Origin of the sequence: Cryobacterium sp. TMN-39-2 (assembly GCF_004402745.1) — a bacterium.
Classification (GTDB): Bacteria; Actinomycetota; Actinomycetes; order Actinomycetales; family Microbacteriaceae; genus Cryobacterium; species Cryobacterium zongtaii.
This window is the reverse complement of the sequence record NZ_SOFX01000008.1, coordinates 1-55,089: the sequence shown is the minus strand read 5'-3', so window position 1 is coordinate 55,089 and position 55,089 is coordinate 1. Positions and strand designations below refer to the sequence as shown.

The window sequence follows — 55,089 nt, the reverse complement described above, 5'->3', positions numbered from 1 at the left end:
GGTCGAGCAGCTCGATCGGGTGCGCGTACTCGTACGCGGGCACCTTGAGCGCGAGGCCCTGGTGCACGGCGTCCTTACCGGAGAGCCGGTCGATTTCGGGGCGCATGACCTCGAGCACCGGGATGTTGCGGGTCGTCGCGAGCTTGAGGACTTCCTTGACCCGGTCATCCATTTCGATGCGGGTGGCCACGTACAGCGCCGACGCGGGGATCTTGGCGCGCAGCGCCTCGAGCACCGAGTTGCGGCCGGTGACGACCTCGAACTCGGCATCCGACTTCGCCTTGCGGGTGGACGAACCGCCGCCGCCGGTGTTGCCGGTTCCGGTGTTGCGGCCGGTGCGCGGGGCACCGGAGCCGCCCGGGGCCCGGCTGCGGCCGCCGCCGGCCGCGGCGAAGCGGTCCTTGGCGGCCTTGGCCTTACCGGCGGGGTGGTACGGACGGTCTTCGGCCTTGGGGGTGGGCTTCTTGCCCTCGAGAGCCTGACGGCCCTGGCCGCCGGAACCGACCTGCGGTCCCCTGCTGCCCTTGCGCACCGCGCCGGTGCGCGACTTGCGATCTGTGTTCTTCATCAGTCAAAACTCCAATGTGCACCCGACGGGGTGTCTTCGATGGTAATGCCGGCGGCGACGAGCTCGTCCCGGATACGGTCTGCGGCCGCGTAATCGCGGCTCTGCCTGGCGGTCTCCCGGTCGTCGAGCAGGCGCTCGACGAGGGCGGTGAGGGCCACCATGGCGGGTTCATCTGTCGCGACGGCCCAGCCGGGCGACAGGGGGTTGATGCCGAGGACTTCGCTCATCGCGAGAACCTGACCGCGCGCGGCCGCGGCCGCGTGCAGGTCCTCGGCGTCGAGGGCCGCGTTGCCGGCGCGCACGGTGTCGTGCAGCACGCCGAGCGCCTGCGGAACCGCGAGGTCGTCGTCCATGGCCGTGGCGAAGTCATCCGGCACGATCTCGACGCCGGAGCCGGCGAAGCGGGTGTCGGCCAGGCGCCGGTCGGCGCGGTCGAGGAAGCTCTCGATGCGTTCGAGGGCGGCCTCGGCCTCGGCCAGCGACCCCTCGTGGAAGTCGAGGGTGGACCTGTAGTGCGCGGCGCCGAGGTAGTAGCGCACCACGATGGCGCGGGCCTGATCGAGCAGCTCGGCCGCGTAGACCGAGTTGCCCAGCGACTTGGACATCTTCTGGCCGTTGGTGTTGACCAGGCCGTTGTGCACCCAGAAGTTCGCGAAACCGTCACCGGCCGCATTGGACTGGGCCAGCTCGTTCTCGTGGTGCGGGAAGCGCAGGTCGAGGCCGCCGCCGTGGATGTCGAACTGCGGGCCGAGGTAACGAGCGGCCATGGCGGAGCATTCGATGTGCCAGCCGGGCCGACCGGTTCCCCACGGGGAGATCCAGCCCGCCGAGGCAGGTTCGTCGGCCTTGTGACCCTTCCAGAGGGCGAAGTCGCGCGCGTCGCGCTTGCCGCGCGGGTCGGCGTCGGTGGCCGCTTCCATGTTGTCGGGGTTCTGACGGGTCAGTTCGCCGTACGCGGGCCAGCTGCGGGTGTCGAAGTACACGTCGCCGGAGTCGTCGGCGGCCGGGTAGGCGTGCCCGTTGTCGATGAGGCGGCCGATGATGTCCTGCATCTCCTGCACACTCGCGGTGGCGCGGGGTTCGTAGGTGGGCGCCAGGATGCCCAGCTTCTGGTAACCGGCGGTGAACTCGAGCTCGAAACGGTAGGCGAGCGCCCACCACTGCTCGGTGGTGCCCGCAGCGTTCAGGAGGATTTTGTCGTCGATGTCGGTGACGTTGCGGATGAAGGTGACATCGTTGCCGCGGTAGCTGAGCCAGCGGCGCAGCTGGTCATAGACCAGGGCGCTGCGCAGGTGACCGATGTGCGGCGACGACTGCACGGTGGGTCCGCAGACGTAGATTCCCACCTTGCCCGGAACGATCGGCAGGAAATCGCGAAGGGTCTGGGCCTTCGAGTCGTATAGTCGCATGCTCACTGGTTCAGTTTAGGCGAGGGTCGGTCGGATGCTCGGGTGGGGCTGATCGGGTGAAGCAGTGCGGTGGCCAGGGCGGCGATGCCCTCGCCGCGTCCGGTGAAGCCCAGAGCGTCGGTGGTAGTCGCCGATACCGACACCGGGGCGTGCAGGATGCCGGTGAGCAGTTCCTGGGCTTCGATCCGGCGAGGGGCGAGCTTGGGGCGGTTGCCGATGATCTGCACCGCCACGTTGCCGACCCTGTAGCCGGCCTCGGTGACCAGGCGCAGGGTCTCGGTGAGGAACACCTCGCCGTGTGCGTCGGTGAGGCGGGGGTCTGCGGTGCCGAAGACCTGGCCGATGTCGCCCAGCCCCGCGGCGGCGAGCATGGCGTCGCAGATGGCGTGCACGGCGGCGTCACCGTCGCTGTGCCCGGACAGGCCTCGCTCCCCCGGCCAGTGCAGGCCGGCCAGCCACAGGTCGCTGGTGTCATCGAAGGCGTGCACGTCCAGCCCCGTACCCACCCGCGGGTCGGTGGATGCCGGTGCGCCGACGTCGTCGCGGAGCAGGAGTTCGGCGCGGCGCAGGTCCCAGGCGGTCGTGACCTTGAATGCCAACGGGTCACCGGGGATGACGCTGACGGTGTTGCCGGATGCGGCGACCAGCGCCGCGTCGTCGGTGAGATCCTGCGCATCCGCGGACGGCAGGGTGGCGGCCCAGGCGAAGGCGGCGTCGAGCATGGCGCGGGGAAAGCCCTGCGGGGTCTGCACGGCGGAGAGCTGTGACCTGTCGACGGTGCCCAGGATGGTGGCAGCCGCGTCGACGCTCTTGATGGTGTCCACCACGGGAAGGCCGGGCACAATTCCATGGCCGGTGCTGCGGACGGCGGCCACCACGGCGTCGATCAGGGCGGCGGGGGTCAGCGCTCTGGCGGCGTCGTGCACGAGCACCACGGTGGCACCGGACCGCACCACGGCGAGCCCGCGGGCCACGGATGCCTGCCGGGTGTCGCCGCCGGCGACGACCTCGAGGTACCCGGCGGCGGGGCCGGCGACGCGGCCGGCGATGGTCCTGGTCTCGGCCAGGTGCGTCTCGGGCGCCACCACGATGACCTGGGCCGGTTCGTTCAGGCCGAACACGCCGGCGAGGGCGTGCTCGAGGATGCTGCGGTCCCCCAGCGGCACGAACGCCTTGGGCTGGTCTCGGCCGAGCCGGCTGCCGCTGCCGGCGGCGACGACGATGACCGCGACGGCGGTTACCGGGAATTCAGTCATGTCTGGAGGCTATCTGGTGGGGCGCGGTGACGCAGGGTGGAAAGGGCTGGGTGAGGCTGGGGCTGAACGTGCGAAAGGCGGCACCGCGGGGTGCCGCCTGTCGTTGGAACAGGATCTTCTACGAGGCGAGCACCTCATCGAGCACGGTTGATGCCTGGTCCTCGTCGGTCTTCTCGGCCAGGGCCAGTTCGGAGATGAGGATCTGCCGCGCCTTCGCGAGCATCCGCTTCTCCCCGGCCGACAGGCCGCGGTCCTGATCCCGGCGCCACAGGTCGCGCACGACCTCGGACACCTTGATGACGTCGCCGCTGGCAAGTTTCTCCAGGTTGGCCTTGTACCGGCGTGACCAGTTGGTGGGTTCTTCGGTGAACGGAGCGCGCAGGACCTCGAAGACCCGGTCGAGGCCGTCCTGACCGATCACGTCGCGCACACCGACAAGATCGACGTTCTCGGCGGGCACCTCGATGGTGAGGTCCCCCTGGGTGACGTTGAGTTTCAAATACAGTTTTTCTTCACCCTTGATGATGCGAGTTTTCACCTCGGTGATCGTCGCAGCGCCGTGGTGGGGATAAACGACTGTTTCGCCGACTTCAAATAACATGTATTGATATCCCTTCAGCAACGTCTATGATACCACCCCTCCCCGGCACCCTTTTGAGGGGATATTCGCGGCTCATCAGGGCCCGCCCTGCCCGGCACGATTCCGTAAGGTAAACTCGAGCCAAATCTGCAGCGTTCACGCCACTTGGGCTGAACGCTGAACTCTTGTGGAGGTCTTGTGAGAGCGCGAACCATGGCAACCGTCGTAGTGGCGGCCGGCATCCTGTTGGGCACCAGCGGATGCAATCTGTTCGCCCCCCAGGCGACGACCATCCAGTACGACGCCAGCGACGGCGTCAGCGGGGACCTGGGCGACTTGGCCATCCGCAACGCGATGCTGATCACCGAGGACGGTGAGAACGCCAACCTCGTCGTGCACGTGGTGAACAGCGCCGACGAAGACATCGAGCTGCTCGTGCAGTACGAGGGTGTCGACGAAAAGGTCGACAGGACCCTGACGATCGATGCCAACGCGACCACCGAGATCGGGATCCCCGGTGGCGAGAGTGTCGCCGTCCAGAATCTCAACGCAACAGCGGGTTCGCTGTTCCCGGTGTACTTCCAGTACGGCGACCTGACCGGCGTCGAGCTTCTCGTGCCGGTGCTCGACGGCACCCTGGCGGAGTACTCCACCCTGGTGCCCACCGAACCTCCGGTTCCCACGGTGACACCGACGGGGCCCGCCGCCGAGGTCCCGGCGCCCGCGGCGACCCCGGAAGCCACCACGGCCCCGTAACTCCCGCGAACCGCATCACAATGCCCCGTGACCTTGGGTCACGGGGCATTGTGATGTTTCAGGGGCGGATGGCCGCCCGGCGGGTCAGGCCTCGAAGCGGTAGCCGAGCCCACGCACGGTGACGAGCATCGTGGGCTCCGACGGCGTCGCCTCGATGCGCGAGCGGATGCGCTTGATGTGCACGTCGAGGGTCTTGGTGTCACCGAAGTAGTCGGTGCCCCAGACGCGGTCGATCAGCTGCCCGCGGGTGAGCACCCGGCCGGCGTTGCGCAGCAGGAACTCGAGCAGCTCGAATTCCTTCAGCGGCATGTTCACCACGGCGCCGGACACCGACACCGTGTGCCGTTCGATGTCCATCCGCACGGTGCCGGCGGCGAGGACGCCGTCATCCTCTTCGGCCGGATCGGTGTGCCGGCGCGACACGGCCCGGATGCGCGCGAGCAGCTCCCGGGTCGAGTACGGCTTGGTGACGTAGTCGTCGGCGCCCAGCTCGAGCCCCACCACGATGTCCACCTCGGAGTCCTTGGCGGTCAGCATGATGATCGGCACCGCGGAGCGGGTGCGGATCTCCCGGCACACCTCGGTGCCGGGGAGGCCGGGGAGCATGAGGTCCAGCAGCACCAAATCGGCACCGGCCTTGTCGAATTCGGCGAGGGCGCTCGGGCCGTCCTCGGCCACCGTCACCTCGTAGCCCTCCCGTTCCAGCAGGAAGCTCAGCGGCTCGCTCAGCGCCTGCTCGTCTTCAACAAGAAGGATTCGGGTCATGGGGTGTCTCCTGTCGCCGCTGGTGCGGGGTGGGTCGCCTCTGGCAGGCGAATGGTGAAGGTCGAACCATGGCCGGGCTGTGACCAGACCCGGATGTCGCCGCCATGGATCTGCACGACGTGCTTGACGATGGCCAGGCCGAGGCCGGTGCCGCCGGTGTTGCGGGACCGGGCCTGGTCGACGCGGAAGAACCTCTCGAAGATCCGGTCCAGGTCGCTCTCCGGGATGCCGACGCCCTGGTCGGTGACGGTGACCTGGATCACCCCGTCCGACACTCGTGCCCCCACGCCGACCCTGGAGCCCGGCGCCGAGTAGTGCACGGCATTGGCGACCAGGTTGTGCACGGCCATCACCAGCAGTCTCTCGTCGCCGTAGACCTTGGCGCGGGACTTCTTGCCCAACGCGATGGTGATGCGGTCGGCATCTGCCACGACCCGGTTCTGGTCGATGCCGGCGGCCACGATGTCGTCGATGTCGAGCAGTTCAGGTTCCCGGAGGGCGTCTTGGGCCTGCAGCCTGGAGAGTTCGATGATCTCCTGGGTGAGCCGGGCCAGCCGGCCGGCCTCGGTGGTGAGGCGGTCGGCGAAGCGCCGCACCTGCACGGGCTCGTCGGCGGCGTGGCCGAGGGCCTCGGCGAGCAGCCCGACGGCGGCGATCGGGGTCTTCAGTTCGTGGCTGATGTTGGCGACGAAGTCCCGGCGCACCTCGTCAAGCCTGAACGCCTCGGTGCGGTCCTCCGCGAGCAGCAGCACGTAGCGGGAGCCCAATCGGGCCAGCCGCACCCGCAGGTGCATGCTCGCGTCGCCGAACGGGCCCCTGGAGAGCACCAGCTCCTCCGACACGGCCTCTCCGGTGCGGCGCACGCCGCGGGCCAGGTCCAGCAGCTCCGGATGGGCCAGCTGTTGGTTCACCACCAGCCCCATGCTCAACGCCCCCGGCGAGGACTTGATGACGTTGTTCGACGGGTCCAGCACCACCCCGGCGCTCTCCAACGCGTCGAGAACCTGGTCGATGCCGTCCGGAACCGCCGGGTTGACCACCTCGGCGGCCCGCTTGCCGTGCCGTTCCGCGACATACAGCAACGTCACGAACCCCGCGCCGACGGTGAGGCCCAGTGCCAGAGACAGCAACACAAGCCAGGTCGATTCCATTTCACCAGATTAGTGACTCTTGCACGGGTCGATCGCGACGGCAAGGGTGGGCACACGCTACTTTGGTTATTGTTCAGTCGCACGGCACCTGCCGTTAACCCTCGTTCGCCAATATTGTTCGGGGGCCAGGCGGGTCTCATGCGTTCGCGCGCTTTGGCGCGACCAGGAAGGACCACAGACACAATGCGTGAAGTATTTCAGCAAGAGCTCGCCGAGGTGCAGGACCGCCTCGCCGAGATCGCGCGCCTCGTGGCCATCTCCATCGAGAAGGCCACCAAGGCTTTCAACAAGTCCGACGTGGCGCTGGCCGAAGAGGTCATCGCCGACGACGACAAGATCGACGCCCTTACCGTTGAGCTCGATGAGCTGGCCATCACCATCCTGGCCCGGCAGCAGCCGGTGGCCCGGGACCTGCGGATCGTCGTGAGCGCGCTGCGCATCAGTGCATCGCTCGAGCGGATGGGCGACATGTCAACGCACATCTCGCAGCTGGCCCGGTACCGGTTCCCCGACAAGGTGATCCCCAAGAGCCTGCGCCCGACGTTCGCCGAGATGGGCGCTCTCGACGTGAAGATCGCGAAGATGCTCGCCGAGCTGCTCACCACCGAGGACATGCAGCTGGCCGAGGACATCCGCAACGAGGACGACAAGGTGGACGCGTTGCACCTGAGCGTGTTCGACGCCGTGCTCGGCGAGACCTGGAAGGGCCAGGCCGCCGACACCGTCGACGCCACCCTCGCCAGCCGTTACCACGAGCGTTTCGCCGACCACGCGGTGTCGATCGCCAAGAAGGTGCAGTACCTGGGCACCGGCGACTGGCACCAGCCGACGCCGACCGAATAGGTCGCATCCGCACACGAAAAAGCCCCCGTCAGTGACGGGGGCTTTTTGTTGGGCTGTGGGTTACTTCTTACCCTGGGCCGCGACGGCGGCGGCGCCGGCTGCGGCAGCGGCGGGGTCGAGGTACTCGCCGGCACCGATCGGCTTGAGGTCTTCGTCGAGGCGGTAGACGAGCGGGATGCCGGTGGGGATGTTCAGCTCGGCGATGTCGGCGTCGGAGACACCGTCGAGGTGCTTCACCAGGGCGCGCAGCGAGTTGCCGTGCGCGGTGACGAGCACGGTCTTGCCGGTGCGGAGGTCCGCGGCGATGTCGGACTCCCAGTACGGCAGCATCCGGGCGATGACGTCCTTGAGGCTTTCGGTGCGGGGCAGGTCGTCACCGAGGTCCGCGTAACGGGCGTCGTTGGCCTGGGACCACTCGGAGGAGTCGTCGAGCACGGGCGGCGGCACGTCGAACGAACGACGCCAGGTCTGGAACTGCTCCGGACCGTAGGTGGCAAGGGTCTCGGCCTTGTCCAGGCCCTGCAGAGCGCCGTAGTGGCGTTCGTTGAGGCGCCAGGAGCGCTTGACGTCGATCCAGAGGCGGTCGGCCTCTTCGAGGGCGATGTTCGCGGTCTGGATCGCGCGGGTGAGCACGGAGGTGTGCAGGATGTCCGGCAGCAGACCGGACTCGGCCAGCAGCTCGCCGGCGCGCAGAGCCTCGGCCCGGCCCTGGTCGCTCAGACGCACATCCACCCAACCGGTGAAGAGGTTTTGCTGATTCCAGGTGCTGTTGCCGTGGCGGAGGAGGATGAGGGTATAGGGAGCAGACATGCTCCAACTCTAGCGAGGCGCACGCGGACACACCGTACCCGTCTGCGTGACGAAAGTCCCGCCGGATACCCCGCATTCAGCCGCGGGGAACCCGCACGCCCAACCGCGGCAACCGAGGGATCTCCGCCACGGACCCGGCCGACTCCGGCACGATGACCTCCTGGCTGGCGGTGATCGAGAGGCCCTGGGAGAGCACGTGCAGGGTCACCGTTCCCGGCACCGTGCGCTTGATGACGGCGAGGGCGATCGGTCCGAGCTCGTAGTGGATGGCGCTGGAGGTGATGGCGCCCACGGTGCGGCGCTCGGGTGCGGCGTTGGCGACGAACCTGTCGCCCTGCACCTCGTCGCCGTGCGCGGGCAACACCGAATCGGAACCGTCCAGGTGCAGCAGCACCAGCCGGCGCGGCGGGTGGCCGAGGTTGTGCACCTTCGCGACGGTCTCCTGACCGCGGTAGCAGCCCTTGTTCAGGTGCACGGCGCTGCGCAGCCAGTCTAGTTCGTGCGGGATCGTGCGCTCGTCGGCGTCCAGGGCTCCGCGGGGGCGCCAGGCAGCAATGCGCAGCGCCTCCAGGGCCAGGAGCCCCGCGGCCTGCACGGTGCCGGCGGCGATGGCGTCACGCAGGGCCGGCAACGCCGACCGCGGGATCAGGACCTCAGTCCAGTGCCAGGCGGCGCCGGGGTGGTCGGTGTCGGCGGCGTACTGCCAGCCGCCCGGAGCGACCTCTGACCACGGGTCGTGCCAGACCACGGGCACGCCGTTCGGGCTCGCCGGGCCGAGCGGGAGCGCCGCGGGGTCTGCGGCCATGGTGCCGATGGTGGCGTAGGCGAGGGTGTGGTCCACCACCTGCACACGCAGGGTGAACCGCATCCGGTCGAGCCAGGCCTGCAGGCCGGGCAGTTCGGCGGCCTCGACGAGCAGCCAGCTCTCGACTCCGTCGTCGATCAGGGCGATGGCGTATTCGAGGTGGCCGGCGGGGTCGAGCAGCAGGGTCTCGGTGGACTGGCCGGGGGTGAGGCCGCGCAGCTCCTGGCTGGACATCGAGTTGAGCCAGGTGAGCCGGTCGGGGCCGGCGATGGAGAGCACCCCGCGGTGGGACAGGTCCACGATGGCCGTCCCGGCGAGCAGCTTGCGTTGTTCGGTGTTCGGGCTCCCGTAGTGCGCGGCGACGCCGACGTCGATGCCGTCGGCTTGCACGGCGCCGTCGAGTTCGAGAAGCGGCGACCCTGCGGCGGCTGCGAGCGGTTCGGCGGTGGTGGTCATCGAGCTCTCCTTCGGTGAATGCTCCGGGCGCCCTGCCGACGAGACCGCCTGAGCGCTGTCGACAGGGGGGAACTCCGGCCCATATGCTAGCCCAACGGTCTGAGCGGTCCCCCGTATTCCCCTCACGTCCCGGCCGTCACCCGGCAAGGAGCTAATGATGCGTCTTCCCGCCCGTTCGATCGCCGTACTCCGCCTCAGCGCGGCGGCACTGACCCTGATCGCCGTCGGCGCCACGTTCTTCTCCACGGCGTCGCGGGCCACCATCAACCCGTTCAACTTCTTCGGGTTCTTCACCATCCAGTCCAACCTCCTGGCGGCCGCCGCGCTGAGCGCCACCGCGGTGTTGGTGCTGCTCGGCCGGACGGCGCCGGCCTGGCTGGTCCTGGCCAGGGCGGCGACCACGGCATACATGATCGTCGTCGGCCTGGTCTACAACACCCTGCTTGTCGGCCTGCCCGGTGGCGTGGAGCTGCCCTGGGCGAATACCGTGCTGCACGTTGTCTTCCCGGTGTATTGCCTGCTCGATTGGGCGCTCGTGGCCGACCGGGGGCCGCTACCGTGGCGCCGCCTGTGGGTGGTGCTGGTCTATCCGGTGCTCTGGTGCGCGGTTGTCCTGGTGCGCGGCGCGACGGACGGCTGGGTGCCGTACCCGTTCCTGAACCCGGTGACCGGGTACGGCTCGGTGCTGCTCTACGTGCTGCTGATCGCCGTGGCCGTCATCACGGCCGGCGCGGCGGTGTTCGGGCTCAGCAGGCTGCGCCCGGTCACGGTGCGCAGCGAGCCGGTCAGGACGCGCGGCTGAGCCGGCCGGACGCGTGCGATTGCAGGTCCTGGCCGAGCGCGGCGATATCCCATGCCCAGAGCAGATGGCTGTCGACGAGGCCGTAGAGCCGGGTGGCGGCCGCGTACGGCTTGGCACCGCTGGTCTGCACGATGGCATCGGTGGCGAGATCGATGCGCGGACCCTTCACCTGGCCGAGGTAGAGCTCGATGATGCCGCCAGGATGCACCAGGCTCACCTCGATGTCGAAACCCCCGTCGGTGTTCCGCAGCGTCTCCACGGCTTCCGCGGTCTGGAACGGCGCCGGCCCGACACCGGGCAACAGGCCGGGGCCGGGGTCGCCGGCCTCTTGGGGGCGGCTGAGCCGCCAGTAGCCGGTTTCGGTCATCAGCGGGACCGGTGCACCGGTCGGGGCGACGGTGCCGTCGGCATCCGGGTCGGCCGGTTCGGGCTCGAGCCAGGTATACGAGCTGTAGTTCAGGTGCGGCAGACCGTCGTGGCTGAAACTGATCCGGTGCCCGAACTCACGGGTGACCTTCTTGCCGTCGACTGTGTAGTCGAGGATCCCCGACCCCTCCCAGACGCCGATCAGCCACGACAGCGGAACGAGTTCGGACGGGAGGCCGACCGGAAGTTCGTACACGCTGGGTTACCGCTGGCCCCGGAACAGCTTGAACAGCACGATGCCGGATACCCAGGCGATCGACAGGCTGGCCAGCGCGAGGAGGCCCAGGAACAGGATTTCGAGTGCGAGCGTTGACATGCCCCAACTCTAGCCGTTGGCCGGCCGGAAGCCGCCAGGTGAGGCGAAGTGTTATACGAGGCCGATCAGGGCGAATAACCCCGTCGCGGCACCGAGAACGAGCACGGCACCCACCAGGCTGAGCGTGACTCTGTGCACGTAGCCTTCCTTCTGCCCCGTGGACAGTTGGGCGGCGAGGGTGAGGATGGTACAACCGGCCAGGGACAGGCTGACCCACACCAGCCGGTCCGCGGGGGCGACAAGGACGCCGGTCAGCACCGCACAGACGACGGCGACCAACCAAATCATCACTACACTCAAACGCTTCCAGCTCACTGTCCCATTCTGCACGCCCGAGTCGCATTCCGTGGCACGCTAGTATGGGCCGCACGATACTTGGAGGACCTGCGTGGCGCAGCTGTTGATCCTGACCTCGGCCCTGAATAACGACGTTCTACCGGCCCTGGCGTTGCTGTCCCACAGCACACGACTCATTCCGGCCCAGGCCGATCAGCTCATCACAGCGCCCGATTCCGACCTGATTCTGGTCGACGCCCGGTCCAATCTGATGGCCGCCAAGTCGCTCTGCCAGATTCTGCGCACCACGGGAAGCAGCGTGCCGCTGCTCCTGGTGATCACCGAGGGCGGTCTGACCGCGGTCAGTCCGGACTGGGGTGTCGATGACGTGGTGCTGGACACCGCCGGCCCCGCCGAGGTCGATGCTCGCATCCGGCTCGCCGCCGGCCGCACCCCGCACAACTCGCCCTCCCCCACCATCCGCGCCGCCGGTGTCGTCATCGACGAGGCCAGTTACTCCGCCAAGGTGCACGGCAAACCGCTCGACCTCACCTATAAGGAATTCGAGCTGCTCCGCTTCCTCGCCGCGCACCCGTCGCGGGTGTTCACCCGGGAGCAGCTGCTCAGCGAGGTGTGGGGCTACGACTACTTCGGCGGCACGCGCACCGTCGACGTGCACGTGCGGCGGCTGCGCGCCAAGCTCGGCGACCAGGAGTCCCTGATCGGAACGGTGCGGAACGTCGGCTACAGGTTCAACGTGTACGAGGAAGAAGGAGATCGTGTCCCGCACTCTGTCGGCGCCTGACCTGTCCGACGCCGCTTTCGCGGCGCGCTTCCACGACGTGGCCGATGCGGCTGCGCACACGGATGGCTACCGCCCGTTCAATGAACAGGCCCTGCTCGATGCCCGGTCGGGGCGGCGCAGCCCGCAGCTGCTGCTCGAGGGCGAAGACGCTGTCGGCGCCGCGATCGTCGGGGAGGGGCAGATCGCCCTCGTCGTGCATCCGCGCTATCGCCGGCGCGGCCACGCCACCGCCGCGCTCCGCCGCCTGTTCGAGGATGAGGGCGGCATGTCCGGCGACCTCACCGCCTGGGCCCACGGCGACCTGCCCGGCGCCCGCACCCTGGCCGACAGGTTCGGCTTCAGCGCCGTGCGCACCCTGCTGCAGCTGGAACGTCCGCTGACCGACGCCGACGCCGAGGCCTCCCCCGTGCTGCCCGACGGTGTCGCCATCACCGGGTTCCGGGCGGCCACCGCCGACGAGCCCGGCGACAACGCCGACTGGGTGAGCCTGAACGCGCTGGTCTTCGCCACGCATCCCGAGCAGGGCGCCGTCACCGAGGCCGATCTGGCCGCCCGCATGGCCGAGCCCTGGTTCGACGCCGGCGACCTGCTGCTGGCCCGGGCGAGCACGGATGACGCCGCGCCCGGACGCATCCTGGGTTACAACTGGGTCAAGATCGAACCGGGCGCCCCGCTCGGCGAAATCTACGTGCTCGGCGTGCATCCGGATGCCGCCGGCGCAGGCCTCGGTCGCGCCCTCATGCTGGCGGGCCTGGCCCGCCTCCGGCGGCGCGGCTGCTCGAGCGTGGAACTGTATGTGGAGGCCGAGAGCGCCGGGCCGGTTCGCCTGTACCGCAGCCTCGGATTCACCGACCGCACGGTGGATGTGCAGTACCACCGTTCGCCTCGTTAACGTTCCGTTCACCGTGAACGTCGCGCCCGCTCGGCGCCGGGTGTCAAGATGGACAGATGGACGGCGACAACATCCCAGGCACCTCAGGGCTCGAGAGCGAACTCGACGACGATTTTGACCCCCAGATCGGCAAAAACGATCCGGCGCTACCGAGCGAGCGGTACCTCGACCGGGAGCTGAGCTGGCTGGCCTTCAACCAGCGGGTACTCGAACTCGCCGAGGACCCGGCCCTGCCGGTGCTCGAACGGGCGAACTTCCTGGCCATCTTCGCCAACAACCTCGACGAGTTTTTCATGGTGCGGGTCGCCGGCCTCAAGCGCCGCATCCTCACCGGGCTGGCCGTGCCCACCAATGTGGGCCGAGCCCCGCAGGATGTGCTCTCCGACATCGCCGCCGCCGCTCACGTGCTGCAGGACCGGCACGCTCACGCGTTCCAGGAGCTGGTGCGCCCGGCGCTGGCCGAACACGGCGTGGACATCGTCACCTGGGACAGCCTGAGCGACGTGGACCGCCGGTCGTTGCGCGGCTACTTCGGCAATCAGATCTTCCCGGTGCTGATGCCGCTGGCCGTCGACCCCGCGCACCCGTTCCCCTATATTTCCGGTCTGTCGCTGAACCTGGCCGTGCGCCTGCACAGCTCCAAGACCGGCAAGCAGGAGTTCGCCCGCCTCAAGGTGCCCTCCATGCTGCCGCGCTTCGTGCGGGTGGACCGCACCGAGTCCGTCGACAAGGTGCGCTTCATCACCCTCGAGGACCTCATCGCCAACCACCTCGAGGACCTCTTCCCCGGCATGGACATCCTCGAACACCACGTGTTCAGGGTCACCCGCAACGAGGACGTCGTCATCGAGGAAGACGACACCGAGAACCTGATCAAGGCCCTTGAGAAGGAGCTGCTGCGCCGCCGGTTCGGCCCGCCCATTCGCCTCGAGGTCACCGAGGACATGGACGAGGTGACCCTGGGCCTGCTCGTGCGTGAACTCGACGTGACCGAGCAGGAGGTGTACAGGCTGCCGGCGCCCCTGGACCTCGGCGGGCTGTTCGACCTGCGCATCGACCGTCCCGACCTGCACTACACGAAGCACGTGCCCACCACGGCCGCGCAGCTGCTCACCGGCGAACCCAACGACGAACCCGACATCTTCCGCGCCATCAGCCGCGGCGACGTGCTGCTGCACCACCCGTACGAATCCTTCGCGACCAGCGTGCAGGCGTTCCTCGAGCAGGCCGCCGCGGACCCGAACGTGCTGGCCATCAAGCAGACCCTGTACCGTACATCCGGCGACAGCCCGATCGTGGAGGCGTTGATTGCCGCCGCGGAATCGGGCAAGCAGGTTCTCGCCCTGGTGGAGATCAAGGCCCGCTTCGACGAGCAAGCGAACATCTCCTGGGCGCGCAAGCTGGAGAAGGCCGGCGTGCACGTGGTCTACGGCCTCGTGGGCCTGAAAACCCACTGCAAGCTGGCCCTGGTGGTGCGTTATGAGAAGGGCGTGCTGCGGCACTACAGCCACATCGGCACCGGCAACTACAACCCCAAGACCAGCCGCATCTACGAAGACATGGGGCTGCTGACCGCGGATGACCAGGTCGGCAAGGACCTGACCCGGCTGTTCAACGAGCTCTCCGGCTACGCGATCGAGAAGAAGTTCAAGCGCCTGCTGGTTGCTCCCCTGCACCTGCGCAAGGCCCTGCTCAAGCGCATCGCCGATGAAACCGCGAACGCGCTGGCCGGCAAGCCCGCCGGCATCCGCATCAAGGTCAACTCGATGGTGGACGAGGACATCATCGACGCGCTGTACCGCGCCAGCCAGGCCGGTGTGCCCGTTGACGTGTGGGTACGCGGCATCTGCAGCCTCAAGCCCGGCGTGCCCGGCATGAGCGAGAACATCCGGGTGCGGTCGATCCTGGGCCGCTACCTCGAGCACTCGCGGATCTTCTCCTTCCACACCCTGGGCGAGACCCAGGTCTACATCGGCAGCGCGGACATGATGCACCGTAACCTCGACCGTCGGGTGGAGGCGCTGGTGCGCCTGGTCGACCCGCGGCACCTGGGCGAGGTGGATGCCCTGTTCACCCGGGCGATGGACGAGCGCACCTCGTCGTGGTGGCTCGACGAGAACGGTGAGTGGACCCGGCACCACCAGGACGCCGACGGGAAGCCGCTGGACGACATGCAGAACCGGTTGATGCAGCAGATCGGCCAGCGCAAGCGACCCGTGAGCCGCCGATGAGCGACCTCGCCCCCGTGTTCGCGGCCGGAGCCGTCTGCTGGCGCCTCATCGACGGCCGGATGCACGTGCTGCTGATCCACCGCACCGTGCACGGCGACATCACCATCCCCAAGGGCAAGGTCGACCCCGGCGAGACGCTGCCGGTCACAGCCGTGCGGGAGATCGAGGAAGAGACCGGGCTGGCCATCGCCCTGGGCGTCCCGCTGGGCGTGTCGGAGTACCCGATGCCCAACGGCAAGGCCAAGATCGTGCACTACTGGGCCGCCGAGGTGCTGCCGGAGCACATTCTGCGCTCCACCTTTGTGCCCAACGGTGAGGTCGCCGCCCTGGAATGGGTGACCATCAAGAAGGCCAGGACCTACCTCAGCTACGCCCCTGACGTGGAGATCATCGACGCGTTCGCCCGCCTGGTGGCCCAGGGCATCACGAGCACCTTCGCGATCATCGCGCTGCGCCACGCCAAGGCCACCGCGCCGCACGACTGGTCGGGCCCGGACGCCACCCGCCCGCTCAGCGAACGCGGAGTGACCCAGGCCGCCGCCCTGGTCCCCACGGTGAGCGCCTGGCAGCCGCAGCGCATCTTCACCAGCACCGCCACCCGCTGCGTGACCACCGTGGCACCGCTGTCGGCCGCGACAGGGGTGCCGTTCAAGCGCACCGACCTGATCAGCCAGGATGCTTGGGAGCAGGGCACCTCCGATGTGCGCCACAACGTAGGCAAGCGCATCCGCGCCCGCAAGACCGCGGTGCTCTGCAGCCACGGCCCGGTGCTGCCAGACATCCTGCGCGAGATCGCCCTGGCGACGGGCTCCCCGATGACCCAGCAGCTGGGCAACGCCGCGGCGTTGTCGCCCAGCGGGTTCTCGGTCGTGCACCTCTCCAGCGACAACCCGAGCGCGGGCATCCTCGCCATCGAGACCCACCCGCCGCGCCTCTAACAAGGTTCTCCCAGCGCTCACAGACCCGACCGGGACTGCGGGCGCTGATGTGCGCAGCGCAGGTGGCACGAGGTCCACTCGACGGATGTCGTTTACCTCCCGTTCACCAAGGAGGGGGAGTGTCGTTAACCACACGGATTAGCGTCTACCGAGGGCCAGCACCGGCCCGAAGTTCGCAGGATTCTCCTGTGATCGCATTCCCTGTAGTCAACCTGAAAAGGATCCTTGTGAATCTCATGCGTTTTGGCCGCCCCGCGGTCATTGCTATTGCCGCAGCCCTCGTTCTTTCCTCCTGCGCCTCGAACGAAGCCGGCAGCACGGCTACCGACGACGCCGCGGACAGCACCCTCACCGGCACGATCAACGCCGCGGGCGCCTCCTCGCAGGGCTCGGCCCAGGAAGCGTGGATCTCCGCTTTCCAGACGGCCAACCCGGACGTCACCATCAACTACGACCCGTCGGGCTCCGGCGCCGGCCGCGAGACCTTCATCGCCGGCGGCACCGACTTCGCCGGTTCTGACTCCTACCTGAGCGACGAGGAGCTGGCCGGCACGTTCGCCGCTTGCGCCCCCGACACCCTCGCCGTCGACCTGCCGGTCTACATCTCCCCGATCGCCGTCATCTTCAACGTTGAGGGCGTCACCGACCTCAACCTGGATGCCGACACGCTCGCCAAGATCTTCACCGGCGCCATCACCACCTGGAACGACCCGGCCATCGTCGCGCTGAACGCCGACGCCGACCTGCCGGCCACCGCGATCACCGCCGTGCACCGCTCGGACGACTCGGGTACCACCAAGAACTTCGCGGACTACCTCTTCCAGGCCGCACCCGACGTGTGGACCGAAAAGCCGGCCGACCCGTTCCCGTACGCCACCGGTGAGGGCGCCCAGGGCACCTCCGGTGTCGTCGACGCCGTCACCAACGGCACCGGCACCATCGGCTACGCCGACGCTTCCCGCGCCGGTGACCTCGGTGTCGCCAAGATCAAGGTCGGCGACGAGTTCGTCGAGTACACGGCCGAGGCCGCCGCAGCAGTCGTCGACGGTTCGCCGCTCGTCGAAGGCCGCGCCGACAACGATCTGGCCGTCAAGCTGGACCGCCTCACCACCGACGCGACGCACTACCCGCTCGTTCTGGTGAGCTACGCGCTGGTCTGCACCGAGTACGCGGACGCCGAACAGGGCGCCCTCGTCAAGGAGTACGTCAGCTACATGGCCAGCGAGGACGGCCAGGCTGAGGCTGCGGCATCCGCCGGCGCCGCACCGCTGTCCGCTGACCTGCAGGCCAAGGTTGCCGCTGTCCTCGAGACCGTCAAGTAACTCAACATCCGCTGAGCTTCCGGCTTCAGTAACACCGCCCGGCAGGGCGATCGCGTTGCACGCGGTCGCCCTGTCGGGCACACTGAGGCTTGGGGTCCGGCTCAAGATCCACCCTTACCGGTAACACCTCACCCCTCCAGGGAGACGCTCGGAATGACGACCGCAGTTGACCGTATTGCGATCAAGGCCAAGGAACGACCGGGCGACCGCATCTTCTCCACCGCAACGGTGGTAGCAGGCAGCCTGATCCTGGCCATGTTGGCCGCCGTGGCCCTGTTCCTCTTCGTGCAGAGCATCCCCGCCTTCGTGGCGCCGGCTGACGCCTTCAAGGGCGACTTCAGCAACTTCTGGTCCTACGTGGCCCCGCTGGCCTTCGGTACGGTCTGGTCGGCCTTCCTGGCCCTGCTGATGGCCGTGCCCGTCGCCATCGCCGTGGCCCTCTTCATCTCGCACTACGCCCCGCGCAAACTCGCGCAGGGCCTGGGCTACCTCATCGACCTCCTCGCCGCCGTTCCCTCCGTGGTCTTCGGCCTCTGGGGCATCGGAGTACTGGCCCCGATGGTGCAGCCGTTCTACGCCAACCTCGTCGACTGGTTCGGCTGGTTCCCGCTGTTCGCCGGCCCCGTGTCCGGCACCGGCCGCACGATCCTCACCGTGGCCATCGTGCTCGCCGTGATGGTGCTGCCGATCATCACCGCCATCTGCCGGGAGATCTTCCTGCAGACCCCGGTGCTCTACGAGGAAGCCTCGCTGGCCCTCGGCGCCACCCGCTGGGAAATGATCACCATGGCCGTGCTGCCCTTCGGCCGCGCCGGCATCATCTCCGCCGCCATGCTGGGCCTGGGCCGCGCGCTCGGCGAGACCATGGCCGTGGCCATGGTGCTCTCCCCCAACCCCGAGGTGATCTTCCAGCTGCTCACCTCGCAGAACTCCAACACCATCGCGGCCAACATCGCGCTGAACTTCCCCGAGGCACACGGCGTGGGGGTCAACATCCTGCTGGCCACCGGCCTCGTACTCTTTGTCATCACGCTGATCGTGAACATGATCGCCCGCGTGATCATCAACCGCCGCAAGGCCTTCTCAGGAGCGAATTGATGAGCATCACCATGACCGCCTCCTCTCCCGTGACGAACTCCCTCACCGCCGGCAAACTGCCCAAGAACGCCCCCATGATGGTGCTCGCCGCCAGCTGGCTGGTCGTGGGCGCCATCTTCGCGGTGATCTTCCTCTCCGGCGCGACCGAGAGCTTCAACTGGGCCGGCACGCTGTTCTTCGGAACCGTCCTGTACTGCATCGCCCTGTTTCTGTTCTCCTACTTCGTCGAGGGCACCCGCCGGGCCAAAGACCGCCTGGTCACCGCCCTGGTCACCATCGCGTTCGTGGTGGCGCTGATCCCGTTGATCTCCCTGGTCGGCACGACCATCGTCAACGGGCTGCCCGCCTTCATGACCCCCACCTTCTTCACCGAGTCCCAGCGGAACGTCGTGGGCGCCGGCGGCGGGGCCCTGCACGCCATCGTCGGAACCCTCTTCGTCACCGGGTTGGCCACCCTCATCTCGGTACCGATCGGGCTGCTCACGGCCATCTACCTCACCGAATACGGTCGCGGCCGGCTCGCCCGCGGCATCACCTTCTTCGTCGACGTGATGACCGGCATCCCCTCGATCGTGGCCGGCCTGTTCGCCTACGCCCTGTTCTCGCTGCTGTTCAACGACCCCGGCATCCGGTTCGGCTTCGGCGGCTCGGTGGCTCTGTCGGTGCTGATGATCCCGGTGGTGGTGCGCTCCAGCGAAGAGATGCTCAAGCTGGTGCCCAACGAGCTGCGCGAGGCCGCCTACGCACTCGGTGTGCCCAAGTGGCTGACCATCGTGAAGGTGGTGCTGCCGACGTCACTGGCCGGCATCGTCACGGGCATCATGATCTCGATCTCCCGCGTGATCGGCGAGACCGCGCCGTTGCTGATCGTCGCCGGCTTCACCGCCAGCATGAACTACGACCTGTTCAACGAGCGGATGATGACCCTGCCGGTGTTCGTGTACAACCAGTACGCCAGCCAGGGCGCCGATTCGCAGGCCTACATCGACCGGGCCTGGGCCGGTGCGCTCACCCTGATCGTGATCGTCATGCTGCTCAACCTCGTGGCCCGGCTGGTCGCGCGCACCTTCTCCCCCAAACTCGGCCGCTGACGCAGCCGCCGCCCAGACTCCAGCTTCAACAGATTCGAAGGAACACATGTCCAAGCGCATTGAAGTCAACGACCTCGACGTCTACTACAGCAAATTCCTCGCCGTGGAGGGCGTGTCGCTGACCATTGAACCGCGCACGGTGACCGCGCTGATCGGCCCCTCCGGCTGCGGCAAGTCCACGTTCCTGCGCACCCTCAACCGCATGCACGAGGTCATCCCCGGCGCTCACGTCGACGGTGAAGTGCTCATCGACGGCAACAACCTCTACGGCCCCGGCGTCGACCCGGTGCTCGTGCGCCGTCAGGTCGGCATGGTGTTCCAGCGGCCCAACCCGTTCCCCACCATGTCGATCGGTGACAACGTTCTGGCCGGCGTCAAGCTGAACAACCGTCGGATGGCCAAGAGCGACGCCGACGCGCTGATCGAACGCTCGCTGAGCGGCGCGAACCTTTGGAACGAGGTGAAGGACCGCCTGGACAAGCCCGGCTCGAGCCTCTCCGGCGGCCAGCAGCAGCGTCTCTGCATCGCCCGCGCCATCGCCGTGCAGCCCGACGTGATCCTGATGGACGAGCCCTGCTCCGCGCTCGACCCGATCTCCACCCTCGCGATCGAGGACCTCATCGAAGAGATGAAGACCGACTACACGATCGTCATCGTGACGCACAACATGCAGCAGGCCTCGCGGGTTTCGGACCGCACCGCGTTCTTCAACATCGCGGGCACCGGCAAGCCGGGCAAGCTCATCGAGTACGACGACACCACCACGATCTTCTCCAACCCCACCGTGCAGGCCACCGAGGACTACGTCTCCGGCCGCTTCGGCTAACCACGCACCCGTTGCTCCAGCCGCCCGGTCGACCCCAAGGTCGCCCGGGCGGTTTTTCGTTCCCGCCGTGCGTGTTCCCCGTGTACCACCGTCGTGTCGCGAAAGCGGCCAAACGGTCACCTCGTGCCCCGCGAAGCAGCCACGCGGCCGCTCTCGCGGAACCGTCGTGTCGCGAGAGCGGCCAAACGGTCACCTCGTCACCCGCGAAGCAGCCACGCGGCCGCTCTCGCGCGACGGGTGGCTGCGCTAGGCCCCGGTGCGGGCCAGCAGGGACGCGTTCAGGGCGCGGGTGAGCTCGGTGTCGTGGGGGAACTCCACGCCGTCCAGGGCGGTCACAGCGACCGCGAGACGCACGCTGGAGACCAGCCATGCCGCATCCGCCGCCCGCAGCTCATCGACGGTGACATCGCGGTACTCGACGCTCTCCCCGTGCGCGGTGAGGTACTCGAACACGCTCTGCTGGGTGGTGCCGTGCAGGATGGCGCCGCTCGGCGCCGGAGTGACGTAGCGGCCGTCGATGCGCAGAATCACGCTCGACGTGGGGCCCTCCATGACATAGCCGTCGTGGGTGAGGAAGATGGTGTCATCGGCGCCACGGCGCTTGGCCTCGCGCAGGGCAGCCATATTGATGGCGTAGCTGAGGGTCTTGGCGCCCATCAGCAGCCAGGGTGCCTGCTCGGCGACCCCGCGCGGGTAGCCGCGGTCGAGGGTGATCACCCTGATGCCGTTCTCGCGCACCGCGGTGAAGTCGGCGGCGCGGGTGGCGTGCAGCCAGGCGGTGGGCGCGGGTCCGTGCTCGACGCCGCGGCTGAGCACGAACTTGAGCGCCAGTTCGCCCTCGCCGGGGATCCGGGCCACTGCATAGGCGATCGCGGCGCGCCACTGGGCGGGGTTGGGCACCGGCAGGTCGCAGATCTGGGCGGAGTTGACGAGCCGGCTGATGTGCGGCTCAACCTCTTGCGGGTGCCCGTTGACCACGCTGAGGGTCTCGAAGATGCCGTCGCCGCGTTGGGTGCTCAGCTCGGCGACCCGCAGTGCCGGGGCGCCGGAGTCGATCTCGTGGAACGTGTCCACGAAGTCGGTGCGGGTGGAGTCGGCCGGCTCCGGGTCGATGAGCAGCGTGAAAGGCAGGGTCATGTCTCGAGCCTACCCACCCGGCTCAGCTGGCCTCCAGCTCTGTGGCCCACAGCGAGCCTGCGCCAGCGAGTTGCCATGTGACGCCCCTTCCGGCTCGGTGAAAGGGCCTGAACCGGCAACTCACCGCTGGGTGCGGGGCCGACTTGCCAGTTGCTGCCCCTTCCGGCGGGCAGGAGGGGCCTGAACCGGCAACTCACCGTCGAGGTGGCTCTTGGCGCTGCGGAAGAGAACCCCTCCGGCGTCTCGGCGGGGGACTTTGCGGCAGTAAGGATGCTGCCGGCCAGTGACTTCGGTCAAGGTACCGCTTCAGGGCCCCGGACGGGGAACTTTGCGGCAAGTCGGGATCGTCGGGATGCTGGCCTCGCGCCACGCGGGCCGGCGCCGACCGGCGCGGGCAGGTACGGGCCGGCCCGGTCCGGACCGGCAGGTGCCGGCACCGGGCGCGGGGCCGTTGGCGAGCGAGCTAGCTCTGGATGGCGACGATCGGGTCGCTGGTGGGCTGCTCGGATCCACCCGACGGTTCCACCGTGACACCGACGGCGTCGCCGGCGGACATGGTGCCGTCGAGCACCCGCCAGGCGGTGCCGGAGCCGTCGGAGTCGAAGGTGCCGGCCGGGACGGGCCCTGCGGTTCCGATGTACCAGAGCTGGTAGTCCTGGTCGTCGCCGAGGGCGGGCAGGTCGTCGACGATGATCGCGGACAGGCCGAGCTCTCCGGACCACACCAGCGTGGCATCCTGGCCGTCGGCGGTCTTGGTCGACGCCCGCTGGCTGTCGGAGGCCGCGTTGATCTCGGCGAGGCTGGCGGCCTGCTCTTGGGCGAAGTCCTGGCTGGGATCGCCGTAGAGGGCTTGGCCGGCGAACGTGCCGCCGACGAAGAGGGCGGCGGCGGCGGCGGCCGCGACGAGGTACCCGGCGGGACGCTGGAACCAGCGGCGCTGGGCCCGTTCGGCGGCAGAGCCCGGGGCGGCGGCGGATCCCTTGCCGGCGGCGAACTTGTCGGCCGAGGACGCCGAAGTCGAGGCGGCGCCGGGAACGGCAGCGGCACGAGCGGACCCGGAACCGATCGGGATGGCCGCGGGCGGCGCATCCGTCGTGGCGGTGGGTTCGTCAGGAGTCACCGAGTCGGCTGCGGGCGGGAGCGGGGAGAGCTGCGGGGTGGAGGCCAGCTGTGCCATCAGGCCGGCCTTGAGCGCGCTGGAGGGCTGCACGGGCGCTACCGACAGGCCGAGGGCCACGGCGGTGTCGCTGAGTTCGGCGGCCTCGATGCGGGCCTGCTCCGACTGAGCCAGGTACCGCTCGTATTCGGCGGCCTCGTCGGCGCTGAGGGCGTGCAGGGCGTATGCGCCGGCCAGGTCGGCCGGGTTGTTGGTGGGACCGTTGCCGGTCAGATCGGTGTCGGGCTTGTCGGTGTCGCTCATGCGCCCACCCCCAGTTCATCTCGCAGACGAATTAACCCGTCGCGCAGCCGGGTTTTCACGGTGCCGAGCGGGATGTGCAGGTGGTCGGCGACCTCACGGTGACTGAAACCGCTGAAGTACGACAGGCTCACGGCCTGGCGTTGCAGTTCGGTCAGTCTGGACATCGCCTTCTCCACCCTTTCATGCTCGATTTTGACCTCGACGGTTTCGGCGACGTGGTCATAGGGAACCGCGAGGTCGCGGATTCCGATTTTGGTGTCCCGGTCGCGGCCGGCCTGCGACGACCGAATCCGGTCGATCGCACGTCGGTGCGCCATGGTCATGATCCAGGTCGAGGCCCCGCCACGCTGCGACTCGTACCGCGATGCCGTCTGCCAGATCTCCAAGAAAATCTCCTGGGTCACTTCCTCCGACTGTGCGTGATCGATCAGTACGCGCTTGACAAGGCCAAGCACCCGTGGAGCGATCTGGTCGTAAAGCTCACCGAAAGCCGATTGGTCGCCTTCGGCTACCCGAGCGAGCAGCTCTTCTTTCGAAGGCGCTGTCGACGAGGCGTCGAGGTCGAACTCAGCAGTCATGAGATCCAGCATGTCAGGTCCAGTCCCCTTCCATGCTTAGGGTTCGGTACCGAGTCCCTGCTGGATTGGTCTGGAGCGAAAAAGATCCGCCCGGGTGGCCGCCGGGCAAAGTGAAGGCCGGACCGCAGAACGCCTCTCGGCGTGAGGCCGTTCTAGACGGCGAATATTGGAGCCCGGGGTTACTACGGTCCGGCCAGCATCAAGTGTAAACGACATCGGCTGAGAGTTCATTCCGGGATGCCCGGGAAATTATTCGAGGGAGTCGCTGCGCCACAGCCGGGCGCAGGAGGTGAACTCCTGCGCGGTGGTGGAGAACCGCAGGGCCCGGGTGGTCAGCTCCGAGGACCGGCCTGGTTCGGTGCTGTCCAAGTCGTCGGCGACACTCGCGCAGCCGGCGCCGATCACCCGGCAGAAGGCGGCTGCCCGGTCCAGGGCGACGGCGAAGTCGCCGGTGAACACGCCCCGGAGGATCTCGTCGGCGAGCAGGATGATCTCGGCCGGACCGGTCGGCACCGCCGCACCGGCGACGAGGGGGTCGATGGTGACGGCCACGTCGATACCGCGCTGGTAAAGGAACGCCGTGCCATCGGCATCCTGCCGGATCAGCAGCCGCACCAGGTAGATGCGCCAGAGCGCGCCCGGCAGGCTGCGCGGCGTGGCCCGCGACCACAGCTCCGCCACCGCGTCGATGCCGTGCTCGTCGGTGTACGCCACCAGGCGCTCCACGACCTCGGGGTCGGGGCTGTCACGCACCCTGGCGATCAACGCCTGGGCGGTCTCGTGGGCGACCCGGCTGATCTGCGCGGGATCTTCGCCGCCCATCATCGATTCGAACTTGGCGCCCGAGAACTGGGTGGGCTTGTGGAAATCGTCGGCCATCGCTCTCCTCCTGGCTTTCAGGGCAGCGTAGTCGGGTACGTCGCCGGATGGTGTGGGTGTTGCCGGCCGACGTCTGTGGCGGATGCATCCACGCTAGTCACAAAAACCGTCCGCCAATCCACGCTAAGTTATTAACCGCGGGCCTCTAGCTCAGTTGGTAGAGCAAAGGACTTTTAATCCTTGGGTCGTCGGTTCGAGCCCGACGGGGCCCACTTTCTTAACGCCGGGGGTGTTCTCGGGTGCCGGGACCCGGCCGGTCGATCGTGCCGCGCCTGGCTGCTCACGACGGCCCCGATTCGTTGCTGTCGGCATCCTGGATCACCAGGAGCATGGTGCCCTCGGGATCGCGCAGGTACGCGACCCGTTCACCCCACGGCATGTCGGCCGGCGGCACCACGACAGCGTCGGCCGCGGCCTCGACCACGGCCGCCAGGTCGGGCACGTACAGACACAGGTCCACGGCGTGCCCGGTCGCCGGGCGGGGGGTCTCGCCGTAGAGGGCCGGCGCCGTGCCCCGACCGAGGGCGACCTGACCGGCACCGATGCGCAGGGTGAGGTAGTCCGGCTCACCGCGCTCGGGAAACCGGTAGTCGACAACGCCGGACAGCACTCTCGCGTACCATCTCCAGGTGGTCGCGAGATCGACACAATTGACGACCGGGAACAGCTCGCCTCTGGCCATGGCCCCACCCTAGGATCGTCACCGCAATCCCACAACGGCCGGCCGAGACTGGGCACGCGCACGGAATGTCCTGCGAGTCTTCAGTGTTTCCCCCTCCGTAGACGCGCATTCTGGTGTGCTGTAGTCCGGCCGCGGGCGCGTAATCGGCGCTTCGGCGCAGGACGGCGCACATACCGCGCGTCAGGAGAGGAGCCCAGTGCGCAAGAACATCGACGTCGAGGTGGAGACCGGCGTGATCGAGAAGTACCGCCGACACCCCAACGGCAATGGGTGGGTGTCCGGCAAGTCGACCGTGCAACCGAGCGCGTTCATCTCCGAGTCCGCCTACATCGAGTCAGGCGCGCAGGTGGGTCGGGAGTCGTGGGTCGGGCCGGGCAGCTGGATCGACCACGACGTCGTCATCGGCGACAAGGTGTTCGTCGGCCAAAACGTGCACATCGGCGAGGGCAGCCTCGTCTCGGGCGGTGCCCACCTGGGCAGCCATGTGCGCATCGGCCGCAACGTGCGGATCGCCGCCGGTGTACGCCTGGACCGGGACACCCGGGTGCCCGACGGCACCGACGTGGCCGCGGGCAACGTGGGCGCGGACGGTCGCCGCTCACACGGGCTGGCCGCGTGAGCATCCGTTTGGCCCGGTAAAAGCGCAAAACCCGCGAGCACCCGGTGCACGCATCCGGCTCCGACAGGAGCAGGATGGGGTCATGACACGTCGCGCACCGGTCAAGGACATCAACGAAGACGACCTCGTTATCGGCACCCCCAAGAAGGCCGCCGCCGGCCTCGAGGCGGTGGTGGTGGCGCTGGACCGCGGCATCGCGCAGGCCGGGGTCGGTCGCACCGCCCGGGCGCTGCTGCGGCTCAACCAGCGAAACGGCACCGACTGCCCGGGCTGCGCCTGGCCGGAGTCGACCGGGCATCGCAAAACCGCCGAGTTCTGCGAGAACGGCGCCAAGGCCGTGGCCGAGGAGAACACCCTCCGCACCGTCGGACCGGGATTCTGGGCCGAGCACTCGCTCGCCGACCTGGCCGACAAGACCGAGTACTGGCTGGGCAACCAGGGCCGTATCTCGCAGCCCGTGGTGGTGCGCCCCGGCGACACCCACTACTCCCCCATCGCCTGGGAAGACGCCTTCGCGCTGATCGGCGAGAAGATCCGCGCCACCACGGCGGACCGCACCGTGTTCTACACCTCGGGCCGCACCGCCAACGAGACCGCGTTCCTGTACCAACTGTTCGCCCGGTCGATCGGCACCAACAACCTGCCGGACTGCTCGAACATGTGCCACGAATCCTCTGGGTCGGCGCTGAACCCCACGATCGGCATCGGCAAGGGCACCGTCTCGCTGGAGGACATCCACGTGGCCGAACTGATTCTGGTGGTGGGCCAGAACCCGGGCACCAACCACCCACGGATGCTGTCCGCCCTGGCCGACTGCAAGGCCAACGGCGGCAAGGTCGTCGCCGTGAACCCGCTGCCCGAGGCCGGGCTGTTCAACTTCAAGGACCCACAGACCCCCACCGGTCTGGTGGGCCACGGGGTGCCGTTGGCCGACGAGTACCTGCAGATCAAGGTCGGCGGTGACCTGGCCCTGTTCCAGGCGCTCGGCCACCTGCTGCTCGAGGAGGAGGCCCGGGTACCCGGTTCCGTGGTGGACCAGGAGTTCATCGACCTGAACACCGACGGCATCGAGGCCTACCGGGCCGCCCGCACCGAGATCGACTGGGTCGAAACCGAGAAGGCCACCGGCCTGTCGCGTCTGGAGATCAGCGTGGTGGCGAAGATGCTCGCCGCGTCGAAGGCCACCATCATCTGCTGGGCGCTGGGCCTGACCCAGCAGCCGCACTCGGTGAACACTCTCAAGGAGATCATCAACCTGCTGTTGCTGCAGGGTAACTTCGGCAAGCCCGGCGCCGGCGCCTGCCCGGTACGCGGGCATTCCAACGTGCAGGGCGACCGCACCATGGGGGTGTGGGAGAAGCCCAAGGAGGCCATGCTCGCCGCGCTCGACGCCGAGTTCGGCATCGTCTCACCCCGCGAGCACGGCCTCGATTCGGTGAACACCGTCGAGGCGTTCGAGAACGACGACGTCGACGTTTTCGTGTCGATGGGCGGCAACTTCGCGCTCGCCTGCAGCGACACCGACCTGCTCGAGGCCGCGATGCAGCGGGTGGGCCTGACCGTGCACATCTCCACCAAGCCGAACCGGTCGCATGTGATGCACGGGGTCACCTCGCTCATTCTGCCGACGCTGGGCCGCACCGACACCGATGACAAGCATCCGTCGGGCCGGCAGGTTCTGTCGGTAGAGGACTCGATGTCGATGGTGCACTCCACCCAGGGCAGGCTCGCCCCGGTCTCCGAGCACCTGCTGGCCGAACCGGTGATCGTGGCGCGGATGGCCAGGGCCACGCTCGGCGACGACCACCCGGTGGACTGGAAGGCGATGGCGGAGGACTACGACGTCATCCGCGACCACATCGCCCGGGTGCTGCCGGGTTTTGAGGACTTCAATAAGCGGCTGCGCGACAAGAACGGCTTTGTGCTGCCCAACCCGCCGCGCGACACCCGCAGCTTCGCCACCGACATCGGCCGTGCCCGGTTCACGGTGAGCCCGCTGGAGTACCTCACCCCACCGCCCGGGCACCTGATTCTGCAGACCATGCGCAGCCACGACCAGTACAACACCACCTTCTACGGGCTGGATGACCGCTATCGCGGCATCAAGGACGGCCGCCGGGTGATCCTCATCCACGCTGACGACGTCACCGAGCTGGGCTTTGCGGACCGCGATCTGGTCGACGTGATCAGCACCTTCGGCGGGCAGGAACGCCGGGCCGACAAGTTCAGGCTCGTGGTGTACCCCACCCCGCGCGGCTGCGCGGCGGCGTACTTCCCCGAGGCGAACCAGCTGATGCACCGGGAGTTGGTGGCCCGGGAATCGAACACCCCCGGCTACAAGGCCATGAGCGTGCGGTTCATCCCGCACGAGGCCGGGCTGCCGGTTCTGAGCTGACGCCGGGCCGCTGAGGCGGGCAGCTGTTGTCCGATCGGGGCACAGTCGCGGCCGGGTCAGACCGCGGCGAGCGCGCCCTGCACGATGCGCTCCTCGCCGGCGTAGATCACCATCGAGTCGCCGCGGAGGAAGCCGACCAACGTCAGGCCCACCTCGTGCGCGAACTCGGCGGAGAGCGACGACGGCGCCGACACCGCGGCGAGCACCGGGATGCCGGCCATCAGCGCCTTCTGGGCGAGTTCGAAGCTGGCCCGGCTGGAGACCATCAGCACGGTCCCGCGCAAAGGGAGCAGGTTCTCTTTGACCGCCCAGCCGATCACCTTGTCGACGGCGTTGTGCCGGCCCACGTCTTCCCGCAGCACCAGCATCTCGCCCGTGGCCCCGTCGAACAGGGCGGCCGCGTGCAGGCCCCCGGTCTTCTCGAACACCGCCTGCGCCTGGCGCAAAGTGTCGGGGAACGTCGTGAGCAATCCGGCGTCGACGCGGACGGCATCCGCCCGCACGTCCCAGGTGGACTTGGTGCGCACGGCGTCGATGCTTTCCTTGCCGCACAGCCCGCAGGAACTGGTGGTGAGGAAGTTCCGCTCCATGCCGGGGGTGGGCCCGGCGACGCCGGGCGCCAGGCGCAGGTCGAGCACGTTGTAGGTGTTCACGCCCTCCGCGGTGGCGCCGGCGCAGTACCGGGCGGTGGCGAGGTGCTCCGCCCGGGTGAGGATGCCCTCGGAGACCAGGAAACCGGCGGCCAGATCGACGTCGTGGCCGGGGGTGCGCATGGTCACGGCCAGGGAACGGCCGTTGACCCGCATCTCGAGCGGCTCCTCGACCGCGAGCACGTCCTCCCGGCGGATCGGCGGCTGGCCCACCGTAAGCCGGGTGATCTTGCGCCGTGCCGTGACTCTACTCATGGGTGCCCTCCTCGGGAGTGCGTCAGGTGTGCCGTGCGGGATCACCGGAACCTCCTTCGAGCCTAATCCTCGGATTCGAATGGTGGGAGGGACCGGGCCGTTCGCGAAAGCGTTCTTATGGCTGCTTGGAGCGCCGCGAAGTAGCCATCCGGCCGCTCTCGCGGAAGGGACAACACGCGAGAGCGGGACCGTGGCTGCTTCGATGGTCGGGGCGGCGTGGGCATGCCGGGGACGATTGCCGCGTACCGTGGTGTCATGGCACTTCCCCCTCTCGTCGAGCCCACCGGCCCGCTCAGCCCCACCGAAACCGCGCGTCTGCAGCAGGTGCGCAACCTGCCCCAGCTGCGACTGCCCCCGATCGATGACCTCGGGCACCGCCGCCTCGCGGCCGCCCGCGTGCTGGTGCTGGGCACCACGGGCCTCAGCGCGCCCGCCGTGCGTTCCCTCGCCGCGGCCGGGGTGGGCACCATCGGGCTGGCCGACGTGGGCCCTCTCGACGTCGACGCCCTGGTGCTCGCCACCACCACCATCCTGACCCTCTCCCCCGACACCGCCGTGACGGCGCACGACGAGGACCTCACGGCCGAGTCGGCTACCCGCATCCTCGGCGGCTACGACCTGGTGATCGACGGCAGCGACCTCACCCCGCAGCCGTTCCTCGTTGGCGACACCTGCGCCAGCCTCGGCCTGCCGCTGGTGTGGGGCTCCGTGGCCCGCGGCAACGCCGAGGTGTCGGTGTTCTGGTCGAGCCCACCACGACGCAGCGGCCAGCGCTCGACCCGGTTGCGCGACTTCTTCGGCACGGATGCGGCCGGCGCGGCCGCTGCCCCCGCCGACCCCGGCGTACTCGGTGCGTTGCGCGGCCAGGCCGGCGCGATCCTGGCGGCGGAGGCCGTCCGCCTGATCACCGGCACCGGCGAGCCGCTGATCGGCCGGGTGCTCACCATCGATGCCGAGTCCGGCCGGTTCGACGCCGCTCAGTTGCCGGTGGCTCAGCCTGCCGCCTCCGGTGCCAGGATCGAGACCGACGGCGCGGAATCCGCGCCCGGTGCCACCATTACCGCCACCGCCACCGCCACCGAGGAGTGACACCATGAGCACTAACATCCCGCTCCCTCCCGAAGCCCTCGACGAGTGGCTGGCCGCCCTCGCGACCCGGCTCGGCCTCGACGCCGACGTGGTCCCCACCGGACTGCTTCTGGACGTGGCCCGGGACGTGGCGCACAATGTGGCCCGGCCGGCGGCGCCGCTGAGCCTGTTTCTGGTGGGGCTGGCTGCCGCGCAGAACGGCGGCAGCGCCGAGGACATCACCGCGGCGAGCGCCGCTGCGACCGAGCTCGCTCTGGGCTGGCCCGCCCCGCCCGAGTAACGGCTCTCCCACCGAAGTAGCCCCCGCGCAAACGAGTTGCCCCGGCACACCGGGGCATCTCGTCCGGAACAGGGCACCTCGGCGTTCCCTACGGCCGCTTCGCGACGGTCAGCAGGATCGCCGCATCCTCTTCGGCCTCGAGGCTGTGCCTGGCGTCGGGCACGATGAGCAGGTCGCCGGTGCGCGCCTGCCAGGAGTCCTCCCCCACGATCAGGCGCACCCGCCCGCTCACCACGAAGACGGTCGCGTCGCCCGGGTTCTCGTGCTCGGCCAGGACGGTGCCCTTGACCATGCCGATGACGGTCTGGCGCAGCACCTTCTCGTGGCCGCCGTACACGGTGTCGGCCGCCCGGCCGCTGCTGGCGGTGGTGGCCGCGGCGAGTTGCTGGCGGGCGAGGGCGTCGATCGAGATCTTCTGCATGCCGCCAGCGTACGACTCCGCCGCCGGTTCGGGTTACCGGGTCGCGCTGGTGGCGCGAATGACCTCGTTAAGGGTGTCCCGCAGGGCGATCAGGGTCTCGGGCGACATCTCCAGGGTGCCGGCCACCCGTTCCGGGATGGTCTCGGCGATGTGGCGCAGCTCGCGGCCGTGCTCGGTCAACGTCACCTGCAGCGCACGCTCATCGGTCGCCGACCGCTCCCGGCGGATGTGGCCGGTCGCCTCCAGCCGCTTGAGCAACGGTGACAGGGTGGCCGGCTCCAACCGCAGCACCTCGGCCAGGCTGCGAAGGGTGCGCGGATGCTGCTCCCACAGCGCCAGCATCACCAGGTACTGCGGATGGGTGAGGCCCAGCGGCTCCAGGATCGGCTTGTACAGGGCCACAGTCGTGCGTGCCGCCACGGTGAGGGCGAAGCAGACCTGGTTCTCCAGGGCGAGCACGTTCGGTTCGGTCATCGCGTCTCCTGCGCGGGCATCCGGGGCCGGGCATCCGTCGTCTGGCACCCGTGGCCACACCGCCATTTAGTTAGTACACTAACTATTATGACCTCTGCCAAGAAACGCAAACCGACCATCAAGGAGGCCGGCGGCTTCACGGCGTGGTTGAACGGTCGATTGTTGCCCTTCATCGGCCCGCCGCCGCTGGGCCCGTACGACGACGAGGTGCCCGCGCAGGAGCGCCCGGTGGCCCGGTGCCCGCTCTGCGGGGAGCCGATGACCGCGCACGACATCGACCGGAGCGGCGAGCGCACCCAGCTGCGCTGCCCGCAGCCAACGGCCGCCGAGTAGTACTCTGCGCAGCAACCCGTCGCCGGAGCGCACGCGGTTAGGTGTGCGTACGCCGCCATCCGCCTAGAACTGGGCGTCGATCTCCACCACGAGGTCCCAAGCGCCCTCTTCGGCGTTGCTGAGCACGACCACGTCGAGACCGCTCTTGGGGTAGTGCCTCAGGATGCCGCTGGCGCCGGCGTTGACGCCGTCCTTGTAGTACGAGCGCACCTTGCCGTTGTCGTCGAGGTCGAACTCGAGGCCGAAGCCGTACTTCACGTCGTCGTCATAGTCCACCTGCGGGGTGAAGAACTCGTCGGTGTACTCCTTGGAGAGCAGCTGGCCGCCGCGGACGGCGTTGAGGAAGTTCATCAGGTCACCGGCGGTGGTGTGGGCGCCGCTATCGGGCGAGCCGATCGCCGGGGAGCTGTAGATGTTCGAGACCCAGCTGCCGTCCTCGCGGCGGTCCCAGCCCTCGGCGACCCGCTCCACAGCGTCGCGGCGGTCGAAGAAACCGGAGTCGGCCATGCCCGAGCGGGCAAAGACCTCTTCGCGCACATAGTCGCGGTAGGACAGGCCGGAGGCCCTCTCCACGGCCAGCCCGGCGAGGATATAGCCGACGTTGCAGTCCTCGACCTGCACCCCAGGCGGGGCCAAGCGCGGCTTGTCGGCGAACAACGGCAGGAAGTCGATCGTTTCGATCAGCGAGTAGTTGGGGGTCACAGCCCAGTACTCGTCGTAGTCCTCGCCGGCCTCCTCGTCGACGTCATCGGCGATGCCGCTGGTGTGGGTGAGCAGGTGCAGCAGGGTGACGTCGGTGCCGATCGCGCTGCCACCCAGGTCCACGTACTCGTGGATCGACGCCTCGAGGTCGAGCCGGCCGGCATCCACTTGCTGCAGCACGGCCACACTGGTGAAGAGCTTGGTGATCGACGCCGTGTCGAAGCGCGTGTCCAGGGTGTTGGGCACCTGCCAACGCGGGGTGGCGAACCCGCGGGCCGCCTCAAAGATGGTGCGGTCGCCGTCACGCACCAACACCACGCCGGAGAAATCGCTGTCATCGAGAAAAGTCTGTATTGCCTGGGTATCCACCCTTCGAGCGTAGCGAACGGCGACGGCTTTCGTGCCGACGGCTGGGCCGGTGCCGGCCGCCCCGCACGCCCCGGCGCTCGGCGATCAGCCGCGGTGCCGGGACTTCTTGGCCAGGGCGGCGAGGTCGATCTTGCCGACGGCCCGCATACTGGCGGCGCGGGCGGCCTCGTAGCCGGGCTGGTTCGGGTCGACGCGCTGGGCCAGGAGACGGGCCGCGAGCGCGTCGTTGATCTCCTGGAGCGCATCCGCTCGGGCCTTCTGCACGAGAGCGGCGACCTGTTCGTCGTCGTCGGCAATCTCCCGCAACCGTTCGGCGACGTGGTCGTGCAGGGTGCGTCGCCGACCCAGCCGCACGACGTCCCTGCGCTTGTTCTCCAACTCCCGGCTCTTGCCCGCACCGGTGGTGCGCGAGAGGTGGGCGCCGAGGCGTTCGACGCGGGTGGAGTCCTCGTCGTTCTGCCGGGCCACCTCGAGCAGTTCCTGCCTGGCGAGCGCGGCATACTGTGCAGGGTCATAGTCGCTGTGGTCGCGGAGGGCGCCGACGATGATGCGGTTCTTCAGGGCCATCCGCACGGCGGCGAGGGCGATGAGCATGCCCTCGTCGACGATCCTGCCGGTGGAGGGCGTGGCCGGGCCCGGGGCGGCGCTGCCCTGGGTGTTGTGCGAACCGTTCTCCACCGTTTCAGTATGGCTCACCGCGGTGGGCGCCGTCAGAGTGTCCGGGTATCCGCATCGGCCGGATCCGCCAGGTGCCAGGCGGTCACAGGCCGAACACGAGCACCGCCCCCTGGGCGAGCGAGAAGATCACCAGGCCGGCCAGCGCACCGACGACGGTTCCGTTAATGCGGATGAACTGCAGGTCCTTGCCCACCTGCAACTCGATCTTCTCGGTGGTCTCGGCCGGGTCCCAACGCTCCACGGTTTCGGTGATCACGCCGGCGATCTCGTGCCGGTACTTCTGCAGCAGGTAGCCGGCCGCATCCGCCAGCCAGCGGTCGATGCGGGCGCCCAGCGATGCGTCGCGCACCAGCCGGCCGCCCACATCCAGCACCGTCGAGGTGATGCCGGTGCGCACGGCGCTGGCCGGATCGGCCAGGGCGCTCAGCAGCGACTGCTTCACGGACTCCCACGCGTCGCCGGCGAACTCGCGCAGCTTGGCGTTGTCGACCAACTCGAGCTTGAGCAGCTCGACCCTCTCGATCATGGTGTCATCGTGCTGCAAGTCATCCATCAGCTCGGCCAGGTAGCGGTCGATGGCTGCGCGCAGCGGATGCTCAGGGTCGGCCTGCACCGTTGCCACAAAACCGAGCACCTCGCGATAGGCCTTGTCGTCGACCATTTCGCCGACGAAGCCGGGCACCCAGCGGGGCAGCCGGGTCGACACCGAGGTGCCGAACGCCTCGGGGTGGGTCTGCAGCCAGCTCTGGGCCTTGTCCACCAGCAGGTCGACCGCGGCGTGGTGCCGGCCGGAGACCACCAGGTTCTCGCCCAACCGGCCCAGGCTCGGCGCCCACGAAGGTTCGAGCAGGTGCTCGCGGGCGACGCCCTCGAGCAGGTCCTTGATGTCGTCGTCGCTGAGCAGGTCGAGCAGCCCGGTGCCGGCGTGCGCGAGTTCGTCGGTGAGCCGTTCGGCGTTGGCGGGCTGCACCAGCCAGGCGCCGAGGCGGCGGGAGATGCCGATGGACTCGAGCTTGCCGCGCACCACGGCATCGGAGAGGAAGTTCGACTCCACGAATTCGCCGAGGCTCTCGCCGATCTCGTCCTTGCGGTTGGCGATGATGTTGGTGTGCGGGATGCGCAGCCCCAGCGGGTAGCGGAACAGCGCGGTGACGGCGAACCAGTCGGCGATCGCGCCCACCATGCCGCCCTCGGCGGCGGCACGCACGTACTCGAGCCACGGGTAGCGGTCCTGCAGCGCGAACGACACCGCGAAGACCACGGCCATGGCCACGAGCAGACCCAGGGCCAATCGCTTCATGCCCACGAGTGCGACCCGGCGGGCCTCGTCGGAGGCGCTGAGTGGGGCTCGGCCGCCGGGAGCGGTGGGGGCGGATGTACGCAGGGAGGGTGTTGCCATGGGTCTGGTCGTTCCTCGTCGGTCCGGGAGCGCGGTGTGCGCAGCGCTCCCGCCACCCTAGGCCGGGTTGCTCAGGCTGCGAAACCCGTCGGGGTGATTCCCCAGCGAACGACCCAGTCCTCGCCGGGAGCCAGCCAGCGGAGGCCGTGGCCGGAGTTGAAGGCATCCGCCGGTGCGGTCATCGGCTCGATCGCCACGGCCTGGCCGAGCTCGGTGGTGTCGCCGCCGTCCGCGGTGCCGGTGCGCACCGGGAAGTTGCGCGGTGTGAACGCCTGCACGTAGGCCATGTTCTCGTCGCCCCAGAGCGTGACCCGGCGGCCGTCCGGAGCGGTGAGGGAGTGCTCCCCGCGTCCGTCCCGAACGATCACACCGCCGAACCCGTCGTCAAGGTCGAGGTCGTCCACCCGGGCGCCTGCGCGCAGGTCGAACGCGGTGCCGTCGACGGGGCTGACGCCGATGGGGTTGAGCCGGTGGTCAACGTCGATGTGGCTGGTCGCGTTCAGGCGCAACACGAGGTCGCCGGTGGGCACGTCACCGATCTTGAGGTAGGGGTGGGTGCCCAGGGCGACCGGGGCACTCTCGCTGCCGACGTTGCGGATGGTGTGGGTGACGGCCAGGCCGTCGGCCGTGAGCGCATAGCTGACGGTGGTGTCCAGCTGGTACGGGTAGCCGGCCTGCGGGTAGACCGTGGCGGCAAGGGTCACCTCGGCGTCGCTCTGGGCGACCAGCCGATAAGCCGTGACGGCGAGCAGCCCGTGGATGGCGTTCAGCTGGGTCGGCTCGGTGATGGCCAGCAGGTGCCGCACGCCGTGCTGGGTCCAGATCGCGTCGCGGATGCGGTTGGGCCAGGGCACCAGCACGGTCCCGGCGCCGAGCGGCGGTACGGACCTCGCCGCGAAGCCCTCCACCAGGTCTGTGCCGTTGAGCGCATATTCACGGATGCCGGCGGCGACCTCGGTGATGGTCGCCGTGGCCGGGCCCTGCGGGGTCTGCAGGGTGAGGCTGTATTGGGTTCCGGTGGCGGCAGCAAACGACATGGTGGACTTTCGGATCAGCTCGGTTGGAGCACGGCGAGGCCGGCCTCGCGGAGCGGGGCCAGGGTGAGCGGGTCGGCGGCCGCATCCGTCACCAGGGTGTCGAAGGCGGCAAGCGGGCCGATCCGGCCCAGGTGCACCTGCCCTAGTTTGGCACCGTCGGCGACGATGATCGCGCGCGCCGCAGCGGCGAGCATCAGGGTCTTCACGCCGGCCTCCGGCAGGTTGATGTTGGTGACGCCGCCGTCGGCGTCGACGCCGTTGCAGCCGATGAAGGCGAGGTCGGCGTGCACCTGGCTGAGCACGGTCGCGGCGAGCGGGTCGACCAGCGAGTGCTGCAGCGGGCGCAGCGACCCGCCGGTGACGATCACGGTGAACCGTGGGATGGCGCTTTCCAGGGCCAGGGCGATGCTCAGTCCGTTGGTGATCACGACAATGTCGGTGAGGTCGGTGCGGGCCACGAGGGCCCGGGCGATCGCGAGAGTCGTGGTGCCCACGTCGAGGATCACGCTCTGGCCGCTGGCCACCAGCGATGCGGCGAGCTCGCCGATCTGCTGCTTGGGGATCACGGAAGAGACGAGCGCTTCCTCGAAGGAGAACTCTCGATCGGGACGGCTCGTGGTGGCGATCCCGGCGGGCACCGCGCCGCCGTGGATGCGGGTGAGCGTGCCGGCGCTCTCCAACTGGTCGAGATCGGCGCGGGCGGTGACGCCGGAGACGCCGAAGGTGTCGCTGAGCTCACTGACGCGCACGAAGCCGCGTTCGTCGACAAGCCGCTGGATCTGTTCCCGGCGCTGGTGGGCGGGCAACAAATCCCGGTCGGTCGGATGTTCCGCTGAGGCCATACCGCAATCTTCACTTATTTTGTGTCGCTTTTCAATACGCAAGTAGTGGTTTCGGTTGCGCAAATCGGCTAGCGTTGATGCCATCATGACTCCCACCCCAGAATTCGTCGCAGACACCGCCATCGCACGCCAGGCGCACACCCTGGCCGACGGCCGCGAGCTCATCTACTTCGATGACCCCGACACCACCCTGTCGCCCGACCGGGCGCCCGACCTGCGCGACCTCGGTCCGCGTCCGGCGAACGCGCGCATGCGCCAGGACCCGCTCAGCGGCGAATGGGTGTCTATCGCCGCGGCCCGGCAGAACCGGGTGTTCCTGCCGCCGGCGCACCTGGACCCGCTCGCGCCGTCCACCCCGGAGAACCCCTCAGAGGTGCCCAGCAACTATGACGTGGCCGTGTTCGAGAACAAGTCGCCTTCGTTCGGCCCGCTGCTCACCGACGACGACGCGCCCACCGGCCTGGACGATCTGCGCACGATCGGGCTGGGGCGCATCCGCACCTCGGTCGGCCGCTGCGAGGTCGTCTGCTTCAGCCCCGCCACCGAAGGCTCGTTCGGCAGCCTCTCGGTCACCCGCGCCCGCACCGTGATCGAAGCCTGGGCCGAGCGCACCCACGCGCTCTCCCAGATGCCCGGCATCGAGCAGGTGTTCCCGTTCGAGAACCGTGGCGAGGCCATCGGTGTCACGCTGCACCACCCGCACGGCCAGATCTACTCCTACCCGTACGTGACCCCGCGCACCCAGCGGCTGATCGACTCGATCGAGAGCTACGGCCCCACCCTGTTCGCCGACATCCTGGAAAGCGAACAAGCCGGCGAACGGGTCATCCTGCAGGGCGAGCACTGGACGGCCTTCGTGCCGTTCGCCGCCCGCTGGCCCGTCGAGGTGCACATGCTGCCGCACCGGCAGGTGGCCGACTTCGCCGGCACCACCCTGGCCGAGCGCGACGAGCTCGCGGTGCTGTACCGCCGGCTGCTGCGCGGCATCGACCAGCTCTACTCCACGCCCACCCCGTACATCGGTGCCTGGCACCAGGCACCGGTGAACGTGCACCGGGACGACATCCGGCTGATGCTGCAGCTCACCAGCCCGCGCCGCGCCGAGGACAAACTGAAGTTCCTGGCCGGCTCCGAGGCCGCCATGGGCGCCTGGATCGGCGACGTGACGCCCGAGCAGGCGGCCGACAACATCCGTGCAGCGATCGCGCGGTCGGACGCCGCCGATGCCGCAGCCACCGACAGCACCACCGGAAAGGCCCACTCGTGAGCGACCACCAGAGCATTCTCAGCGGCTTCCAGGGCCGGTTCGGCCGCGACGCCGACGGCCTGTGGTTCGGCCCCGGCCGGGTCAACCTGATCGGCGAGCACACCGACTACAACGACGGCTTCGTCTTTCCGTTCGCGATCAACCGCCGCGCCGTCGTGGCCCTCGCGGTGCGAGACGACCGGATGCTGCGGGTCGCCAGCTCCTTCACCGACGAGGTCGTCGAGATCTCGCTCGACGATCTCTCCCCCGAGACGGTGTCGGGCTGGTCGGCGTATCCGCTCGGCGTGGCCTGGGCCCTCGGCGAACACGGCGCGGACCTCGAAGCGGTGACCGGGTTTGACGCATACATCGACTCCGACGTGCCGATCGGCGCCGGGCTGTCGTCTTCCGCGGCAATCGAGTGCGCCACCGCCGTGGCCCTCGACGAGGTCTGGAACCTCGGCTTCGACAAGCGCGTGCTCGTGCGGGTGGGGCAGCTGGCCGAGAACCGGGTCGTTGGCGCGCCCACCGGCATCCTGGATCAGTCGGCGTCGCTACTGGGCCAGACGGATGCCGCCGTGTTCCTGGACTGCCGCAGCTTCGAGTCCGAGGTCACCCCGCTCGGCTTCGACGCCGCGGGCCTCGAGCTGCTGGTGATCGACACCAAGGTCAGCCACGCGCACGCCACCGGCGGCTACGCCGACCGACGTGCCTCCTGCGAAAAGGGCGCGGCTCTGATGGGCGTCGGATCGCTGCGCGACCTCACCGTGGACGACCTGCCGCGGGCCGCGTCGGTTCTCGACGAGGAGACATACCGCCGGGTGCGGCACATCCTCACCGAGAACCAGCGGGTGCTCGACACCGTGCGGGTGCTGCGCGAAGAGGGTCCCAGCGCCATCGGTGCATTGCTGGATGCGTCGCACGCCTCCATGCGCGACGACTTCGAGATCTCGGTCGCCGAGCTCGACCTCGCCGTGGAGACCGCCCGCACCGCCGGCGCCCTCGGGGCCCGCATGACCGGCGGCGGCTTCGGCGGCTCGGCCATCGCGCTCACCCCGCACGCACTGATCCCCGCGGTGCAGCAGGCCGTGTCTTCTGCGTTCGCCACCGCGGGCTTCACCGCGCCCGACATGTTCGTGGTGCGCGCCGCGGCCGGGGCCGCCCGCCTCGCCTAACGAGACACCGTCCGCGATCGAATTGCGGACTTCCCGCCTCCGTTTCACCAGCGAAAGGCGGGAAGTCCGCAATTGAGTCTCAGGGCGCCCCGAGTGTCGGTGGCTCGGCTCACGCTGTCCACATGAACGAGCCGACCCCCACCATCCACGACGTCATCCACACCGTCTTTGGCGGCGCCTTCGACGAGAGCACGGGCATCAGGCGCCGCCGCGTGCAGCAGGTCGAACAGGACCTGCGCGCCGCGCGCAGGCGGCCGAGAGAGTCTTGGCCAAGATGTCCGTGCAGGACCGCGAGCACATGGAGCGCGTGATCGGCCGCGTCACGGATCACCCATCGTCGACCGGCCCCGAGATCGAGGGCAGGCAGTCGACGATCCACCCCAGCTTCGAGTGAGTGAGGCTCCGGAGATCCGCCTCGACGACCTGCCCGAGCGGCCGCGGACGGTTCCAGTGTGCCGAAGGCGGGTGGCGGACGCCTATTTCGCCGGAACGACGGGGGTCGCCTCGCCGCCGGTGAGGCGGAGCAGCTCGGCGAACGTGGTGGGGAAGACCGTGTGCGCGTGCCCCGCCGCGGCCCAGACCAGGGGGTAATCGGCCAGGTCCTCGTCAACCAGGGTGCGAATCGGCGACGGATGCCCGACGGGCGCGACCCCGCCGATGACCTGCCCGGTGGCCTCTTTCACCAGGTCTTTCGACGCCCGGCCGATGGTGCCGTCAAGCCGCTCCCCCAGCCAGGCCGTGTCCACCCGGTGCGCGCCGGAGGTGAGCACCAGCAGCGGGGCGCCGTCGAGGGTGAAGACCAGTGAGTTCGCGATGGCGCCCACTTCGATGCCCAGCGCGGCGGCTGCCGCGACAGCGGTTGTGGCGGCGTCGTCGAACCAACGGATCTCGGGGTCGAGACCCTGGGCGTTCAGCGCCAGGCGCACTCTGTCGACGGCGGGATGCGCGGTGTTCACCATTCCTGCATCCTAGAGCCCCCCATCCGCCCACCTGGTCGAACGGGTAGAAGGACATAGGCCGATAAATAGGACGCTCTGGGCAATCCCGTCCTCATGAACTCACTTTTGCCTAGGTTCGGCGCGACATGGCGTCGGATTACTAGGGTGGAGCCATGACCGCCGACAGTGCCGCCCGCCTCATCACTCTGCCCGACCGTCCGGGGCCCCGGGTGGCCGAGAGCGCATTCGTCGCCGCCGGCGCCGTGCTGGTGGGCACCGTGAGCCTGGCGGAGCACGCGAGCGTCTGGTACAACGCGGTCCTGCGCGCCGAGGCCGAGCCCATCAGCATCGGCGCACGCTCGAACCTGCAGGACAACGTCTCCTGCCACGTCGACGGCGGGTTCCCGCTGACCGTGGGCCGCGACGTCTCGGTGGGCCACGGTGCCGTGCTGCACGGCTGCACTGTGGAGGACGGCGCCCTGATCGGCATGGCCGCCACGGTGCTCAACGGTGCCGTGATCGGCGCCGGCTCGCTCGTGGCCGCGGGCGCCGTGGTGCTCGAGGGCACCATCGTCCCGCCGGGCTCCCTGGTGGCCGGCGTGCCGGCCAAGGTGCGCCGCACCCTCACGCCAGAGGAAATCGAGGGCATCCGGCACAACGCCGTGGCCTACCTGGGCCACGCTGCGCTGCATCGCCTCGCGAACTGAGAGCCCCAGAATCGGCGGGATTCTGGGGCCTACCTCACGGTTCGCGGAACGAAACTAGGGCTTGAGCAGGCGCTCGGACGCCTTGACCACGTTGGCCAGCAGCATCGCGCGGGTCATCGGACCCACGCCACGGGGGTTCGGCGAGAGGTAACCGGCGACTGACGCGACGTCGGGGTGCACGTCTCCGGTGAGGATGCCCTTCCCGGTCTCCGGGTTCTCCACCCTGGTGATGCCCACGTCGAGCACCGCCGCTCCGGGCTTGATCCAGTCGGCCTGCACCAGGTGCGGCACACCCACGGCTGCCACGACGATGTCGGCGCGGCGCACCTCGGCGGCCAGATCGACGGTGCGGGAGTGGGTGAGGGTGACGGTGGCGTCCAGGCCCTTGCGGGTGAACAGCAGGCCCAGCGGGCGACCCACGGTGAGGCCGCGGCCGATGACGACCACGTTCTTGCCCGCGATCGGCACGTCATAGCGGCGCAGCAGCTCCACGATGCCGGCCGGGGTGCAGGGCAGCGGCGAGCTGAGCTCCCCCTCGATGCCGAGTACCAGACGTCCGAGGTTGGTGGGGTGCAGGCCGTCGGCGTCCTTGGCCGGGTCCATCAGCTCGAGCATGGCGTTCTCGTTGTGGCCCACCGGAAGCGGCAGCTGGATGATGTAGCCGGTGACCTCACGGGCGGCGTTGAGGTCGGCAATCGCGGCGCGCACATCCGCCGACGTGGCGGAGCCGGGCAGGTCGACGCGGATCGACTCGATGCCCACCTCGGCGCAGTCCCGGTGCTTGCCGGCCACGTAGGAGCGCGAGCCAGGGTCGTCGCCGACGAGCAGGGTGCCGAGGCCGGGCACGATGCCCAGCGCGGCCAACGCGCGTACGCGCTCGGTGAGTTCAAGCTTGACCTGGGTCGCGGTGGCGACGCCGTCGAGGGTGAGTGCGGTCATGCGACATCCGATCTGTTGGTAGTACTGCGCGCCGGCCCCAGCCTGGAGCCACGCGCCAATCGGGCAGCGGCCCTGCCGGCCCCCGACGCGGGGGCGGCGAAGTGCTGCCGGGTGCGGGCGGTGACGGATGCGCTGACGCTAGTGGCCGCATCCGTCACGACCCGACGGACCTACTGGGACAGGCCGGGGTAGAGCGGGAACGCGTCGGTGAGGCCCTTCACCCGAGCGCGGAGCGCGGGGATGTCGGCGCCGGGCTTGAGCGCCTCGGCGATGACGTCGGACACGACGGTGAACTCGGCGTCGCCGAAACCACGCGTGGCCAGGGCCGGCGTGCCGATGCGCAGGCCCGAGGTCACCATCGGCGGGCGCGGGTCGAAGGGCACCGAGTTGCGGTTGACGGTGATGCCCACCTCGTGCAGGGCGTCTTCGGCCTGCTGGCCGTTGATCTCTGAGTTGCGGAGATCGGCGAGCACCAGGTGCACGTCGGTGCCGCCGGTGAGCACGTCGATGCCCGCCGCGCGGGAGTCGTCGGCGGTGAGCCGGTCGGCCAGGATGCGGGCGCCGCGGAGGGTGCGCTCCTGGCGTTCCTTGAACTCGGGCAGCGCGGCGAGCTTGAACGCGGTGGCCTTAGCGGCGATCACGTGCATGAGCGGGCCGCCCTGCTGGCCGGGGAACACGTTGGAGTTGAGCTTCTTCGCCAGCGCGGTGTCGCGGGAGAGGATGAAGCCCGAGCGCGGACCGGCGAGGGTCTTGTGCACGGTGCTGGAGACGACGTCGGCGTACGGCACCGGCGACGGGTGGAGTCCGGCGGCGACGAGTCCGGCGAAGTGGGCCATGTCGACCCAGAGCTTGGCGCCCACCTCGTCGGCGATGGCGCGGAACGCGGCGAAGTCGAGCTGGCGGGGGTAGGCCGACCAGCCGGCGATGATGACCTGCGGCTTGTGCTCGAGCGCCTTGTCGCGCACGACGTCCATGTCCACTCGGAAGGTCTCCGGGTCGACGCCGTAGGCGACCGGGTTGTAGAGCTTGCCGGAGAAGTTGAGCTTCATGCCGTGGGTGAGGTGGCCGCCGTGCGCCAGCTCCAGACCCAGGATGGTGTCGCCGGGGGTGGCGATCGCGGAGAGCACCGCGGCGTTGGCGGTGGCACCGGAGTGCGGCTGCACGTTCGCGTATTCGGCGCCGAACAGGCTCTTGGCCCGGTCGATGGCGAGCTGCTCGGCCACGTCGACGTACTCGCAGCCGCCGTAGTAGCGACGGCCGGGGTAGCCCTCGGCGTACTTGTTGGTGAGCACCGAACCCTGCGACTGCAGGATGGCGCGGGGCACGAAGTTCTCGCTGGCGATCATCTCGAGGTAGTCGCGTTGGCGACCGAGCTCCTGCTCGAGGATCGCGGCGATCTCGGGGTCGACGACCTCGAGGGGCTCGTTGAAGGTGGAGGGTACGGAACTGGTAAGCACACTGTCGGACACGGGAAAACTCCTTGAGACTATCGATGGATGTGTCGTGGCCCAGGCGTGCGGTCACTAACCGTGTCAGTCGCTCCCCGATGGTGACCCATCTTTCGTGCTACGCCAGTCGCGACCCGGCAATACTATCAGCCGCGTGCGTTGCGAAGCTCGTCGATCACGAGCAGATCGGGCCGCAGGTGGTCGGTCTGGTAGGAGGCGCGGGCCACGAGGTGCGCGGCCATCGGAGCGGTGAGCGCCTGGAAGAGCACGATCGCGACCACCAGGGTCACGGTGCCGACACTGAAATTGGTCACCGCGATGTCCAGGGTGACCGCCATGAGGCCGAGGATCTGCGGCTTGGTTGCGGAGTGCAGCCGCGTGAGCACATCGGGGAAGCGCAGCAGGCCGACGCCGGCCGCGAGGCACATCAGGGCGGCGAGAAGCACCAGGACCGCGGTGACCACGTCGCTCCAAAGGGCGTTCATGCGCGGTTCCGGCCGGGCAGGAAACGGGCGACGCTGAGCGAGCCGAGCACGGCGAACAGGGCCAGCACCAGCAGCACCGGCAGATTATCGGTGTGCCGGTTGAACGCCATCTCGGCACCCAGCGCGCAGATGATGGTGGCGACGAGCACGTCGGAGGCGATCACCCTGTCCAGCACCGATGGTCCGCGGATGATGCGGTAGACGGCGGCGAGGGCGCCGGCGCCGAACATGAGGCCGGCGACGATCGCGACGATATCCATGGGGGTCATGCCTGGGCTCCGTTCTGGGGGTCTGTGGGGGTGTGCGGCCCGGCCGACCGGTCGAGGCCGTGGCGCAGGTCTTCTTCGGCGCGCACCCTGGAGACCCGCTCGACGTCCTCGGCGGAGCCGAACGCCAGCACGATGCGTCGCTCGGTGGCCAGCACCCGCGCCCGGAACTTCTGGGTCGCCGCCACGTCGTGCATGTTGATCACGTGCAGGTACAGGGTGGAGTCGAGCCGTTCGATGTCGACCACGATGGAGCCGGGCACGATGGAGGTGGCCACGGCGGTCCAGGTGAGGATGAGGTCGCTGCGGGTGCGCAGGTGCACCGCGACGATGGCGTTGCTCGGGGTGTAGCTGGGGCCCAGGGCGAGCCAGGACACGTCGACGGAGGCGCGCACGATGTCGAAGAGCAGCTTGCCGAACAGCCAGGCGCTGCGCCAGAGGTTGATTCTGCCGCTCAATTGCACGGCCGGCAGGTAGAAGACGATGGACACGACAGCGGCGAAGATCACCCCGGTGAGCAGGTTCAGCCAGGAGAATTTGCCCCATAGCAGCGCCCAGAGCAGCACCAGGCCGAGGAACAGCGGCAATTGGTTCAGGGCGGCGGCGAGGCGCTCCCGGCGCGCGCTCACGGGGCACCGCCGGGGAAGACGGCATCGATGTAGGTCGACGGCTCTTCGATGTTCGCGGCGGCGCGGGCGGCGAGGTCGAAGGCGGGGCCGGCGAAGACGGTGAGGCACACCGTGAGCGCCAGCATGGTGGCGGTGGCCGCGGTCATCAGCGGTGATGTGGTCTTGGTCAACACGGTGCCCTCGTCGTGCGGGTCGTCCTGCAGGGCGTTGAGCATGGCGGAGTCGTAGTTTTCCACGTCGCGACGCGGCCGCCAGAACGCCATGTTCCAGGCGCGGGCCAGCGCGTACAGGGTCAGCAGCGATGTGGCCGCACCGCCGGCCAGCAGCAGGTAGTTCAGTCCCCCGCCGACCTGCACGCCGGCGTCGAACAGGGCGACCTTGCCGAGGAACCCGGAGAAGGGCGGGATGCCGCCCAGGTTCAGTGCCCCGATGAAGAAGAGAATGGCGACGAACGGGGCGGCCTTGAGCATCCCGCCGAGTCTGGCCAGCGAGGTGGTGCCGCCGATGCGCTCGACGAGCCCGGCGCACAGGAACAGTGTCGTCTGGATCATGATGTGGTGCACGACGTAATAGATGGTGGCCGCGATCGCCGCCTCGGTGCCGATGGCGATGCCGAAGATCATGTAGCCGATGTGGCTGACCAGGGTGAACGAGAGCAGTCGTTTGATATCGGCCTGGGCCAGAGCGCCGAGGATGCCGATGACCATGGTGAGCAGGGCCACGATCATCAGCGGCACCTGCAGCCGGTTGTCGGGGAAGAGCAGCGTCTGGGTGCGCAGGATCGCGTAGACGCCCACCTTGGTGAGCAGTCCGGCGAACACCGCCGTGACCGGGGCCGGCGCCGTCGGGTAGGAGTCCGGCAACCAGAACGAGAGCGGGAACACCGCCGCCTTGACGCTGAAGGCGATGAGCAGCATCAGCCCGAGGATCAGCTGCACGTCGCCGGGCAGCTCCGGGATGCGTTCGGCCAGCAGCGCCAGCGTGACGGTGCCGGTGGCGCCGTAGATCAGGGCGATGGCGGAGAGGAACAGGATCGAGGAGACCAGGCTGACGACGATGTAGGTCACGCCGGCGCGGATGCGTGCACCGGTGCCGCCGAGGGTGAGCAGCACGTAGCTGGCCGAGAGCAGCATTTCGAAGCCCACGTACATGTTGAACAGGTCACCGGCGATGAACGCGTTGAACAGCCCCGCCGCCAGGACCAGGTAGGTGGGGTGGAAGATCGACACCGGGGTCTCTTGGTCGCCCTCCACGATGCCCTGGCCGACGGCGAAGAGCAGCACGCCCAGCAGCATCAGCGCCGAGACTATGAGCATGATCGCCGACAACCTGTCGACGACGAGCACGATGCCCCACGGCGCCTGCCAGTCGCCCACGTGCACCACGGCGGGGCCCTGCTGGTCGACGAGCACCAGCAGGATGGCGCTGATCACCACGACGGCCGCCAGCGAGAGCACGCTCACCGCCACCTGGTAGCGCGAGCGGCGGCCGAGGGCAAGGGTGAGTGCGGCGCCGAGCAGCGGGATGGCGACCACGAGGGGCACGAGTATGTTCATCAGGTGCCGGCCTCCCGGTCGCTGTTGCCGGTGTTGTCGGCTCCGCTGCTGTCGTCGTCGCTGCCGTCCTCGCTGGCGTCGAGCGACGCCTGCACGGCGGCCTCGTCGTCGGTGGAGGAGCGGAAGGTGACCTCGGAATCCCCGGAGGTCTCCGCGGCGTGCTCGTCGGTGAGGGTGTCGCCCTCGTCCCCGAGCTGGGCCAGCCACCAGGACCGGTAGATCAACGCGAGCAGCAGTGCGGTGATGCCGAAGTTGATCACGATCGCGGTGAGCATCAGCACCTGCGGCACCGGGTCTGCCATGGTGTCATCCAGGGACGTGCCGGTGACGATCGGTGAGCTGCCGGGCCGGCCGCTCATGATGAAGATGAGCAGGTTGGTGGCGTTGCCCACGAGCAGGAACCCGATCAGCACCCGGGTGAGGCTGCGCTCGAGCATGATGTAGATGCCCGCGGCGTACATCACCGCCATGACGATCACCAGGGTCAGGGAGGCGCTCATCGCGGGTCTCCTTCCGGTGCGTTACGGCTCTCGCCGGCCGGCTGAGTGATCGGGGCCGTGTCAGGTCCGGTGCCGGGCGCGGGCGCCTCGGCGGGGGTCCACTCCGACGACGCGTCGAAGCCGAGAGCGTCGCCGGCGTCGCTGGAGGCGTTGCCGATCGGCGGCACGGTGGAGTGGTCTTCTCCGTCGTCGCCGGGTTCGTCGAGTTCGCTCTGCCGGTCGATCTCGCTGCCGAGGCTGCGGAGGATGTCGAGGACCAGGCCGATGACCACGAGGTACACGCCGATGTCGAAGATGCTGGAGGTGCCGAAGGAGAGGTGGCCGAGCACCGGCAGGTCCGCCTCGAAGTACGCCGACTCCAGCGGGATCCCGGTGACGAACAGCGATCCCACGGCCGTGCCGACGGCGAGCACCACGCCGAGTCCCAGGATTTTGCCCGGGTCGATCGGGGCGGCTTCGCCCAATTCGTACCGGCCGCCGGCCAGGTACCTGGCCACCAGGGCCAAGCCCGCCAGCAGGCCGCCGGCGAAGCCGCCGCCGGGCAGGTTGTGGCCGGCGAAGAGCAGGTAGATCGACACGATGATGGCCGGGTGGAACAGCAGCCGCACCAGCACCTCGATGATGATCGACCGGTTCTCGGCCGACTGGGTGCGACCGCCGAGCAGCCAGGACTGGCGTGTCACGGCGTGGCCGGCGGAGCTGGCGTGCGGGTCGGCCACGACGCGGCGGCGGTTCTTCGGCTCGCGGCGTTTGCGGGACTCGCGGAGCCTGGGCATTTCTGTGCTGCGACCGGACACGAACAGCAGGCTGGCGACGCCGGTGGCCACCACGATGAGCACTGAGATCTCGCCCATGGTGTCCCAGGCCCGGATGTCGACGAGCATCACGTTGACGATGTTGTTGCCGTGGCCCTCTTCGACGGCCAGCCTGGGCAGTTCCGCGGCGATGCTCTGCGCCTGGCGGGCGCCGAGGGAGATGACCGCGATGGTGCCCATCACGATGCCAACGAGGGCGCCGATGATCGCCCGCCGGCGACGGTGCATCGGGCGGTTGTGCTCGGCGATGCGGCTGGGCAGCCGGCGGAGCACGAGCACGAAGACCACGAGGGTGATCGATTCGACGAGCGCCTGGGTGAGCGCCAGGTCGGGGGCGCCGTGGAAGGCGAACAGGGCGACCAGGCCGTAGCCGGTGACGCCGGCCAGCAGCACCGCGGTCATCCGCTGCCCGACCCTGGCGGCCATCACGGTGGCGATGATCATGACCAGGCCGATGATCACCTGCCCCGGGTAGTCCCAGAGCACGATGGCGTCGGGCCAGGTGCGGTTGACGAAGGACGCCGCGCCCAGCGCGAGCACGAACACCACGAGGATGGTGGACAGGTACTGCGGCAGACCGCCTCGCTGGGCGAGGTGGGTGGTCCGGGCGGCGATCCTGTCGATGAATCGCACGGTGTGGCCATAGCCGTGGCCGGCGTCCACCCAGGCGGGCACGGCGGCCTGCCAGCGGGCCACCCTCTTGCGCTGGGCGAAAATGACCAGGCCCAGCAGCACCACGATCGTGCTGAGCAACAGGGCCGGTTCGAACCCGTGCCAGAGCGCCAGGTGGTAATCGCCGCCGCCGGGCACGGTGTCGGCGTACGCGGCCAGCATCGGGTCGAGCAGCATCACGAATGGGCCCAGCAGCACGGTGGCGACCGAGAGGATGCCGGGGGCCAGAGCGAAGTCCCACCGACTGGCGTGCAGGGGGGTGTCGCTGATCACCGGGCGGGTGCCGAACGCGCCCCAGAAGAACTTGGCGCTGTAGGCGACGGTGAGCACCGAACCGAGCGCGGTACCGGCCAGGGCGATCCAGCCCCAGCCGTCGCCGGCCAGGCCGGCCTCGAGGAACGCGGTGAACACCGACTCCTTGGCGACGAAACCCAGGAGCGGCGGCAGGCCGGCCATCGACGCGACGGCGATGAGGGCGATGGCGGCGAGCGCCGGTTCGCGGCGGCCGATCCCCGAGAGCTTGCGCCAGTCGCGGGTACCGGCGCGGTGGTCGATGATGCCGACCACGAGGAACAGGGTGGCCTTGTACAACGCGTGGGCGAGCAGCAGCGCCGCCCCGGCGAGGGCAGCGTCGCGGGTGCCGAAGCCGACGACGACCATGAGGAAGCCGAGCTGGCTGACGGTGCCGTAGGCGAGCATCAGCTTGATGTCGTGTTGGCGCAGCGACCGCCAGGCGCCGACGAGCATGGTCCAGATGCCGATGGTGACCAGCACCGGCAACCAGCCCGGCGAGTCCGCGTAGCCGGGCGCGAACCGGGCGGTGAGGTAGATGCCGGCCTTCACCATCGCGGCGGCGTGCAGGTAGGCGCTCACCGGGGTGGGCGCGGCCATCGCGGCGGGAAGCCAGAAGTGGAACGGGATCAGAGCCGACTTCGACAGCGCACCGACCAGGATCAGCAGCACCGCCCAGATCGCGATCGGGCTCCCCCTGGGTTCGGCGACGATCGCGGCCAGCGAGGTGGTGCCGGCGTCGACGGAGATCATCACAACGCCGATGAGCATCACCAGGCCGCCGAAGGTGGTCACCAGCAGGGCCTGTAGGGCGGCACCGCGGCTCTCCCGTTTGGTCGTGTAGTGCCCGATCAGCAGGTAGGAAAGCACGCTGGTGATCTCCCAGAACATGAACATCACCAGGATGTCGTCAGCGGTGACCAGACCGTACATGGTTCCGGCGAAGGCGAGCAGCAGCGCGGCGAACCGGCCCAGACTGGGCTCGTCGGCGTCGAAGTAGCGAGCGCAGTAGATGAGCACCAGCGCACCGACACCGGTGACGACGAGGGCCAGCAGCCAGGCGAGTGCATCCACCCGGAAGGACAGACTGATGCCCAGCTGCGGGATCCACGGCAGGCTCTGGGTGACGGCGCCGCCGGCGGTGATCACGCCCGTCTGGGTGAGGGTGTAGCCGAACGCCACAGTGGGCAGGATGGCCACGACATAAAAAACGCGCAACCCGATCAGGCGGGTGAGCGTGGGAGTGAGAACGGAAACGAGCAGGAAGACCAGGAGGATTGTCGCCATGGGGCCTCCCGGCTCTCTGTAAAAGAGTGTCGTCTCTACGGTCAGAGTGTCACTGCCCAGTCTACAGGAGGGGTCTTTCGACCCTGACCGGTGAGCATCCGTCGACTAGTGTTGCCGCAAACCCCAGATCGGATGCTCCACGTGACCACTCGCACCACAGGGCCTGACCGCCCCGAGAACTCGCCCGCACGCACCAGCGCCACCCCGCACCGCTCCGGCCACGAGGAAACCCCGCTCGAGCACATCGATGACGCCCTGAGCGTGCACGAGGACCAGGGCCTGCACAAGGGCCTCAAGGCCAGGCACGTGCAGATGATCGCGATCGGTGGCGCCATCGGCACCGGCCTGTTCCTCGGCGCGGGCGGCCGGCTGGCCATCGCCGGTCCCGCCCTGGTGTTCGTGTACGCGATCTGCGGCTTTTTTGCGTTCCTGATCCTGCGGGCGCTCGGCGAGCTGGTGCTGCACCGGCCGACCTCCGGCTCCTTCGTGTCGTATGCGCGGGAGTTCTTCGGGGAGAAGACCGCGTTCGTGACCGGCTGGCTGTACTGGCTGAACTGGGTGATGACCGCGATTGTGGACGTGACCGCGGTGGCGCTGTACATGAACTTCTTCGGCAAGTACTGGGCCCCGTTCGGCGACGTGCCGCAGTGGCTGTTCGCGCTGCTGGCCCTCGCCGTGGTGCTGGGCCTCAACCTGCTCTCGGTGAAGGTGTTCGGTGAGCTGGAGTTCTGGTTCGCCCTGATCAAGGTCGTCGCCATCGTGGTGTTCCTGATCGTGGGCACCTGGATGGTCATCTTCGGCACCCCGGTGGAGGGCGCGACGGTGGGCTTCTCCCTGATCGCCGACAACGGCGGCTGGCTGCCCAACGGCCTGCTCGCGTCGGTGCTCGTGGTGCAGGGCGTGGTCTTCGCCTACGCCTCGATCGAACTGATCGGCACGGCCGCCGGCGAGACCGAGAACCCGGAGAAGGTGATGCCCAAGGCCATCAACACGGTGATCGTGCGCATCGCGGTCTTCTACGTCGGGTCGGTCCTGTTGCTCTCGCTGTTGTTGCCGTACACGGCATACGAGGCCGGCGTGAGCCCCTTCGTGACGTTCTTCGGTTCGATCGGTGTCGAGGGCGTCGACGTGATCATGAACCTCGTTGTCCTCACCGCAGCGCTGTCCTCGCTGAATGCCGGCCTGTATTCCACCGGACGCATCCTCCGGTCGATGTCCCTGGCCGGGTCGGCCCCCCGGTTCGCCGACAAGGTGAGCCGCAATGGGGTGCCGTTCGGCGGCATCCTGCTCACCGGTGTCGTCACCCTGCTCGGCGTGGCCCTGAACGCGCTTGTTCCCGACGAGGCGTTCGAGATCGTGCTGAACATGGCCGCGATCGGCATCATCAGCGCCTGGGGCATGATCGTGCTCTGCCAGCTGCGGTTGCAGGCGTGGGCGAAGGCGGGCATCCTCACCCGGCCGGCGTTCCGGATGCCCGGTGCCCCGTTCACCGGGTACCTCACGCTGGCCTTCCTCGCGACGGTGCTCGTGCTGATGGCGTTCGACTGGCCGGTCGGCACCCTCACCATCAGCTCGCTCGGCCTGATCATCCCGGCGCTGATCCTGGGCTGGTTCGCCTGCCGTGGCCGGATCCTCGAGATCGCGGCAGCTCGGCCGCCGCTGCCCACCGCCAAACGCTAGGCCGGTCTGCCCCGCCAACTGTTGCCCGTGCGGACAAGTGCACCCGGTACGCCGGGCGCACTTGTCCGTTTCGGCACCAGTTGCGGCGGGGCTCAGGCGGCGCGGCGTCGGCGGATGACGATGTCGCTGAACAGCACCAGGGCCAGGGACAGCAGGATGATGGCCACGTACACGAACGGCACCGTGCCGAGCCCCACCCGGTCCAGCAGGAACGCTCCCACGAACGCGCCCAGGCCGATGCCGATGTTGAACGCCGTGGTGTACACGGCGCTGGCGGTGTCGCGGATGCGCACCGACGCGGTGTGCAGCAGCCGGGTCTGCAGCAGCGGCGGGAATGAGCCGAACGCCAGGCCCCAGACCAGGAACGCGATGATCGCCACGGGCAGCACCTCGGTGGACAGTGCCAGCACGCTCACGCTGACGGCGGTGACCGCCAGGCCGAGCACCAGGCCAAGCTGCGGGCGCTTGCTGAACACCACCCCGCTGATGAACAGGCCGATCGCCCCGGCGATGCCGTAGGCGAAGAGCAGGGGTGCCACGGCGTCGCTGCCCACGCCGAGGGTGTCGCTGAGGAACGGGGCGATGTAGGTGTAGAAGGTGTAGTGCCCGATCATGGTCAGCGCCGTGATCACGCAGACCAGCGCGACGGCGCCGATCGTGGCATCCCGCGGCAGCTTCGCGGGCAGCGTGACCGTGCCGGTGGCCGTCGTCACGGGCTGTGCCGGCTTGGCGTTGTAGTGGTCGACCTTGGGCAGGAACCTCCAGATCACCACGGCGCCCACGAGCATCAGCCCGGCGAGCACCACGAACGAGAGCCGCCAGCCGAGCAGGTGGCCGAGGAAGGTGCCCAGCGGCACCCCGAAGACGAACGCCAGTGTGCCGCCGGCGATGGTGATCGAAACCGCGCGGGCGATCTGGTCCCTGGGCACGAGGTGCGCGGAGTACGCGCCGACCACGCCCCAGAACAGGCCGTGCGCCAGCCCGCCGATCACCCGGGAGATCACCACGAAGGTGTAGTCGGGGGCGATCGCGGTGAGCACGTTGCTCAGCGCGAACACGACCAGGACCATCAGGATCAGCCCGTGCCTGGGCATCCGGCGGGTCAGCAACGCCAGCGGTGTGCTGGTGATCACGACGGTGAAGGCGAACCAGGACACGAGCAGCCCGACCTGGGACTGGCTCACGCCCAGCGAGCTGCTCATTTCCGGCAGCAGGCCGGTGGGCAGCATCTCCGAGGTGACCGAGAGGAACACAGCGGCGGAGAGGGCGATCAGGCCGATCCAGGGGAACGGTCCGGTGGGGGCTTTTTCGTTCGGACCGGGAACGCCGGTCGATGGCAGCGTGATGGGCGCGGTGAATGACATGGGTGCTGTGGCTCACAGACAGGATGCCGCTTGCCCGAGGCCAGCGGCTGTCACGGCTGGCTGCGCGGGGTTCTTCAAGCGGTGCGCGCCGACGTGCGCGCCCGGGGCCGGTGAGATTCCGCCGACCACGGACTAGCTTAGCCGAGTGAGCCCGCAAGCGACAGGGTCGCCCGGCGTAACCGGCCGGCCGGCCGCTGATGCCGGTGTGCACCGGCAGTCCCGGTAATCTGGTTCGATGAACACCAGTCTTCCGGCTCCCGTGCACCACCACCACCTGGTCGTCACCCTCGTCTGCCCCGACCAGCCCGGTATCGTGCACGCCGTCAGCGGCGCGATCGTTCAGGCCCGTGGCAACATCACCGAGAGCCAGCAGTTCTCCAGCGCCGACACCGGCCGGTTCTTCATCCGTCTGCAGGTGGAGTCCCCCGCGAACCGCGACGAACTGCAGGCCGCGCTCGCGCCGATCATCGAGCGGTACGCCATGGCGTCCGTCATCGACGTTGTCGGGCGGCCGCTGCGCACCCTGGTGCTGGCCTCCACCGCCGGGCACTGCGTCAACGACCTGCTCTTCCGCCAGCGCGGTGGCCAGCTGGCCGTCGAGGTGCCGCTGGTGCTCAGCAACCACGGCACCCTGCGCGACCTGGTCGGGTTCTATGGCGTGCCGTTCGAATCGCTGCCGATCACGGATGCGGCCAGCAAGGCCGCGTTCGAGGCTCGCGTGGTCGACGCCGTCGAGGCGAACGACATCGAACTGGTGGTGCTGGCCCGGTATATGCAGATCCTCTCCCCCGAGCTGTGCGCGTATCTCGAGGGCCGCGCGATCAACATCCACCACTCGTTCCTGCCCGGCTTCAAGGGGGCCAACCCGTACAAGCAGGCCCACGCCCGCGGTGTGAAGCTCATCGGCGCCACGGCGCACTTCGTCACCAGCGACCTGGACGAGGGTCCGATCATCGAGCAGAACGTGGTGCGCGTGGATCACTCCCGCACCCCCGCCGAGCTCGTCGCGATCGGTCAGGACGAGGAGAGCCGCACCCTCACCCAGGCGGTGAAGTGGTTCGCCGAGAACCGGGTGCTGCTCGACGGAGCACGCACCATCATCTTCAAGTAGCCCGGTCGGTAGGATTGGCGGGTGAACGACACCCGCCCCACCCCGACCATCGGCGCCAACGACATCCTGCGTTTTGTGCTTGAACTGTTCGCCTTCGTGAGCCTGGCGCTCTGGGGGTTCCTGGCCTGGCCGCTGCCGTGGCCGGGCATCCTGGTGGGCATCCTCGCGCCGGCCTTCGCGATCCTGGTCTGGGCGCTGTTCCGCTCGCCCAAGGCCGTGTTCCGGCTCGACCCGTTCGGCAAGGCGATCGTGGAGATCTTCGTGTTCGGCGCCGCGGCGTTGGCCTGGTGGGACCTGGGCCAGCCGATTGTTGCCGGCGTCTTCGCGGTGGTGGCCACCGTCAGCGGTGTGCTCTCCGGCCGCAAGGAGCTCGGCGCCTGAGCATTACTGCAGCAGACCGATGATGGCGCCCATCACGGTGAAGGACACCACGTTGTACGACCCGTTGATCGCGAACAGCACGAGGCTTCTCCGTTCGAACAGGTAGTTCACGCCGAAGGCTGCGGCCACGAACGTCGAGCCGGTGGCGAATCCGGCGAACGTGCCGAAGCCCGGCCCGTTCGAGCCGATGAACGCGGCCAGGCTGATCGCCATGACGATCGCCAGGATCGCCGAACCGATGAAGACCCGCGCGGTGCCGTGCTTCAGCTGTTCGTCGGTGACGCCCGCCGCGCGCTGCCACGGGCGGGCGAACACCACCGAGTACCAGAGCCCGCCGATCACGAACGACGAGAGTGCGGCCAGCGCGACCGCCAGCCAGTTGAATGACACGTCCATGTCTACTCCCGGGATACCTGGTCCCGGCCACTCCGGGACACTGTCACGCTAACCATCAGGGCGCGGTGCGTCTTGTAGAAAATTCCGGCACCGTCGGCGACGGCACACCCTCCGGCTCATCCAGCGGCACGAAGGCGGCGTAGTCGACACCGAAGCGGGTGACGATGTCGAGGTACCGGCTGGGCGAGAAGCCCGTGAACGCCCGGAAGACCCTGATGAAATGGGGCTGGTCGTAGTACCCGGACGTGGCCACCAGATCGGCCCAGCTGGGCATCGGCCCCTGCAACGGGAGTGCCTGGATGAACTGGCGGAACCGGACGATGTCCGCGTAGGCCTTGGGGGTGACCCCGCACCAGGACTTGAAGTCGTCGATCAGGCGGTGGTGGCTGAGCCCGGCGGCCGCCGCGATCTCCGGCACCGGCGCATCCGGGTTCTGGTGGATGCCGGCCCAGGCCCGCAGCACCGCCGGCGGCGCCGAGCCTGGCCGTCGCCGGGCGCGCAGGTGGTCGATCAGCAGCGCCACCGCCGCCGCCGGGTCGGGG

General features: G+C 68.8%; 57 protein-coding genes, 1 tRNA gene and 1 riboswitch (1 of these 59 only partly in view). Of the genes, 23 read left to right on the top strand and 35 right to left on the bottom strand.

The annotated features are described in order from the left end of the window. The 4 genes from rlmB to E3O57_RS01830 all read right to left on the bottom strand — a co-directional run. On the bottom strand, positions 1-568 hold the 5' portion of the coding sequence (rlmB, locus tag E3O57_RS01845; RefSeq protein WP_088457051.1) for a 23S rRNA (guanosine(2251)-2'-O)-methyltransferase RlmB. The gene continues 530 nt to the left of window position 1, outside the view; 568 of the gene's 1,098 nt are visible here — the first part of the coding sequence; the start codon lies at positions 566-568; the stop codon falls past the left edge of the window. Next, positions 568-1,983 carry a cysteine--tRNA ligase gene (cysS, locus tag E3O57_RS01840; protein WP_103478944.1) on the bottom strand — a complete coding sequence of 472 codons (1,416 nt, stop codon included), beginning with the start codon at positions 1,981-1,983 and terminating at the stop codon, positions 568-570. The genes rlmB and cysS overlap by 1 nt, the downstream gene beginning before the upstream one ends. Continuing rightward, positions 1,980-3,233 (bottom strand): 2-C-methyl-D-erythritol 4-phosphate cytidylyltransferase, encoded by a 1,254-nt coding sequence (ispD, locus tag E3O57_RS01835; RefSeq protein WP_103478943.1) that lies wholly within the window; start codon positions 3,231-3,233, stop codon positions 1,980-1,982. Before ispD ends, cysS begins: the two co-directional genes overlap by 4 nt. A gap of 118 nt (positions 3,234-3,351) precedes the next feature. Further along, positions 3,352-3,834 (bottom strand): CarD family transcriptional regulator, encoded by a 483-nt coding sequence (locus E3O57_RS01830; protein WP_088457054.1) that lies wholly within the window; start codon positions 3,832-3,834, stop codon positions 3,352-3,354. 192 nt (positions 3,835-4,026) lie between these two features. Between E3O57_RS01830 and E3O57_RS01825 the strand changes: the two genes are divergently transcribed. Beyond that, entirely contained in the window at positions 4,027-4,569 is a 543-nt protein-coding gene (locus E3O57_RS01825; RefSeq protein WP_103478942.1) for a hypothetical protein, read from the top strand. An 84-nt stretch (positions 4,570-4,653) separates the two neighbouring features. Here E3O57_RS01825 and E3O57_RS01820 read toward each other — a convergent pair whose 3' ends face one another. After that, positions 4,654-5,334, bottom strand: a complete 681-nt coding sequence (locus tag E3O57_RS01820) for a response regulator transcription factor (RefSeq protein ID WP_088457056.1) — start codon at positions 5,332-5,334, stop codon at positions 4,654-4,656. Next, positions 5,331-6,485, bottom strand: a complete 1,155-nt coding sequence (locus tag E3O57_RS01815; protein WP_103459223.1) for a cell wall metabolism sensor histidine kinase WalK — start codon at positions 6,483-6,485, stop codon at positions 5,331-5,333. Before E3O57_RS01815 ends, E3O57_RS01820 begins: the two co-directional genes overlap by 4 nt. A 183-nt stretch (positions 6,486-6,668) precedes the next feature. On the opposite strand from E3O57_RS01815, the gene phoU reads away from it, so the two are divergent. Further along, the gene (gene phoU / locus E3O57_RS01810; RefSeq protein WP_103432235.1) at positions 6,669-7,328 is read left to right on the top strand and encodes a phosphate signaling complex protein PhoU; all 660 of its coding nucleotides are present in this window, start codon (positions 6,669-6,671) and stop codon (positions 7,326-7,328) included. A 60-nt stretch (positions 7,329-7,388) separates the two neighbouring features. Here the strand turns inward: phoU and E3O57_RS01805 are convergent, their stop codons facing one another. Next, complete coding sequence (locus E3O57_RS01805; protein WP_088457059.1) at positions 7,389-8,138, bottom strand: phosphoglyceromutase; 750 nt, start codon at positions 8,136-8,138, stop codon at positions 7,389-7,391. 76 nt (positions 8,139-8,214) lie between these two features. After that, positions 8,215-9,399: a folate-binding protein YgfZ gene (locus tag E3O57_RS01800; RefSeq protein ID WP_103459222.1), complete on the bottom strand. Its 1,185-nt coding sequence runs from the start codon at positions 9,397-9,399 to the stop codon at positions 8,215-8,217. Positions 9,400-9,553: 154 nt separating this feature from the next. Here E3O57_RS01800 and E3O57_RS01795 point away from each other — a divergent pair, with 154 nt between their 5' ends. After that, entirely contained in the window at positions 9,554-10,201 is a 648-nt protein-coding gene (locus tag E3O57_RS01795) for a Pr6Pr family membrane protein (protein ID WP_103459221.1), read from the top strand. Here E3O57_RS01795 and E3O57_RS01790 read toward each other — a convergent pair. Then, positions 10,185-10,823 carry an FABP family protein gene (locus E3O57_RS01790; RefSeq protein WP_103459220.1) on the bottom strand — a complete coding sequence of 213 codons (639 nt, stop codon included), beginning with the start codon at positions 10,821-10,823 and terminating at the stop codon, positions 10,185-10,187. The two genes, E3O57_RS01795 and E3O57_RS01790, sit on opposite strands and share 17 nt — an antisense overlap. Positions 10,824-10,994: 171 nt before the next feature. Then, on the bottom strand, positions 10,995-11,231 hold the full coding sequence (locus E3O57_RS01785; RefSeq protein ID WP_088457063.1) for a hypothetical protein: 237 nt from the start codon (positions 11,229-11,231) through the stop codon (positions 10,995-10,997). 100 nt (positions 11,232-11,331) lie between these two features. Here E3O57_RS01785 and E3O57_RS01780 point away from each other — a divergent pair, with 100 nt between their 5' ends. The 8 genes from E3O57_RS01780 (at position 11,332) to pstB (ending at position 20,422) form a co-directional block, all read left to right on the top strand. Continuing rightward, positions 11,332-12,024, top strand: coding sequence for a response regulator transcription factor (locus tag E3O57_RS01780; protein WP_103432231.1), 693 nt, complete (start codon positions 11,332-11,334; stop codon positions 12,022-12,024). Further along, entirely contained in the window at positions 11,999-12,916 is a 918-nt protein-coding gene (gene mshD, locus E3O57_RS01775) for a mycothiol synthase (RefSeq protein ID WP_241990261.1), read from the top strand. Before E3O57_RS01780 ends, mshD begins: the two co-directional genes overlap by 26 nt. A gap of 56 nt (positions 12,917-12,972) precedes the next feature. Continuing rightward, positions 12,973-15,147 (top strand): RNA degradosome polyphosphate kinase, encoded by a 2,175-nt coding sequence (locus E3O57_RS01770; RefSeq protein WP_103432229.1) that lies wholly within the window; start codon positions 12,973-12,975, stop codon positions 15,145-15,147. Next, entirely contained in the window at positions 15,144-16,085 is a 942-nt protein-coding gene (locus E3O57_RS01765; RefSeq protein WP_088457067.1) for an NUDIX hydrolase, read from the top strand. Before E3O57_RS01770 ends, E3O57_RS01765 begins: the two co-directional genes overlap by 4 nt. A 227-nt stretch (positions 16,086-16,312) precedes the next feature. Beyond that, positions 16,313-17,407 (top strand): phosphate ABC transporter substrate-binding protein PstS, encoded by a 1,095-nt coding sequence (pstS, locus tag E3O57_RS01760; RefSeq protein WP_370028165.1) that lies wholly within the window; start codon positions 16,313-16,315, stop codon positions 17,405-17,407. 153 nt (positions 17,408-17,560) lie between these two features. After that, the gene (pstC, locus tag E3O57_RS01755; RefSeq protein ID WP_088457069.1) at positions 17,561-18,505 is read left to right on the top strand and encodes a phosphate ABC transporter permease subunit PstC; all 945 of its coding nucleotides are present in this window, start codon (positions 17,561-17,563) and stop codon (positions 18,503-18,505) included. Continuing rightward, positions 18,505-19,596 (top strand): phosphate ABC transporter permease PstA, encoded by a 1,092-nt coding sequence (gene pstA / locus E3O57_RS01750; protein WP_103432227.1) that lies wholly within the window; start codon positions 18,505-18,507, stop codon positions 19,594-19,596. The genes pstC and pstA overlap by 1 nt, the downstream gene beginning before the upstream one ends. 46 nt (positions 19,597-19,642) lie before the next feature. After that, a complete protein-coding gene (gene pstB, locus E3O57_RS01745; RefSeq protein ID WP_088457071.1) occupies positions 19,643-20,422 on the top strand; it encodes a phosphate ABC transporter ATP-binding protein PstB in 780 nt (259 codons plus the stop codon). A gap of 246 nt (positions 20,423-20,668) precedes the next feature. Here pstB and E3O57_RS01740 read toward each other — a convergent pair whose 3' ends face one another. The 4 genes from E3O57_RS01740 to E3O57_RS01725 form a co-directional block, all read right to left on the bottom strand. Continuing rightward, positions 20,669-21,559 (bottom strand): aminodeoxychorismate lyase, encoded by an 891-nt coding sequence (locus E3O57_RS01740; RefSeq protein WP_103478940.1) that lies wholly within the window; start codon positions 21,557-21,559, stop codon positions 20,669-20,671. Between the two features lie 463 nt (positions 21,560-22,022). Further along, complete coding sequence (locus E3O57_RS19185; RefSeq protein WP_103478939.1) at positions 22,023-22,979, bottom strand: anti-sigma factor domain-containing protein; 957 nt, start codon at positions 22,977-22,979, stop codon at positions 22,023-22,025. After that, positions 22,976-23,557 (bottom strand): sigma-70 family RNA polymerase sigma factor, encoded by a 582-nt coding sequence (locus tag E3O57_RS01730; RefSeq protein WP_241990260.1) that lies wholly within the window; start codon positions 23,555-23,557, stop codon positions 22,976-22,978. Before E3O57_RS01730 ends, E3O57_RS19185 begins: the two co-directional genes overlap by 4 nt. A 249-nt stretch (positions 23,558-23,806) precedes the next feature. Next, positions 23,807-24,436 (bottom strand): DNA-directed RNA polymerase subunit beta, encoded by a 630-nt coding sequence (locus E3O57_RS01725; RefSeq protein ID WP_088457075.1) that lies wholly within the window; start codon positions 24,434-24,436, stop codon positions 23,807-23,809. A 139-nt stretch (positions 24,437-24,575) separates the two neighbouring features. Between E3O57_RS01725 and E3O57_RS01720 the strand changes: the two genes are divergently transcribed. Beyond that, positions 24,576-24,648, top strand: a tRNA-Lys gene (locus E3O57_RS01720). A 68-nt stretch (positions 24,649-24,716) separates the two neighbouring features. Here the strand turns inward: E3O57_RS01720 and E3O57_RS01715 are convergent. Beyond that, a complete protein-coding gene (locus tag E3O57_RS01715; RefSeq protein WP_103478938.1) occupies positions 24,717-25,118 on the bottom strand; it encodes a glyoxalase/bleomycin resistance/extradiol dioxygenase family protein in 402 nt (133 codons plus the stop codon). 196 nt (positions 25,119-25,314) lie between these two features. Here E3O57_RS01715 and E3O57_RS01710 point away from each other — a divergent pair, with 196 nt between their 5' ends. Then, entirely contained in the window at positions 25,315-25,737 is a 423-nt protein-coding gene (locus E3O57_RS01710; protein WP_165787893.1) for a hypothetical protein, read from the top strand. 82 nt (positions 25,738-25,819) lie between these two features. Then, complete coding sequence (locus E3O57_RS01705; protein ID WP_103478937.1) at positions 25,820-28,132, top strand: FdhF/YdeP family oxidoreductase; 2,313 nt, start codon at positions 25,820-25,822, stop codon at positions 28,130-28,132. A gap of 56 nt (positions 28,133-28,188) precedes the next feature. On the opposite strand, the gene fdhD is transcribed toward E3O57_RS01705, so the two are convergent. Next, positions 28,189-29,037, bottom strand: a complete 849-nt coding sequence (gene fdhD, locus E3O57_RS01700; protein ID WP_103459214.1) for a formate dehydrogenase accessory sulfurtransferase FdhD — start codon at positions 29,035-29,037, stop codon at positions 28,189-28,191. A gap of 255 nt (positions 29,038-29,292) precedes the next feature. On the opposite strand from fdhD, the gene E3O57_RS01695 reads away from it, so the two are divergent. Both E3O57_RS01695 and E3O57_RS18860 read left to right on the top strand, forming a co-directional pair. Next, the gene (locus tag E3O57_RS01695) at positions 29,293-30,126 is read left to right on the top strand and encodes a ThiF family adenylyltransferase (RefSeq protein ID WP_165787892.1); all 834 of its coding nucleotides are present in this window, start codon (positions 29,293-29,295) and stop codon (positions 30,124-30,126) included. A 4-nt stretch (positions 30,127-30,130) separates the two neighbouring features. After that, positions 30,131-30,406, top strand: a complete 276-nt coding sequence (locus tag E3O57_RS18860; RefSeq protein WP_088457081.1) for a DUF6457 domain-containing protein — start codon at positions 30,131-30,133, stop codon at positions 30,404-30,406. 88 nt (positions 30,407-30,494) lie between these two features. On the opposite strand, the gene E3O57_RS01685 is transcribed toward E3O57_RS18860, so the two are convergent. Then, the gene (locus E3O57_RS01685) at positions 30,495-30,827 is read right to left on the bottom strand and encodes a cupin domain-containing protein (RefSeq protein ID WP_088457082.1); all 333 of its coding nucleotides are present in this window, start codon (positions 30,825-30,827) and stop codon (positions 30,495-30,497) included. 33 nt (positions 30,828-30,860) lie between these two features. Next, entirely contained in the window at positions 30,861-31,301 is a 441-nt protein-coding gene (locus E3O57_RS01680) for a MarR family winged helix-turn-helix transcriptional regulator (RefSeq protein WP_103459212.1), read from the bottom strand. 87 nt (positions 31,302-31,388) lie between these two features. On the opposite strand from E3O57_RS01680, the gene E3O57_RS01675 reads away from it, so the two are divergent. After that, the gene (locus tag E3O57_RS01675) at positions 31,389-31,634 is read left to right on the top strand and encodes a hypothetical protein (protein WP_103459211.1); all 246 of its coding nucleotides are present in this window, start codon (positions 31,389-31,391) and stop codon (positions 31,632-31,634) included. Positions 31,635-31,697: 63 nt separating this feature from the next. Here the strand turns inward: E3O57_RS01675 and E3O57_RS01670 are convergent, their stop codons facing one another. From E3O57_RS01670 to E3O57_RS01650, 5 genes are all read right to left on the bottom strand, one after another. Then, a complete protein-coding gene (locus tag E3O57_RS01670; RefSeq protein ID WP_103478935.1) occupies positions 31,698-32,705 on the bottom strand; it encodes a serine hydrolase in 1,008 nt (335 codons plus the stop codon). An 84-nt stretch (positions 32,706-32,789) separates the two neighbouring features. Next, the gene (locus E3O57_RS01665; RefSeq protein WP_133159733.1) at positions 32,790-33,401 is read right to left on the bottom strand and encodes a hypothetical protein; all 612 of its coding nucleotides are present in this window, start codon (positions 33,399-33,401) and stop codon (positions 32,790-32,792) included. 64 nt (positions 33,402-33,465) lie between these two features. Beyond that, a complete protein-coding gene (locus E3O57_RS01660) occupies positions 33,466-34,782 on the bottom strand; it encodes a DUF445 domain-containing protein (RefSeq protein WP_103478934.1) in 1,317 nt (438 codons plus the stop codon). Positions 34,783-34,853: 71 nt separating this feature from the next. Continuing rightward, positions 34,854-35,819 (bottom strand): aldose 1-epimerase family protein, encoded by a 966-nt coding sequence (locus E3O57_RS01655; RefSeq protein WP_103459207.1) that lies wholly within the window; start codon positions 35,817-35,819, stop codon positions 34,854-34,856. A gap of 14 nt (positions 35,820-35,833) precedes the next feature. Next, the gene (locus E3O57_RS01650; protein ID WP_088457088.1) at positions 35,834-36,661 is read right to left on the bottom strand and encodes a DeoR/GlpR family DNA-binding transcription regulator; all 828 of its coding nucleotides are present in this window, start codon (positions 36,659-36,661) and stop codon (positions 35,834-35,836) included. 85 nt (positions 36,662-36,746) lie between these two features. Here E3O57_RS01650 and galT point away from each other — a divergent pair, with 85 nt between their 5' ends. Together galT and galK are read left to right on the top strand one after the other, a co-directional pair. Next, positions 36,747-37,928 (top strand): galactose-1-phosphate uridylyltransferase, encoded by a 1,182-nt coding sequence (gene galT, locus E3O57_RS01645; RefSeq protein WP_103459206.1) that lies wholly within the window; start codon positions 36,747-36,749, stop codon positions 37,926-37,928. Continuing rightward, complete coding sequence (galK, locus tag E3O57_RS01640) at positions 37,925-39,082, top strand: galactokinase (protein ID WP_103478933.1); 1,158 nt, start codon at positions 37,925-37,927, stop codon at positions 39,080-39,082. The genes galT and galK overlap by 4 nt, the downstream gene beginning before the upstream one ends. 476 nt (positions 39,083-39,558) lie before the next feature. On the opposite strand, the gene E3O57_RS01635 is transcribed toward galK, so the two are convergent. After that, positions 39,559-40,041, bottom strand: a complete 483-nt coding sequence (locus E3O57_RS01635) for a YbaK/EbsC family protein (RefSeq protein WP_103478932.1) — start codon at positions 40,039-40,041, stop codon at positions 39,559-39,561. A gap of 152 nt (positions 40,042-40,193) precedes the next feature. Here E3O57_RS01635 and E3O57_RS01630 point away from each other — a divergent pair, with 152 nt between their 5' ends. Beyond that, positions 40,194-40,727, top strand: coding sequence for a gamma carbonic anhydrase family protein (locus tag E3O57_RS01630; RefSeq protein WP_103459203.1), 534 nt, complete (start codon positions 40,194-40,196; stop codon positions 40,725-40,727). A gap of 54 nt (positions 40,728-40,781) precedes the next feature. On the opposite strand, the gene E3O57_RS01625 is transcribed toward E3O57_RS01630, so the two are convergent. From E3O57_RS01625 to E3O57_RS01590, 8 genes are all read right to left on the bottom strand, one after another. Beyond that, positions 40,782-41,666, bottom strand: a complete 885-nt coding sequence (locus E3O57_RS01625; RefSeq protein WP_103459202.1) for a bifunctional methylenetetrahydrofolate dehydrogenase/methenyltetrahydrofolate cyclohydrolase — start codon at positions 41,664-41,666, stop codon at positions 40,782-40,784. 170 nt (positions 41,667-41,836) lie between these two features. Then, positions 41,837-43,135 carry a serine hydroxymethyltransferase gene (gene glyA, locus E3O57_RS01620; protein ID WP_279327050.1) on the bottom strand — a complete coding sequence of 433 codons (1,299 nt, stop codon included), beginning with the start codon at positions 43,133-43,135 and terminating at the stop codon, positions 41,837-41,839. Between the two features lie 30 nt (positions 43,136-43,165). Next, a riboswitch (ZMP/ZTP riboswitch) is annotated at positions 43,166-43,255 on the bottom strand. A 5-nt stretch (positions 43,256-43,260) separates the two neighbouring features. Further along, the gene (mnhG, locus tag E3O57_RS01615; protein WP_103432207.1) at positions 43,261-43,599 is read right to left on the bottom strand and encodes a monovalent cation/H(+) antiporter subunit G; all 339 of its coding nucleotides are present in this window, start codon (positions 43,597-43,599) and stop codon (positions 43,261-43,263) included. Beyond that, a complete protein-coding gene (locus E3O57_RS01610; RefSeq protein ID WP_088457095.1) occupies positions 43,596-43,868 on the bottom strand; it encodes a monovalent cation/H+ antiporter complex subunit F in 273 nt (90 codons plus the stop codon). Before E3O57_RS01610 ends, mnhG begins: the two co-directional genes overlap by 4 nt. After that, a complete protein-coding gene (locus E3O57_RS01605; RefSeq protein WP_165787891.1) occupies positions 43,865-44,494 on the bottom strand; it encodes a Na+/H+ antiporter subunit E in 630 nt (209 codons plus the stop codon). The genes E3O57_RS01610 and E3O57_RS01605 overlap by 4 nt, the downstream gene beginning before the upstream one ends. Next, positions 44,491-46,050, bottom strand: coding sequence for a Na+/H+ antiporter subunit D (locus tag E3O57_RS01600; RefSeq protein ID WP_103459200.1), 1,560 nt, complete (start codon positions 46,048-46,050; stop codon positions 44,491-44,493). Before E3O57_RS01600 ends, E3O57_RS01605 begins: the two co-directional genes overlap by 4 nt. Further along, positions 46,050-46,550 carry a sodium:proton antiporter gene (locus E3O57_RS01595; protein WP_088457098.1) on the bottom strand — a complete coding sequence of 167 codons (501 nt, stop codon included), beginning with the start codon at positions 46,548-46,550 and terminating at the stop codon, positions 46,050-46,052. Before E3O57_RS01595 ends, E3O57_RS01600 begins: the two co-directional genes overlap by 1 nt. Further along, the gene (locus E3O57_RS01590; protein WP_103459199.1) at positions 46,547-49,615 is read right to left on the bottom strand and encodes a Na+/H+ antiporter subunit A; all 3,069 of its coding nucleotides are present in this window, start codon (positions 49,613-49,615) and stop codon (positions 46,547-46,549) included. The genes E3O57_RS01595 and E3O57_RS01590 overlap by 4 nt, the downstream gene beginning before the upstream one ends. A 243-nt stretch (positions 49,616-49,858) precedes the next feature. On the opposite strand from E3O57_RS01590, the gene E3O57_RS01585 reads away from it, so the two are divergent. Continuing rightward, a complete protein-coding gene (locus tag E3O57_RS01585) occupies positions 49,859-51,295 on the top strand; it encodes an amino acid permease (RefSeq protein WP_240632507.1) in 1,437 nt (478 codons plus the stop codon). Positions 51,296-51,387: 92 nt separating this feature from the next. Here the strand turns inward: E3O57_RS01585 and E3O57_RS01580 are convergent, their stop codons facing one another. Further along, complete coding sequence (locus E3O57_RS01580; protein ID WP_103478930.1) at positions 51,388-52,659, bottom strand: MFS transporter; 1,272 nt, start codon at positions 52,657-52,659, stop codon at positions 51,388-51,390. 235 nt (positions 52,660-52,894) lie between these two features. Between E3O57_RS01580 and purU the strand changes: the two genes are divergently transcribed. Further along, entirely contained in the window at positions 52,895-53,770 is an 876-nt protein-coding gene (purU, locus tag E3O57_RS01575; protein ID WP_103478929.1) for a formyltetrahydrofolate deformylase, read from the top strand. Between the two features lie 21 nt (positions 53,771-53,791). Beyond that, complete coding sequence (locus tag E3O57_RS01570; protein WP_103432199.1) at positions 53,792-54,151, top strand: YrdB family protein; 360 nt, start codon at positions 53,792-53,794, stop codon at positions 54,149-54,151. A gap of 3 nt (positions 54,152-54,154) precedes the next feature. On the opposite strand, the gene E3O57_RS01565 is transcribed toward E3O57_RS01570, so the two are convergent. Next, positions 54,155-54,547 carry a DUF1761 domain-containing protein gene (locus E3O57_RS01565; protein WP_088457104.1) on the bottom strand — a complete coding sequence of 131 codons (393 nt, stop codon included), beginning with the start codon at positions 54,545-54,547 and terminating at the stop codon, positions 54,155-54,157. Positions 54,548-54,602: 55 nt separating this feature from the next. Further along, positions 54,603-55,089 (bottom strand): AraC family transcriptional regulator (locus E3O57_RS01560; protein ID WP_134456556.1); only part of this gene is annotated, 487 nt, incomplete at its 5' end.

Coding starts and splice junctions, on each gene's coding strand:
- ispD (WP_103478943.1), bottom strand. CDS start 3,233: ATGACTGAATTCCCGGTAACCGCCGTCGCGGTCATCGTCGTCGCCGCC.
- E3O57_RS01830 (WP_088457054.1), bottom strand. CDS start 3,834: ATGTTATTTGAAGTCGGCGAAACAGTCGTTTATCCCCACCACGGCGCT.
- E3O57_RS01825 (WP_103478942.1), top strand. CDS start 4,027: ATGGCAACCGTCGTAGTGGCGGCCGGCATCCTGTTGGGCACCAGCGGA.
- E3O57_RS01820 (WP_088457056.1), bottom strand. CDS start 5,334: ATGACCCGAATCCTTCTTGTTGAAGACGAGCAGGCGCTGAGCGAGCCG.
- E3O57_RS01815 (WP_103459223.1), bottom strand. CDS start 6,485: ATGGAATCGACCTGGCTTGTGTTGCTGTCTCTGGCACTGGGCCTCACC.
- phoU (WP_103432235.1), top strand. CDS start 6,669: ATGCGTGAAGTATTTCAGCAAGAGCTCGCCGAGGTGCAGGACCGCCTC.
- E3O57_RS01805 (WP_088457059.1), bottom strand. CDS start 8,138: ATGTCTGCTCCCTATACCCTCATCCTCCTCCGCCACGGCAACAGCACC.
- E3O57_RS01800 (WP_103459222.1), bottom strand. CDS start 9,399: ATGACCACCACCGCCGAACCGCTCGCAGCCGCCGCAGGGTCGCCGCTT.
- E3O57_RS01795 (WP_103459221.1), top strand. CDS start 9,554: ATGATGCGTCTTCCCGCCCGTTCGATCGCCGTACTCCGCCTCAGCGCG.
- E3O57_RS01785 (WP_088457063.1), bottom strand. CDS start 11,231: ATGATTTGGTTGGTCGCCGTCGTCTGTGCGGTGCTGACCGGCGTCCTT.
- E3O57_RS01770 (WP_103432229.1), top strand. CDS start 12,973: ATGGACGGCGACAACATCCCAGGCACCTCAGGGCTCGAGAGCGAACTC.
- E3O57_RS01765 (WP_088457067.1), top strand. CDS start 15,144: ATGAGCGACCTCGCCCCCGTGTTCGCGGCCGGAGCCGTCTGCTGGCGC.
- pstC (WP_088457069.1), top strand. CDS start 17,561: ATGACGACCGCAGTTGACCGTATTGCGATCAAGGCCAAGGAACGACCG.
- pstA (WP_103432227.1), top strand. CDS start 18,505: ATGAGCATCACCATGACCGCCTCCTCTCCCGTGACGAACTCCCTCACC.
- pstB (WP_088457071.1), top strand. CDS start 19,643: ATGTCCAAGCGCATTGAAGTCAACGACCTCGACGTCTACTACAGCAAA.
- E3O57_RS01740 (WP_103478940.1), bottom strand. CDS start 21,559: ATGACCCTGCCTTTCACGCTGCTCATCGACCCGGAGCCGGCCGACTCC.
- E3O57_RS19185 (WP_103478939.1), bottom strand. CDS start 22,979: ATGAGCGACACCGACAAGCCCGACACCGATCTGACCGGCAACGGTCCC.
- E3O57_RS01730 (WP_241990260.1), bottom strand. CDS start 23,557: ATGACTGCTGAGTTCGACCTCGACGCCTCGTCGACAGCGCCTTCGAAA.
- E3O57_RS01725 (WP_088457075.1), bottom strand. CDS start 24,436: ATGGCCGACGATTTCCACAAGCCCACCCAGTTCTCGGGCGCCAAGTTC.
- E3O57_RS01715 (WP_103478938.1), bottom strand. CDS start 25,118: ATGGCCAGAGGCGAGCTGTTCCCGGTCGTCAATTGTGTCGATCTCGCG.
- E3O57_RS01705 (WP_103478937.1), top strand. CDS start 25,820: ATGACACGTCGCGCACCGGTCAAGGACATCAACGAAGACGACCTCGTT.
- fdhD (WP_103459214.1), bottom strand. CDS start 29,037: ATGAGTAGAGTCACGGCACGGCGCAAGATCACCCGGCTTACGGTGGGC.
- E3O57_RS01695 (WP_165787892.1), top strand. CDS start 29,293: ATGGCACTTCCCCCTCTCGTCGAGCCCACCGGCCCGCTCAGCCCCACC.
- E3O57_RS18860 (WP_088457081.1), top strand. CDS start 30,131: ATGAGCACTAACATCCCGCTCCCTCCCGAAGCCCTCGACGAGTGGCTG.
- E3O57_RS01685 (WP_088457082.1), bottom strand. CDS start 30,827: ATGCAGAAGATCTCGATCGACGCCCTCGCCCGCCAGCAACTCGCCGCG.
- E3O57_RS01680 (WP_103459212.1), bottom strand. CDS start 31,301: ATGACCGAACCGAACGTGCTCGCCCTGGAGAACCAGGTCTGCTTCGCC.
- E3O57_RS01675 (WP_103459211.1), top strand. CDS start 31,389: ATGACCTCTGCCAAGAAACGCAAACCGACCATCAAGGAGGCCGGCGGC.
- E3O57_RS01660 (WP_103478934.1), bottom strand. CDS start 34,782: ATGGCAACACCCTCCCTGCGTACATCCGCCCCCACCGCTCCCGGCGGC.
- E3O57_RS01655 (WP_103459207.1), bottom strand. CDS start 35,819: ATGTCGTTTGCTGCCGCCACCGGAACCCAATACAGCCTCACCCTGCAG.
- E3O57_RS01650 (WP_088457088.1), bottom strand. CDS start 36,661: ATGGCCTCAGCGGAACATCCGACCGACCGGGATTTGTTGCCCGCCCAC.
- galT (WP_103459206.1), top strand. CDS start 36,747: ATGACTCCCACCCCAGAATTCGTCGCAGACACCGCCATCGCACGCCAG.
- E3O57_RS01635 (WP_103478932.1), bottom strand. CDS start 40,041: ATGGTGAACACCGCGCATCCCGCCGTCGACAGAGTGCGCCTGGCGCTG.
- E3O57_RS01630 (WP_103459203.1), top strand. CDS start 40,194: ATGACCGCCGACAGTGCCGCCCGCCTCATCACTCTGCCCGACCGTCCG.
- E3O57_RS01625 (WP_103459202.1), bottom strand. CDS start 41,666: ATGACCGCACTCACCCTCGACGGCGTCGCCACCGCGACCCAGGTCAAG.
- mnhG (WP_103432207.1), bottom strand. CDS start 43,599: ATGAACGCCCTTTGGAGCGACGTGGTCACCGCGGTCCTGGTGCTTCTC.
- E3O57_RS01610 (WP_088457095.1), bottom strand. CDS start 43,868: ATGACCCCCATGGATATCGTCGCGATCGTCGCCGGCCTCATGTTCGGC.
- E3O57_RS01600 (WP_103459200.1), bottom strand. CDS start 46,050: ATGAACATACTCGTGCCCCTCGTGGTCGCCATCCCGCTGCTCGGCGCC.
- E3O57_RS01595 (WP_088457098.1), bottom strand. CDS start 46,550: ATGAGCGCCTCCCTGACCCTGGTGATCGTCATGGCGGTGATGTACGCC.
- E3O57_RS01590 (WP_103459199.1), bottom strand. CDS start 49,615: ATGGCGACAATCCTCCTGGTCTTCCTGCTCGTTTCCGTTCTCACTCCC.
- E3O57_RS01580 (WP_103478930.1), bottom strand. CDS start 52,659: ATGTCATTCACCGCGCCCATCACGCTGCCATCGACCGGCGTTCCCGGT.
- purU (WP_103478929.1), top strand. CDS start 52,895: ATGAACACCAGTCTTCCGGCTCCCGTGCACCACCACCACCTGGTCGTC.
- E3O57_RS01565 (WP_088457104.1), bottom strand. CDS start 54,547: ATGGACGTGTCATTCAACTGGCTGGCGGTCGCGCTGGCCGCACTCTCG.